Origin of the sequence: Nitrospirillum guanabarense, assembly GCF_034653355.1 — a bacterium.
Taxonomy (GTDB): domain Bacteria; phylum Pseudomonadota; class Alphaproteobacteria; order Azospirillales; family Azospirillaceae; genus Nitrospirillum.
Window position 1 is genome coordinate 943,881 of sequence record NZ_JAYEER010000001.1, and the last position, 57,171, is coordinate 1,001,051.

Consider the following 57,171-nt stretch of genomic DNA (forward strand, 5'->3'; position numbering starts at 1 on the left):
GCCGCCGGCGATCCCATTTTGGCTCGCAGATTGCGAGAAATTGTCGATTTGGATCGCGCCGGCGACGGCGTACCGGCCGTGCGCCTGCGCGACAACGGCCGCGCCCGGGGCTGGACGCCCATGGTGGTGATCGGCGGGGCTGCCCCCAGGAAGTAAGGTCCCGCGGCGGGGCCCGCTCAACTCGCCAGGGGCGTACGCTCCAGCACCGCGCGGCGGATGGCCACGGCCACCTCATGCAGGGCCTGGTCCTGGTCGGGCCACAGCGTGACCGGCCGGCCGTCGCGCGGCACCGCCAGCAGGTGGCGCAGCGGCGTGGACAGCCAGTCGCAGGCCCGTAGGATGACGGGGATCACCCGCGCCCGTCCCGCCCGATGACGGTCCACCGCGTGCTGCATCTCCCCATCATGGCAGGCGGGGGATGCCAGGAAATCCGGACTGACCAACAGCAGCACCACGTCGGCCTCGGCCAGGGCCGTGCCGATGCCGTCCTCCAGCGCGTCGCCGGCCAGCAGGCGCCGGTCGTGCCAGACGGCCACGCCCTGGCGCTTCAGGGGCGCCAGGTGCACCTCCAACCGGTCGCGCAGGGCTTCGTCGACGTGGGAATAGGACATGAACACGCGCACCACGGCAGGCCTCCGCCGATACCAGAACCAAGGATTTTCAGGGCGCTGGCGAATGCGGTCCCAACCGCGACGGGGCCGCCGGCCAGCGCGGCGCGCCGTTCCCCCGGGGCCAATATTGTTCCGCTTTTGTTCTCATGTCAACGCGGGCGCCTCGGCGCAAAAGGGGGCTCACCTTTGGCCAGGGCCGGCGCGTTTCCAAAAGAAAACGGCCGGGGACAGGCCCCGGCCGCTTCCGTACATGCGGTGCCGCGGAGATGTCAGGCCACCTCGGCGATCTCCCGCAGGCGGCGCGAACCGGCGGCCGCCTTGTGGTCCTTGGCCAGGAAGGTATAGACCGCCGGCAGGACGAACAGGGTGAATAGCGTACCGATGGACATGCCGGTCACCACCACCAGGCCGATGGAGAAGCGGCTGGCCGCGCCGGCGCCGGACGCGATCAGCAGGGGCAGCAGGCCCACCACCATGGCGGCGGTGGTCATCAGGATGGGGCGCAGGCGCACGCGGGCGGCGTGCAGGATGGCCTCCCGGCGGCCCAGCCCTTCCTTCACCTGCATCTCGTTGGCGAATTCCACCAGCAGGATGCCGTGCTTGGAGATCAGGCCGATCAGCGTCACCAGGCCCACCTGGGTGTAGATGTTGATCGAGGTGATGCCGATGAACAGCGGGATCAGCGCGCCGCAGATGGACATGGGCACGCTGACCATGATGACCAGCGGGTCGCGCAGGCTTTCGAACTGCGCGGCCAGCACCAGGAAGATGACGATCAGCGCGAAGCCGAAGGTCATGGCCAGCTGGTTGCCTTCCTCCACGAACTGCCGGGTCTGGCTGAGGTAGCTGTGGCTGTAGCCGGCCGGCAGCTGCTTCACCTGGTCTTCCAGGAAGGCCACCGCCTCGCCCATGGACACGCCCGGCATGGGCACGGCCTGGAAGGTGGCGGAGTTCATCTGGTTGTAGTGGGTCAGGGCGTTGGGGTCCGTGCCCTCTTCCAGGCGCAGGAAGGTGGACAGCGGCACCTGGTCGCCGGTGACGGAAGTGACGTAGAAGCGCGTCAGCTTGTCCGGCGTCAGGCGGTCGATGCGCGGCACCTGGGGGATGACCTCGTACGACCGGCCCTGCAGGTTGAAGCGGTTGACGTAGTTCTCACCCACCATCAGGGCCAGGGTGTCGCCGATGGAGGCCATGGTGACGCCCATCTCGTTGGCCTTGGACCGGTCGATGTGGATGCGCACCACGGGGGTGTTGTAGTCCAGGTCGCTGTCCACGATCAGGAACTTGTGGCTGGCGTTGGCGGCGGCCTTGATCTTCTCCATCGCCTCATAGATGGCGGGGAAGCCCTGGGTGCCGTTCAGCACCATCTGCACCGGCAGGCCGCCGGTGGTGCCGGGCAGGGGTGGCAGGTTGAACACCAGCGCCTTTTCGCCCGGAACCTGGTTGAACGCCGCCTGCAGCGCCGCCAGCGACTGCTGGATGGGCCGGTCGCGTTCGCTCCACGGCTTCAGCAGCACGCCGGCGATGCCCTGGCTGGTGCCGGAGGTGCCGCTGATCAGGAAGCGTTCCCGCCCCTCCGGCAGGGTGCCGCCGGCGGCGTCCAACTGCTGGGCATAGTGCTGGGTGTAGTCGATGTTGGCGTACTGCGGGCCCTTGAACAGGCTGAACAGGATGCCCTGGTCCTCTTCCGGGGCCAGTTCCGACCGGCCATGCAGGTAGAGGTAGGGGATGCTGGCCAGCACGACCACGGCGAACACCAGGACGACGGGACGGTAGTCCAGGGCCCGGGTCAGCCGCCGCTCATAGAAGTTGGCCAGGCCGTTGAAGGCGCGGTCGATGAAGCGGGAGAAGGCGGTGTGGTCGCCGCCCTTGGGCAGCAGCACCGACGCCATCATGGGCGACAGCGTCAGGGCCACCACGCCGGAGATGATGACCGAACCGGCCAGGGTGAAGGCGAACTCGCGGAACAGGGCGCCGGTGACGCCGCCCAGCAGGCCGATGGGGGCGTAGACCGCCGCCAGCGTGATCGTCATGGCGATGACGGGGCCGGCGATCTCGCGGGCGCCCACCAGGGCCGCCTGCACCGGCGTCTTGCCCTCCTCCAGGTGTCGGTAGACGTTCTCCACCACCACGATGGCGTCATCGACCACCAGGCCGATGGCCAGCACCATGGCCAGCAGGGTCAGCAGGTTCAGGCTGAATCCCGCCGCCAGCATCAGGCTGAAGGCGCCGATCAGCGACAGCGGGATGGTGATCACGGGGATCAGCACCGACCGCAGGGATCCGAGGAACAGGAAGATGACGACGATGACGATGCCGATGGCCTCGATCAGCGTGTGTTCCACCTCGCTGATCGAGGCGTTGATGAAGTTGGTGGCGTCGTAGGCCACTTTCATCTCGATGGCCGGCGGCAGGTTGCGCTGAATCTCCGGCAGGATCTTCTCGCGCACGTTCTGCACCATCTGCAGCGGGTTGCCCGTGGGCGTCACCTGAACGCCGATGAACACGGCGTTCAGGCCGCTGAACATGACGGCGCTGTTGGTGTTCTGGGCACCCAGCGAGATGGAGGCCACGTCCTCCAGCCGCACCAGCGCCCCGCCGGACGACTTGACCACCATGCGGCGGAAATCCTCGACGCTGGTCAGGTCGGTGTCGGCGGTGACGTTGGACACCGTGAACAGGCCTTTCACTTGGCCCGGCGCCGACTGCACGTTGTTGTTCTGCAGGGCGGTGGCGATGTCGCTGGCGGACACGCCGCGCGCCGCCATGCGCGCCGGGTCCAGCCACAGGCGCATGGCGAAGGTCTGGCCGCCCAGGATGTCGGCGGAGGCGACACCGTCGACCGTGGCGATCAGCGGCTGCACCACGCGGGTGAGATAGTCGGAGATGGCCGAGCCCGGCAGTTCCTTGGACGCGAAGCTCAGGTACATCACCGCCGTGGTGTCGCCCGTGGACTTGGTGATGACCGGGTCGTTCGCCTCTTTCGGAATCAGGTATTTGACCTGCTGCACCTTGGCGATGACGTCGGTCATGGCCTGGCTGGGGTCGTAGTTCAGCTTGACGTAGACCGTGACCGTGCTCTGTCCCTGGACGGAGTTGCTGGTCATGTAGTCGATGCCGTCGGCGCTGGCCACCGCCTGCTCGATGGGGGTGGTGATGAACCCCTGCATCAGGTCGGCCGTGGCGCCCGGGTAGACGGTGGTGATGCTGATGGTGGTGGACGACAGCTTGGGATACTGCCGGATGGGCAGGGTCGACAGCGACCGCAGGCCCAGCAGCAGGATCAGCAGGCTGACCACCAGCGCCAGCACCGGTCGTTTGATGAATAGATCGGTGAATTTCATGGTCGGGGGGTCCCCTGGAACCGGCCGCCGCTCAGGAGGAAGGGCGGCCGGTCCTGATTTTCAGGTCGATGTGGGGTATCAGGGACGCGGCGTCTGGGCCGGGGCGGGCGGGGGGCCCTGCTCCGACAGGCTCACGGCCGCGCCGTTATGCAGCTTGTTCTGGCCCACGGCCACCACCCGGTCGCCCGGGGTGACGCCGCTCAGCACCACGACCTTGCCGTCGGCGCGGTCACCGGTCTTCACGAAGACGCGGTCCACGTGCAGGGCCGGCTTGCCGTTGGCGTCGTTCACCGGCTTGCCGTCCTTGTCCGTCGTGGGACGGACGACATAGACGCTGTTGCCGTACAGCGAATAGTCGACGGCCGTTTCCGGCAGGGTGACCTGGTTGGGCGTGGCCGGCAGCACGACGGTGACGTTGCTGAACATGCCGGGCTGCAGGGCATGGTCCTTGTTGGGGATGGTGGCCTGCAGCTTCACCGTGCGGGTGTCGCTGCTGATCTGCGGGTCGATGGCGGTGATGGTGCCCTGGAACACGCGGCCGGGGAAGGCATCCACGGTCACGCGCACGGTCTGGCCGACGGCCACGCGGCCGCGCTCGCCTTCCGCCAGGGTGAAGTTGGCGTACAGCTCATCCAGGTCGGTCAGGGTGACGATGGCGTCGCCGGCCTTGACGTACTGGCCCACATCCACCTGACGCACGCCCAGCACGCCGTCGAACGGCGCCCGGACCAGCAGCTGGGCGATCAGGGCGTTGGTCTTGGCGATGTTGGCGTTGGCCTGGTCCAGGGCGGCGGCCTGCTGGTCCACCGTCTGCTGCGAGGTCGCCTGCTTGGCCACCAGGGCGCGGTAGCGGGCGAGATCCAGTTCCGCCACCTTGGCCTGGGCCTTATAATTGGCCAGGTCACCCTGCTGCGGCTTGTCGTTCAGCTGCAGCAGGGGCGTGCCGGCGCTGACGGTGGCGCCGGACTGGAACAGGATCTTGGTGACCGAACCGCCCACCTCGGGCGTCACCGTCACCTGATGCACGGCCTGCAGGCTGCCCACGGCGGGCAGCAGCTGGGGCACGTCCTCGGCCTGGGCCACGGCGGTGGCCACGGCCGCGGGCGGCGGCATCATGCTTTTCAGGAATTCGCCGATCATCTTCGGGCGGACGATGCGGTCATAGGCCACGAACAGGCCGCCGATGATGGCCAACGCGATAACCGTGAGGATCATGAACAGGGCGATGCGCGGCGGCCGCTGGCGGCCGTCCCGCCCCCGGTAGTCGGTGCGCGACAGTCCCGTCGGCGGCGCACCCGGTTTCGGCACGGTGGTCACGGTCGATTGGGATTCCATGGTCTTGGTCTCGCTCGGCGCAAAAGGCCCGGGTGCCGGCGGGACGATTCCGCCGGATGGGCGATGGTGTCGGTCTCGAAATCGCACACGCACGACAACACGCCGCCACGGATGGCCTCCGGGCGATGGCTGTCCACCGGATGCGAAGGGTAGATCCTTCCACGCCGTCTCACCCTGGGCGGACCCCGAGGGCAGGCGGCTACAGCCGGTGGCGGTGCGCTTTCCTAAACGATGGCCTGTCCCCGGCGATCCGATGCCCCCGCACCCGATCCGTCCGATCCCATGGGCCGTCATTATTGCGGCGCACTATGGGCGGGGCGCCATGCCACTGCCAGTGAGCGGTGTCACAACAAGGCACCCGCTTTTCGCAAAATCCGGAAAAATGCAATGATTGCTATATTCAGCTGAATTATCGGCGGCGCTGGGTATGCTTTATCCATCGGCGGCTTAATTATCCGCCCTTGGGGCTTTCGTGTCTCGCGGGATCAGGCGGTGCGCAGCCCATCGTCGCCCTCATCCCCCCACTGGCTCAGCGCCAGCAGGCAGTGGGCGGGCAGGGCGGACAGCACGTCGATGCGCCGCCGCAGATCCTGGAAGATGGCATCCACCAGCGCGTCCGGGTCGCTGGCCGCGTCCGGGTACAGGGCGGGGTCAGGGTCGGGCAGCGCCCAATGGGCGGTGACCGGCTGGCCCGGCCAGGCGCCGGCCATGCCCGTCGCCGCCAGCTCGCTGACGGTGATGACGATGTCCACCGCTGGCGCATCCGGCGTCATGAAGCGCTCCAGCGACTTGGGCGCCAGGCCATGGGTGGCGATGCCCTCCGCCCGCAGGCGGGCCAGGGCATAGGGGTTCAGCCGGCCGGCCGGCGTCAGGCCCGCGCTGTGCGCATCGAATCGGTGGCCGGCATGATGGCGCAGCAGCGCCTCCGCCATCATGCTGCGGCCGGCGTTCACCCGGCCGACGAACAGCACGCCGAGGCGCCGGTTCGCGATTCCCCGGATCGGGGTGGGCAAGCTCATGTCCGGCATCGGGCTGTCGGGCGGCATCATGGGACCTGACCATATGGGATGGGACAAGGGGCGGGTGCCGGCTTCAGCTGGCCGCGGCCCAACCCTCTTCGCTGTGCATCGCCGTCAGCGCCTCGGCCGTCAGGCGGGCCAGGCTCTGTTCCGGCAGGGAACAGAAGATGCGCACCCGGCGCTCGATCATGCCGAACAGCAGGTTGAACAGGGCGCGCTGCTCCACCTCGGACCCCTTGAACCCCTGCGGGTCGGGGAAGCCCCAGTGGGCGATCATGGGATGGCCGGGCCACGCGGGGGCGGTGGCGCCGGCGCTCGTGTCACAGGTGTGGAAGATGAAGTCCATAGGCGCCACGTCGGGGCCGGCGAACTCGTTCCACGACTTGGGGTGCAACCCTTCGGTGGGGATGCGGGCCTGCTTCAGCAGATCCAGGGCGATGGGATTGCATTCCGGCAGCGGGTCGGACCCGGCGCTGAACACCTCGAAATGGCCGCGGCCCCAATGGCGCATCAGGGCCTCGGCCATGATGCTGCGGGCGGAGTTGAACTGGCACAGAAACAGGACCCGGTAGACTTTCGTCATGTCGCCTCATTCCCCCTGAATGCCGGGGCTTTCCGCCCGGGCATGTCCCGGGTCGGAAACCGCAGCCGCGCACAGCCCGCCCCCCGGGCCGGCGCGTTTAACCGCATGCTAATCCCAGCGTATGCCAGTCTTGTGACGCTGGTGTTGCAGCCCGGCGAAAAGGGTTGGGTTCGGGGTTCCTCAGGCGCGGTAGCAGACGCGCAGGCCGCCCCACAGGCGCCCGCGCACCCAGATGGGGGCGGAGGCGTCCTTCATCAGGGCGTAGACGCCGCCGCCCATGTCGCGGCGGTAGGTCTGCAGCAGGAAGGGGGCGGTGCTGCGGCTGACGGCGCTGGCGGTCTTGTCCATGTAGACGCGACGGTTGCGGCCGTTGGCGGCGTTCCACACCGGGTCGGACCCGTGGGGCTTGCGGAACTGCGGGTTATGGCAAGGGATCAGGCGGTTGTGGTCGGTGGGCGCGCAGAAGACCATGCGCGGGTCCATGGCCAGGACGGGGTCGTGCAGGGGGGTGATGGCGGCGTCGAGGAAGGGGATGTAGCGTGTCATGAACTGCGGTGGGTTGCTGCCGGCGATGGGCTTCAGGTTGGTGTCGAACAGGTCGTCCAGCGTCAGCTCCCCCGCCGCCAGGGCCTGTTCCATGCGGGCGGAGATTTGCGCCGCCGCTTCGCGCGCCCGGTCGATGAAGGGCGTGTCCTCCGTCGGGTAGCCGGAGGTGGCGGTCAGCATCATGATGGCCTCCGCCCGTTCCAGCGTGCGGTCCAGGTGGGTGGTGGCCGTTTTCAGCGCCGTGCCGGACAGGGCCGCGTCGCGGTGCAGCGCGTCCACCGTCTCCTGGAAGCCGTCGCAGCGCTGGGCGATGTCGCCGGTGGCGCCGGCGATGGCGGTGGCGTTCTGCTCCACCTGGGCCACGGCCGTGCCCACCGTTTCCACCGCCTGGCCGATGGTGGCCGTGCTGCGGCCCACCCGTTCCGCCTGCTCCGACCCCGCCGCCATGCGGGCGGTCAGGCGACGCACCTGGTCGGTCAGGGCCTTCAGGGTGGCGTCGATCTCGGCCGTGGCCTCGGCCGTCTGGCGGGCCAGGGCCTTCACTTCCGTGGCGACGACGGCGAAGCCCTTGCCGGCTTCCCCGGCGCGCGCCGCCTCGATGGTGGCGTTCAGGGCCAGCAGATTGGTCTGGGCCGCAATGCGGTTGATGTCGCTGGACACCCGGGCCACGCGGCCCATGGCGCCTTCCAGCCCGCCCAATTCGTTCGCGCTGGCGTTCACCGCCGCGACCAGGTCGCCGATGGCGGACAGCGACTGGCGGATTTCCCCCGCCGAGGCGCCGATGTCCCGCCGGGCTGCGGCGGCGACGCCCTGGGTCGCCTGCGCCATGCCGGCGATGGCGCGGTTGCTGGCGACGATGTCGCGCGTTGCCGTCTGGATGCCGGCCAGCTGCTTGCCCTGGCTGTCGATGGCGCTGTCCACCTGATGGATGCTGCCGACCACGTCGGCGATGTCGACGCTCAGGTGCCCGATCTCGGTTGCGATGTCGGCGATCAGCGTACCGGCGTCGGCGCGCAGCGGTGTCGATTGGTGGGTGTCCACGGCCATATCCTCTCCCCAGGATCAGGAGGGCACTCTGGAGCCCATCCCGTAAAGAAAACGCAAACGTCCTGCCCGAACAGGGTGACCATTTAGGATAGGATTATCACGGTGGGGGCGCCCTCATCCTTTGGTTGATCACATGGCGCAGTGGGGAAGGGATTTTTTCTCCAGAGCTGACTTGTAATATCGGAACATTCGACCAGATATGCAGTCGCAGCGATCCAGGGCAGTGTATTTTCGCATTTGCGGAAGGGCGTGGGAAACCGCCATTCTCCGCGGCTTAAAGCGATGTTTTCCGGTGTGTCAGGAAAGAGGGTATAGCGAGGATGAGCGCGTTTCTGTCCGGCAAGGTCACCCATGTCCATCATTGGACTGACAACCTGTTCAGCTTCCGGCTGACCCGCGACCCGTCCTTCCGTTTCCGCAACGGCGAATTCACCATGGTTGGCCTGGAAGTGGATGGCCGCCCGCTGATGCGCGCCTATTCCATGGCCAGCACCAACTATGAGGAACATCTGGAATTCTTCAGCATCAAGGTGCCGAACGGTCCGCTGACCTCCCGCCTGCAGCACATCCAGGAGGGGGACGAGGTGCTGTACGGCCGTAAGGCCACCGGCACCCTGCTGCTGGACAACCTGCTGCCCGGCCGCACCCTGTACATGCTGGGTTCCGGCACCGGCCTCGCCCCGTTCATGAGCCTGATGAAGGACCCGGACGTCTACGAGCGGTTCGAAAAGGTGGTGGTCACCCACACCGTGCGCCGCGTGGCCGAGCTGGCCTACTACGATGACATCACCAAGCACCTGCCGGAAGACGAGTTCATCGGCGAGATGCTGCGCGAAAAGCTGGTCTATTACCCGACCGTGACGCGTGAGCCCTTCCGCACGGAGGGCCGCCTGACCGACCTGATCCGCAACGGCAAGTTCTTCAACGACATCGGTGAGAAGCCGTTCGACCCGGCCCAGGACCGCGTCATGATCTGCGGCGGTCCGGCCGTGCTGAAGGAACTGCAGGACCTGTGCGAAGAGGCGGGCATGAGCGAAGGCAGCTCCAACGAGCCCGGCCACTACGTGATCGAAAAGGCCTTCGTGGAGCGCTGATCCAGCGCTTCCCGCCGGTATGTTTGCGGCCGCGCCCTTACCCGGGGCGCGGCCGTTCGTGTGTCAGAGTTCCGGAATCGCCCGCCACTCATCCTCGCCGATGACGATGTAGCGGGTCACGGCCTGGCTGTCCCAGTGATAGCGTAGGGTGCGCGCCTGCAGGATGGGCGGGGTGATCAGGTCGGGGTAGTAGAGGGCGGCGGCCAAGCCCTGGGGCCAGCGCACGCTGGGATACAGCACGCCGTCGCTGCCCTGGGCCTTCAACCGCCTGCCCAGCGCCTGGCCCGCCGTCCAGTTGTCGGGCGCGAGGCAGTCCCGGAAGGCCTCGCCGCGCACGTCGTGAAGGCTGCCGGCCACGCGGGCGGTCAGCTCGCGGAACTGGGCGTCGGCCGTCGGCTCATCCGTCATGCGCATGAAGCGGCCGAAGTGATGGACGGTTTCCATCAGCGCCACCTCGAACCGGTCGCCGCAGTACCACACGCCAAAGCCGCCGTCGGAAAAGCGGCTGGGCCGGTCGGTGGAGGTGTGGGTGAAGGCGCCCATGGCCAGGCTGGCCCCGGGGCCGGACAGGCGGCGCGCCGCCGGCACCAGCGACAGGTCGCCCACCTCATCCCGCACGCGCGGATTGGTCTTGGCTTCCGCGCTGGCGATCAGATCCCAGTCGGCCGGGTCGGCGATATCCTCGAACAGCCAGACGGGCGGGTAGATGGTGCGGACGATGCGGTAGGCCGGGCGCCAATCCAGGGCCGTGACCGGCGGATCGGCGGGCGGCGTCACCACCCGCCGCGCTCCGCATCCAGATAGTTGCGCACGGCGGTCAGGTCGGATGGGGCGCCGGCCAGCATGCGCTGCAGCGCCGATTTGCCGTGGAAGGCGGCGTTGGGCTTGGCCACCCAGGCGTAGGCGCGCTCCGGCTCCATGAACAAATAACGCAGGGCCTTATGGATGCCCATCAGATCGCCTAGGCGCCACAGCAGGTCCGACGGCAGGCCGCCGATATCGCCCCGCTTCCAGCGGTAGAAGGTGGACGGGCTGGGCTGGCCCAACAGCACGCGGGCCTGGCCGTCGTCCACACCCCACAGGCGGAACAGGTTGAAGGCGGCGCGCAGCATGGCCGCCCCCTCAGCCTGGGTGACGGCGCCGGGGACGACCGTGTCGGGGACGCTGGCGGGCAGGGCCTGGACCATGGCACGCTCCTCTCTACCATATGACAGTCAATATAGCGCTGACTGCCAATTGGCACAAGAAGTGAACCTCGCGGCCTGTTCCCTCAGTCGCGGTAGCTCAGCCACACCGTGTCGGCCACCCGCTTGGCCAGGGCGCGCGCCTCGTCCGCCGTCGCGCCCTCGGCCAAGGCCACGCCCATGCGGCGGTAGGGGCGGGTGGTGGGCTTGTTGAAGATGCGCACCTCCACGTCATGCTCGGCCGTGCCCAGGGCCAGGGCGTCGGCCAGGCCTTCCACGCCGAAATGGCTGGAGTCCTGGCTGGCCAGGATGACGGCGCTGGCGGTAGGGCCGCGCAGGGTGATGCGGGGAATGGGCAGGCCCAGGATGGCGCGGGCGTGCAGGTCGAATTCCGACAGGTTCTGCGACATCAGCGTCACCATGCCGGTGTCGTGCGGGCGGGGTGACAGCTCGCTGAACACCACGTCGTCGCCGGCCACGAAGAACTCCACCCCGAACAGGCCGTAGCCGCCCAGGTTGTCCACCACCTTCTCCGCCATGTCGCGGGCGGCGGCCAGGGCCTTGGCGTCCATGGGCACGGGCTGCCATGATTCCTGGTAGTCGCCACGTTCCTGACGGTGGCCGATGGGCTCGCAGAACACCACGCCGTCCCGCGTGCGCACGGTCAGCAGGGTGATCTCATAATCGAAGGCGATGAACTCCTCGACGATCACTTTGCGGCGGTCGCCGCGCATGTTGGCCACGGCGTAGTTCCACGCGGCCTCCAGCTCGTCCGCCGTGCGCACCGTGCTCTGTCCCTTGCCGGAGGAGGACATGACCGGCTTGATCACGCAGGGCAGGCCGGTGTGCGCCGCCCCCGCCCGAACCTCTTCCAAGCTTTCGGCATAGCGGTAGCGCGAGGTGCGCAAGCCCAGCTCCGTGGCGGCGACCTCGCGGATGCGGTCCCGGTTCATGGTCATGTAGGTGGCGCGCGCCGATGGCACCACGGTGTGGCCGGCGGCCTCCATCTCCTGCAGCACCTCGGTGCGGATGGCCTCCACCTCCGGCACGATATAGTCCGGCTTATGGCGCAGGATGGCGGCCTTCAGCGCCTCGCCATCCAGCATGGAGAACACCTCGAACTCGTCGGCCACCTGCATGGCCGGCGCGCCGGCATAGGCGTCGCAGGCCACGACGTGGGCGCCGTAGCGCTTGGCGGAGATGACGAACTCCCGGCCCAGCTCGCCCGAGCCCAGCAGCAGGATTTTGGCGGTCGCGGTCATGATGGCGGCGGTTCCGGCTTAGAAGTATCGGGAAAGGTTGCGGCGGATGCGGGCCAGCACCCCGTCCGGGTCGCGGGCGGGCACATAGGTCTCGCCCGTGATCATCTCATAGGCCTGGATGTAGATGGCCGCCGCCTGCAGCACCACGTCGCCCGGGATCTCCGGCACGTCGTCGGTGTAGGGGTCGCAGCGCGCCACCACCCAGCTGCGCACGAAGTCCTTGTCGAAGCTTTCCGGCCGCTCCCCCGCCTCGAACTTGGCCGGGTAGGTCTCGGCGAACCAGTAGCGGCTGCTGTCCGGCGTGTGGATCTCGTCGGCCAGGATGATGTTGCCGTCCTGGTCCAGGCCGAACTCGTACTTCGTGTCCACCAGGATCAGGCCGCGCTTGGCCGCCAGTTCCCGGCCGCGGGCGAACAGGGCCAGGGCCTTGTGCGACAGCTCCTCCCACTGGGCGGCGGTCAGCAGCTTGCGTTCCACGATCTCCCCCGGCGTCAGCGGCTCGTCATGGCCGCCGTCGAAGGCCTTGCTGGTGGGGGTGATGATGGTCTGGGGCAGCTTCTGGTTGGGGCGCAGGCCGTCCGGCAGGGTCACGCCGTACATCGTGCGCTCCCCCTTCTTATACATGGACAGGATGGAGGTGGAGGTGGTGCCGGCCAGATAGTCGCGCACCACCACCTCGACCGGCAGGATGTCCAGGCGCTTGGCCACCACCACGTTGGGATCGGGATAGTCGATCACATGGTTGGGGCACAGGTCCCGGGTGGCCTCGAACCAATAGCGCGCCGTCTGCGTCAGCACGGCCCCCTTGTGCGGCACCGCCGTCAGGATGCGGTCGAAGGCGCTGAGCCGGTCGGAGGCGATGATGATGCGGCGCCCATCGGCCAAATCATAATTGTCGCGCACCTTGCCCCGGTAATGCTTGGGCAGCTCCGGGATGGTCGCGTCATCGAGGACGTTGGCGGGGGCGAGATCGGAAGGGCTGAGGTCCACCGGGCACCTGATGGGTTGCGACGCGCCCCCGGGACTGGCTGCCGGGGCGCGGGGTTGGAATCGCGCGCGATCCTAGTGCGGTCGCGTCCGTTTGACCACTGCGCGGACGGCGGGGGCGCATCCCGCCGCAGGGTCATCTCGGGGGGCTCAGCCCTGTGACAATTCCTCTCTCCGCCCGTGTCTGCATATCGTGACAGCGCGCCGGGTTATTGTGGTGGCCTCGGGTCCGGACCACAGCGCCGGCTGTCATCGCGCCGTCATCCTGCGACCTTCTGTCTTTTGCTGCACCTGCGCTTTCCCGTTGACGCACCGGGGTAGGCGGGTTAGAACCGAGTTACGTTATACTATAACATAACGAAAACTTGGCAGTTCGGGCCTGCCTCCAGCCCACCCAGCCGCTCTCGCCGGCCGCGCCCACTCTTGGGTGCGGCAACGGGGGCGGTTGGCCTGGGCCCAAGGGGGCGGCATGAAGGGAACAGGGGTCGCTCCGCGCTGGGGCGGCCTTCATGAAAGGTGGGAAGGTATGGCTTTCAAGGTGGGGCGCGCCGGGGTGATGGGCGCCATTCTGTTGGGTTCGGTCAGCACGGTGGCCCTGGCGGCGGACAACCCCGCCGGTGACGCGGCGGCGGAGCCGGCCGGCGCCAACGGTCAGCTGGGCAACAGTTCCGCCAGCGGCCCGGTGCCGGAGATCGTCATCACCGCCAAGCGCCTGCTGGACGCGCGCAACAGCATCCAGCCCGACCTGGGCGCCTCCACCTACAAGCTGGACGAAAGCGCGCTGGAGGCGCAGCCCGGCGGTGTGAACAACGGCCTGAACCAGGTGATCCTGCAGGCGCCGGGTGTGGCGCAGGACAGCTTCGGCCAGCTGCACATCCGGGGTGAGCACGCCAACGTCCAGTACCGCATCAACGGCGTCATCCTGCCCGAGGGCATCAGCGGCTTCGGCCAGACGCTCAGCCCCCGCTTCGCCCACAGCGTCAGCCTGGTGACCGGCGCCCTGCCGGCGCAGTACGGCCTGCGCACCGCCGGCATCATCGACATCCAGACCAAGTCCGGCGCCTTCGACAACGGCGGCGACATCAGCGTCTACGGCGGCAGCTACGACACGCTGCAGACCAGCTTCGACATCTCCGGCTCCTCGGGCAATCTGAACTACTTCGCTTCCGGCGATTTCAAGACCAGTGGCGTGGGCATCGAGAGCCCCGACGGCAGCGGCAAGCCCAACCATGACCGCACGGAAAACGGCCGCGGCTTCGTCTTCCTGCAGGATATCCTGGATCCCGACACCCAGGTCAGCCTGATGGCGGGGACGGAGCGCGGGCAGTTCCAGATCCCCACCCGCTCCGGCCAGTCGCCCAGCCTGGGCTACACCTTCAACGGCCAGACCGACTACCCCAGCGACAGGATCGACGAGGACCAGCGGGAAATCACCCACTACGCCGCCGCGACATACCTGAAGGCGCTGGATGCGGTGACCATCCAGTCCTCCGTCTACGGCCGCTATTCCAGCCTATGGTTCAAGCCCGACCCCGTGCCGGACCTGCTGTACAACGGCATCTCGCAGGAAGCCTACCGCCGCTCCATCGCCGGCGGCTGGCAGACGGACGGCAGTTGGGTGGTCAACGACCACCACACCTTGCGGGCCGGCCTGCTGCTGCAGGTCGAGCGTTCGTCCGGCATCACCAATTCCCAGGTGTTCCCGGTGGATGACGACGGCAACCAGATCGGCAGTACCCCCACCAGCGTGCGCGACACCTTCGGCAAGACCGGCTACAGCGAGAGCGTCTACATCCAGGACGAATGGAAGTTCGCGCCGGACTGGACCTTGAACGTCGGCGGCCGCTTCGACAGCTTCCAGCAATTCGACAGCGAAAGCCAGTTCAGCCCGCGCGTGAACCTGGTGTGGCAGGCGACGGCCAAGACGACGGTGCACGCCGGCTATTCCCGCTACTTCACCCCGCCGCCGTTCGAGCTGGTGTCCAACACGGCCGTCGCCAAGTACGCCGGCACCAGCGCCGCCGCCGCCAGCACCGTCAACGACGCCCCCAAGGCCGAACGCGCCAACTATTTCGACGTCGGCATCGAACAGAAGCTGACCGACGCCCTGACCGTGGGCCTGGATGGCTATTACAAGAAGTCCAAGAACATGCTGGATGAGGGCCAGTTCGGCGCCCCCATCATCCTGACGCCTTTCAACTATGACGAAGGCACGCAGAAGGGTGTCGAGCTGTCGCTGACCTACGCGGTCGACAACTTCCAGTCCTACGCCAACTTCGCGGTGTCGAAGGCGGAGGGCAAGAAGATCGTCTCCAGCCAGTTCAGCTTCAGCCAGGACGACCTGGACTACATTTCCAACCACTTCATCCCGGTGGACCATGACCAGCGCTTCACCGCGTCGGCCGGCGCCAGCTACCGCATCGACAGGACGCTGCTGACCACCGACCTGATCTACGGCTCCGGCCTGCGGGCCGACGGCGCCACGCCCAACGGCGCCGCCTTGCCGGGTTATGTCCAGGTCAATTTGGGTGTGGTCCAGACCCTGAACCTGCCGACCGTGGGCCTGATGGACGTGCGCTTCGACGTCATCAACCTGTTTGATGAGAAATATGAGATCCGCGACGGAACGGGGGTCGGCGTGGGCGCCCCGCAATACGGCCCGCGCCGCGGCTTCTACTTCGGCGTGACCAAGACCTTCTGATCCCGTGACCGCTCCGGGCGTCCCCGCCCGGGTCGGCCTCACGGGACGGAAGCCCCGGGGCCCCCTCGACACCTCGGGAACACTTTGGTCGGACGAAAGGTGACAGCCTTGCCCTCTGACGGCGGGCCCGGGAAGGACAGCCCTCCCGGGCCTGCTTCATTTTAAAAAGTATCAAATTATATGATGTGGCGATGCCTGTGGCGGGCATCCCGCGAACCTTGTATCAAGGCGCCTGGCGGTTGAGCGCCCGTGGATGCCTGCGCAGGGTGGCCGGCGGGACGGGCCCGCGCGGGAATAGGGTTACGGGCATGAGCATCAGCGTCTTCGAACTGTTCAAGGTGGGCGTCGGCCCCTCCAGCTCCCACACCATGGGGCCCATGACGGCGGCTTGCCGCTTCGTCCGGCGCCTGGCCGGGGGCGGGCGGCTGGACGCCGTGGCGCGGGTGGAGGTGCAGCTCTACGGATCCCTGGCGCTGACCGGCCGGGGCCACGCCACCGACACCGCCGCCCTCATCGGCTTGACCGGCCAGATGCCGGCCGACGCCGATCCCGACGCCTGCGCCGCCTTGGTCGCCCGCGTGCTGACCAGCCGGCGTTTGCCGCTGAATGGTCCGGACGGCCATGAGATCGACTTCGACGCCGAGCGTGACATCCGCTGGGAAGGCGGCAGCCAGCTGCCCTTCCACCCCAACGCCATCACCTTCGTGGCCTTCGACGCCGTGGGGGCGGAGCTGGCGCGCGGCACCTATTACTCCGTCGGCGGTGGCTTCGTGCTGGATGAGGATGAGGCGCGGGCCAACGCCCCGGCCAATCCCGGCCCGGCCGTACCCTATGATTTCGCCAACGCCGACCAACTGCTGGACATGGCGGCCAAGGCCGGCCTGACCATCGCCGAGCTGATGCGCGAGAATGAGCGCGCGGGCCGCACGGACGCGGAGATCGACCAGGGACTGGACCGCATCCTGGCCACCATGGACGCCTGCATCGATCGTGGCATGCGCGAGACCGGCATCCTGCCCGGCGGGCTGGACGTTCCGCGCCGCGCCGCCAAGATCCACGCCCAGCTGCTGCAGCGGCAGGAACGCATGCTGCGCGATCCGCTGTCGGTCATGGACTGGGTGAACCTGTGGGCCTTGGCGGTGAATGAGGAGAACGCGGCCGGCGGCAAGGTCGTGACCTCCCCCACCAACGGGGCCGCTGGCATCATCCCATCGGTCCTGCGCTATTACGAGCGCTTCCATGATCCCGACCGCCGCCGCCTGCACATCTTCCTGCTGACCGCCGCCGCTATCGGCGGCCTGTACAAGCGCAACGCCAGCATCTCCGCGGCCGAGGTGGGCTGCCAGGGTGAGGTGGGGGTGGCCTGCTCCATGGCCGCCGCCGGGCTGACCGCCGCCATGGGTGGCACCAACGCCCAGATCGAGAACGCGGCCGAGATCGGCATGGAGCACAACCTGGGCCTGACCTGCGACCCCATCAAGGGCCTGGTGCAGATCCCCTGCATCGAGCGCAACGCCATGGGCGCGATCAAGGCCATCGACGCCGCCCGCCTGGCCCTGATGGGCGACGGCACCCACAAGGTCAGCCTGGACCGGGTGATCGAGACCATGCGGCGCACCGGCGCCGACATGAAGGACCTGTACAAGGAGACTTCGCTGGGTGGCTTGGCGGTGAACCTGCCCGAATGCTGATCCTGCGCCCCGAGACCGCCACCGACGCCCCCGCCATCCGCGCCCTGACCGACGCCGCCTTCAAGGACGCGCCTCATAGCGGGGGAACCGAGGCCGCTATCGTCGACGCCTTACGGAATGCCGGCGCCCTGACGGTGTCGTTGGTGGCGGTGCAGGAGGGGGTCATCGTCGGCCACGTGGCGTTTTCCCCCGTCACCATAGACGGCCGCTCGGGGGGCTGGTTTGGGCTGGGGCCCGTCTCGGTGGAATCCATCCGCCAGCGGCGCGGTATCGGCGGCGCGCTCATTCGCGAAGGCCTGCGCCGCCTGGTGGCCATGGGGGCTGAAGGCTGCGTCGTGCTGGGTGAGCCCGCCTATTATAGCCGTTTCGGCTTCGTCGCCGACAGCCGGCTGCGTTATCCCGGCGTGCCGCCGGAATACTTCCAACGGCTGGCCTTCACCGGTACCGGTCCTGCCGGTACCGATCCTGAGGGTGAGGTCGCCTATCACCCGGGCTTCGGTGCCGGCGCCTGAACCTCACTCCGCTGCCACATACCCCGGCGGATGGCTGCCCGCATAGCGCCGGGCCAGCACGGCGCAGACCATCAGCTGGATCTGGTGGAACAGCATCAGGGGCAGGACGATCATGCCCACGGCGTGGCCGGCGAACAGCACGTTGGCCATGGGGATGCCGCTGACCAGGCTTTTCTTGGACCCGCAGAACACCACGGCGATCTCATCGGCCCGCGACAGGTGGAAGCGGCGGCTGATGACGGTGGTCAGCACCAGGATCAGGGCCAGCAGGCCGCCGTCGACCAGCACCACCTTCAGCAGGCTGGTCCCGTCCAGTTGGCGCCAGATGCCCTCGTTCACCGCGTGGCTGAAGGCGCCGTAGACCACCAGCAGGATGCTGGCCCGGTCCACCGGGCCCAGCACCTTCTTGTTGCGCGCCACCCACGCCCCGATGCGGGAACGCAGCAATTGGCCCAGCACGAAGGGCAGCAGCAGTTGCACGAAAACGGACGTCAGGGCGTCGGCCGAGAAGCCGGCGCCCGCCTTGCTGAGCAGCAGGCCCACCAGCACCGGCGTGATCACCATGCCCAGCAGGTTGCTGGCCGAGGCGCTGCAGATGGCCGCCGCCACGTTGCCGCCGGCGATGGAGGTGAAGGCGATGGACGACTGCACCGTGGACGGCAGGGTGCAGAGGAACAGCACGCCCAGGTACAGGTCGGGCGTCAGGATATCCAGGTTCACCAGGGGCTTCAGCGCCAGGCCCACCAAGGGGAACAGGGCGAAGGTGCACAGGGTGACCAGCAGGTGCAGCCGCCACTGCGTCAGCCCGCCGATCACCGCCTCCCGCGACAGCCGGGCGCCGTAAAGGAAGAACAGCAGGAAGACGGCGACGTCCGTGGCCCCGTTGGCCACGCCGATCATGGCGCCCCTGGCCGGCAGGAACGAGGCCAGCACCACCGTCCCCACCAGCAGCAGGGTGAAGGTGTCGGGCTTCAGGCGCGCCAGCCACAGCAGGACCGTGGAGGGCTTCCGGGAAGAGGGCATGGACGGGCCAGGAGCGGTTGTGGTGGGGGCGGTTGCGGCGGGGACGGACATGGGCTGACAACCTTGTATGGGCGACGGGTCGGGGGCAAGGGGCGGAGCAAGATGACGCACCATCATAAAGTGCTGGACGGTCCATCTTGAAGACTGCTTACAATTGTTATTGTGATCGTATTTATGAATGACCGTATCGTCGTTGGGGATGGAGCATGCTGGACACCGCGCTGTTGCGCACCTTCATGGAAGTGGCGCGCGCTCAAGGGTTTACCGAGGCCGGCCGCCGGCTGGGCCTGCGCCAGTCCACCGTCAGCCAGCAGATCGGCCGGCTGGAGGACGCGGTGGGCCGCCGCCTGTTCGTGCGCGACACCCACACCGTGCGCCTGACGGCGGATGGCGAGGCGCTGGTGGAATTCGCCCGCGGCATGCTGGAGCTGGAGGAGCGGGCGCGCCAGCACTTCGCCGGCGCCGACCTGCGCGGCCGGGTGCGGCTGGGCGCGGGGGAGGACTTCGTCATCTCCCACCTGTCGGACGTGCTGGCCGCCTTCGTGCGCCGCCACCCGGCGGTGGACCTGGAACTGACCGTGGGCCTCAGCGGCTTCCTCTATCAGAAGCTGGACGCGGGGGAACTGGACCTGGTGCTGGCCAAGCGCCGCCCTGGGGACACCCTGGGCCGCCCGCTGTGGCGCGACCGCTTCGTCTGGGCGGGGCGCGAGGGCGAGGTGCCGGACCCCGCCAAGCCCGTGCCGCTGGTGTTGTACACCCCGCCCAGCATCAGTCGCTCCGTGGCCTTGGAAGCCTTGGAACGCCACGGCCGCCCGTGGCGCATCGCCTGTGTCAGCGGCAGCCTCAGCGGTTTGCGCGCCGCGGCCTTGGCCGGCTTGGGCGTCACCGTCCAGCCGCGCGCCATGCTGCCCAGCGGCATGGCGGAGGTGCCGCACCTGCCACCCCTGGTGGACGTGGAATTCGTCCTGGCCGGCCCCGGCGCCACGGGGCGCGGCCCGGCGGCGGCCCTGGCCCAGGCCATCGTCGACAGTGCCGTGAGGTTGCAGGGGGCGGCGTGATCAGGCCGGCCCCAGCCACCCCCGGTAATGCACGATCAACCCCGCCAGCGGGTGGCTGAGGCGAACGTTGAAGCGGAAACGGTCGCCGTCCGGCGTGGGCGCCACCATCTCGCTGGCGTCGCTGCGCGGCGCCAGCCACAGGGGCAGGGGCAGGCCGAACAGGGTCCAGCGGCGCAACACCAGGGTGACGCCGTCGGCATCGGCCACCAGCGCCATGGCGAAGGCGGCGGGGCCGAAGCTCTCCACCACCAGATGCTCGTTGCGGCCCCGGCCCAGGCTTTGCCGGCTGGCGAAGCGGCGGCCGGCGAAGTCGCGCGCCCACAGCTCGCCGTCCCCTGCGGTGCGGCTCAGGGTGACGGTGACGGGCACGTCGGTGCCGCTGGGCGGAAAGCCCACCACCAGCGCGGCCAGGCGGGCCAGCGGGCTCCGCCCCCGGGTGACGGCGGCGCGGCCGCGCCAGGTGGCCGGTCCGTCGGCCGGCAGGGTATGAAGGGCGCGCCAGGCGGCGGGTTGCCGGTCCCAGGCCTCGCGCCCCATCACCTGGGCGAACAGGGCCGCCTCCGGTCCGGGGGTATCGCGCACGCCGGTGTGGATGTCGCGGGGGGCGAACAGGGGCTGGTAGTCCGCCAGATCCAGGTCGGTGACGGCGGCGCGGGCGCCCGGGGGCGGGGGTGATCCCGCCAACCAACGGCGCACCAGGGCAGCGGCCGGCATGGCGGGAACGTAGGGACCGTCGTCCCCCTCCGCCACCATGTGCCAGGACCGGCTGGCGGGCTGGTCCTGGGCGTCGCGGCCCGTGACCTCGACGACCATGCCGCCGCGATGTTCCCCCCAGCGGAAGATGCCGGCGCCCCAGTGGAACAGGGGCGCCAGAGGCAGCAGGCTGGGCAGTATCCTCAGCCGCACCAGCCAGGCCAGCGCGGTCATGATCCGGTGCACGCTTTCCGGCCGCGTGCCCGCCCCCACCCAGATGTCGCGCAAGCCCGGCCACAGGGGCGGCAGCACCCGCAGGTCCGGCACCTCCACCAGGGCGAAGCGGGTGTTGCGCAGGGGCAGGATGCCCGGTGGGGCGATGGTGCGGCGCCGCACCTCCGTCATGGCCTGGCCCTGGGTCCAGGCGCCGTCGCGCATCAGGGGCACGGGCCGCCCGGCATAGCTGGCGATGGCGCGCAGCACGTTGGCGCCCACCACGGCGTAGGGCGAGGGGGCGACCCCGGCCATGAGGGCCGTCACCGCCGTCCAGCCCTGGGTCAGATGGCGCGCCGCCGCCGCCGTCAGCACGGGGAAGCTGCTGACCCCCGACAGGACGGGAATGCCCCGGGCCCGGGCGGCCTCATCGAACGCCCCGATGCCCATGACGAAGTCGGCGCCGTCCGCCAGGTCCAAATAGGGCAGGCCCAGGTCCAGGCAGGCCTGGACCACGCGGTAGGGCGCGTCGCCGTAGACCTGGAAGGGGCCGGTGGCATCGATCACCAGGTCGGGCGCGGCGGCCGACAGTTGCGCCTTGAGATCACCGTCGCGGTCGAAGGCCAGGGGCAGCGGCACGGTGGCGCCACCCTGCTTCGCCAGGGCGCCACAGAAGGCGGCGGCCTTGTCCGCCGACCGGCCGGCGATGACCAGGGTCAGGCTCGGCTCGTTAGCCAGCAGGATGGCGATTCGGCCGCCGAAGGTGCCGTAGCCGCCAACGATCAGGACCCGCAAGCCAGGTTTGGACATCCGTGCACCCTCTTCCGGCGGCCCCGATGGAACCCCCTCAATCAAGGCACAGTCTGGCGTGGATGACAAACGGCGGTGGGGCGGCCGGGCGGCGCCCGGCGTGCGCGGTCACTCGCCGCCTTCCTTTTTCACAGGCTTTGCGCAATCGTGAGGGTAGCGGTCTGGCCGACAGGGCGGGCGCCCGATGGGGAATGGGGATTGGATGACGATGATGGATCGCCGCGCCATGCTGGCGGGGGCCATGGCGACGTTGGGCGGCGGGCTGGCCGCCGCACCGGTACGGGCGCGCAGTCGCGTCCCCGACGCCTCCTCTGGATCCCCTGCCGGTAAGCCTGTCGCGGAGGCTCCCATGCGTGCGCCTGTCATCAATTTCCTGGGCGGCTTCTCCAACCCCAACATCGAGGTGGACGCCGCGCTGGACCCGCAGTCGGCGGCGGCCCGGCTGCCGGACACCCCCCAGGCCAAGGTGGATGCCCGCGCCCTGGCCGATGTGCGCCAATCCGGCCTCACGGCCGTGAACCTCACCCTGGGGTACGTCGCCGGCCCCATGGATCCGTTCGAGTTCACGGTGCGCGACATCGGCCGATGGGACCGGCTGATCCGCCAGCATCCACAGGCGCTGCGCAAGGTCCACACCGCCGCCGACATCGTCGCGGCGCAGGCCCAGGGCCAGCTGGGCGTGATCTACGGCTTCCAGAACGCGGTGCAGCTGGGCGGCGATCTGGACCGGGTGGAGCTGTTCGCCGATCTCGGCGTGCGCATCATCCAGCTGACCTACAACCCCGCCAACCCGCTGGGCGCCGGTTCCATGGCACCCAACGCCGGCCTGACCGATTTCGGCCGCCAGGCGGTGGAGCGGTTGCAGGCCGCCCGGGTCATGGTCGATCTGTCGCACAGTGGCGAGAAGACCTGCCTGGACGCCCTGGCCGTGGCCAAGGGCCCCATCACCATCAGCCACACCGGCTGCCGCGCCGTGTGCGACCTGCCGCGCAACAAGACGGACGCGGAGCTGCGCGGCGTGGCCCAGGGTGGCGGCGTGGTCGGCATCTATTTCATGCCCTTCCTGACGCCGGACGGCCACGCCAAGGCCGAGGACGTGGTGCGCCATATTGAACACGCCCTGAACGTCTGTGGCGAGGACCACGTGGCCATCGGCACCGACGGCGACGTCACCGGCATCGACGACCTGGACCGCTACCGCGCCGTGCTGCGCGAGGAGATCCGGCAGCGCCGCGCCGCGGGCATCAGCGCCACGGGCGAGTCCGAGGACACCTATCCCTTCGTGGCCGACATGCGCGGCCCCGGCCAGTTCACCCACCTGGCCGACCTGCTGGCCAAGCGCGGCCACAAGCCCGCCCGCATCGATAAAATCCTGGGCGGCAACGTCCTGCGTTTCGCGCGGGACGTTTGGGGCGCGTGAGGGCACCACTCAACGGCGCCGCGGCCTTCCATCCCACGGCATAATGATTTTCACGCGGTGGGGCTTGTGTTCTGTATCGAGTGCTCTAATTTAACCGGAGCGAGCGATACAGAACCGCCATGCCTTGGCGTTGGGCGGTTCTTTCCGGATCTGGGGAGAGACCGCCATGGCGCGGCCGCGCGAGTTTGATGAGGTGACGGCGCTGCAGGCCGCCGTCGACGGGTTCTGGTCCCAGGGCTATGGCGCCGCCAGCACCCGGGATCTGGCGGCGCGCATGGGGCTGACCACGGCCAGCTTCTACAACGCCTTTGGCGACAAGCGCGGCTTGTTCATGAAGGCGCTGGACCAGTATCTGAGCGGGACGCTGAGCCAGCGCATCGCGCGGCTGGACCGGTTGCCGCCACGCCAGGCGGTGGCCGGCTACCTGGCCGATGTCGTCGAACGCTCCCTGGGCGATCCGCAGCGGCGGGGCTGCATGCTGATCAACGCCGCGCTGGACGTCACGGCCCAAGACCCGGACATCCGCGAGGAGGTGGCTGGCGGCCTGGGTGAAATCCGCGCCTTTTTCCTGCGCCACCTGCGTGCGGGCCAGGCCGACGGCACCATATCGCCCGCCCAGCCGGCGGAAGACTTGTCCCAGCTGTTCCTGAGCGTGGTGGTGGCCATGCGCGTCATGGCGCGCCTGCACGCCGACCGTGACCAGCTGGAGGGCATGGCCCGCCCGGCCCTGGCCCTGCTGGACCCCTGAGAGTGGCCCCCCCCGAGAACCCCAACATTCGCCCGTCCCGCGAGGTATCCGATGATCGAGCTGTACTACTGGCCCACCCCCAATGGCCACAAGATCACCCTGTTCCTGGAAGAGGCGGGGCTGGACTACACCATCCATCCCGTGGACATCAGCGCCGGCGACCAGTTCAAACCGGACTTCCTGGCCTTTTCCCCCAACAACCGCATGCCGGCCATCATCGATACCGCGCCGGCCGATGGGGGTGAGGCCATCACCGTGTTCGAAAGCGGCGCCATCCTGCTGTATCTGGCGGACAAGACCGGCCGCTTCATCCCCGCCGATGTGCGCGGCCGCAAGACCGTGACGGAATGGCTGTTCTGGCAGATGGGCGGCCTGGGGCCCATGGCCGGGCAGAACCACCACTTCGTGCAGTACGCGCCGGAACGCATCCCCTATGCCATGACCCGCTATGTCAATGAGACCAACCGCCTGTACGGCGTGCTGAACCGCCGCCTGGCGGGGCGGACCTTCGTGGCGGGCGACGACTATTCCATCGCCGACATGGCGATCTATCCCTGGATCGTCCCGTGGCAGCGCCAGCAGCAGAACCTGGACGACTTCCCCGACCTGAAGCGCTGGTTCGAGGCCGTGGCCGCCCGCCCCGCCACCATCCGCGCCTATGCCAAGGGCGAGCCCCTGCGCAACCGCCCCACGGTGACGGAGGAGGGGAAGAAGATCCTGTTCGGCCAGACGGCCAATAATTCACCCACCATCAAATAAGGCTTGGCCGTTCAAGGCCGGCCGCAGCAAAGGCAGTTCATCCCATGTCCACCTCCACCACCGGGGACGGCGCCGTCCCCCGGAACGCCCCCGGCTTGTCCGCCGCGTCCTGGATGGCCGCCATCGCCGGGCTCAGCGGCAGCTTGGTCGCCGTCGGCCTGGCGCGCTTCGCCTACACACCCCTGATTCCGCCGCTGATCGCCGCCCGCTGGTTCGCGGCCGGCGACGTGGTGACCCTGGGGGCGGCCAACTTCGCCGGCTACCTGGCGGGGGCGCTGCTGGGCCGGCCCCTGGCGGCGGGCCTGACCAGCCGCTGGACCCTGCGCCTGATGATGCTGGCGGTCACCGTCGCCTTCTTCGCCTGCGCCTTTCCCCTGTCGGTCGGCTGGTTCTTCGTCTGGCGCTTCCTGTCCGGACTGGCCGGCGGCGCCATCATGGTGCTGGTGGCAACATCCATCCTGCCGCACATCCCGCCGGCCAGGCGCGGCCTGGTCAGCGGCATCATCTTCGTCGGCCTGGGGCTGGGCATCGCCGCGTCGGGCACCGTGGTGCCGGCCCTGCTGCGCCTTGGCCTGGTGCAGGCCTGGATGGGACTGGGCGGCCTGGCGCTGCTGCTGACGGCCGTCAGCTGGTTCGGCTGGCCGGCGAGTGACCTGCCCGCCCCCGTCGCGACAGCGGCTGAGGCGGCGGGTGGGCGCACCGGCGGCATCCTGCGCGTGCTCTACGCCGAATACGCCCTGAACGCCCTGGGCCTGGTGCCGGTCATGGTGCTGCTGGTCGACTATATCGCGCGCAGTCTGGGCCGGGGCGCGGATGTCGGTGCGCTCTACTGGGTATTGTACGGCGTGGCGGCCATCGCCGGTCCCCTGGCCAGCGGTTCGCTGGCTGACCGTATCGGGGCTGGAGCGGCTTACCGCCTGTCGCTGGCCGCGCAAGCGGCGGCCGTGGCCCTGCTGGCCGTGAGCGGCCACCCCGTCGCCCTCGCCATGGCCACCATCGTCCTGGGCCTTTTCACAACCGGCATCGTGCCTCTGGTCCTGGGTCGAATCCGCGAGCTGCTGCCCCACAGCCATAAGCTGCAGCAGGCGGCATGGAGCCGCGCCACGACCGCCTTCGCCCTGTTCCAGGCGCTGGCCGGCTACGGCTATTCCTACCTGTTCAACCACAGCGGCCAGGATTACGCCCTGATCTTCCTCTGTGGCGCGGTCGCCCTGGTGGTGGCCCTTGTCGCGGATACCGCGGCGGCGCTGGGTGGGCGAAAATAACTCAAGCCCGGGGCAGGGTCACCTCAAACACCGCCCCGCCGCCTTCCGGCGCGTCGCCCAGGCGGATGTCGCCGCCGTGGGAGCGCAGCAGGGATTGCACGATGTGCAGGCCCATGCCGGTGCCGCCGCTGTCCCGCCGGGTGGTGAAGAAGGCGTCGAACACCCGGTCGCGGTTGGCGGGGGAGATGCCGTGGCCGTTGTCGGCCACGGTGACCACCACCGCCCAGTCGCGGAAGGCGACGGCGATGTCCAGCGCGGTGGCGCCGTGGCGGCCGGCGTTGTCCGCCAGGTGGCCGAACAGGATCATCACGTTCTCCGCCGACATGGCGACGGCGGCGTCCTCCCCGCCGGCGGTCAGCGCCAGGCCGGGGAACTGGGCCGCCAGCTCGGGCCAGACGGCGGCCAGGCTGGTGCGTCCGCCGCGTACCGGGTTGTCCGCCTGGGCCAGGTCGCGCAGCCGCTGCACCAGGGCCGTCAGGCGGCGGGTGTCGGCCAGGATGTTGCCCAGGAAGCGCCGGCGCTGGCTGGCGTCCATGGCCGCCTCGCCGTCTATGTCGTCGTGCAGCAGCTCCGCCGCCCCTTGGATGCCGGTCAGGGGCGACTTCAGCTCGTGGCTGACATGGGCGGCGAAGGTGGTGATGTAGCGCGACCGGTCGGACAGGCGCTGCGCCATGTCGTGGAAGCTTTGCGACAGCAGGGCGATTTCCCGGGTGCCGTAGTGTGGGGCGTCGGCCGGCCCCTCATCCAGGGCGCGGGTGCCCAGTTCCCGCGTCTGGCGCACCAGCTGGTGGATGGGGCGGGTGATGGTGCGAGAGAAGACGAAAGCGATGATGAGGATGACGGCCAGGATGCAGCCGCCGGCCAGGGCCACCTTGCGCCGTTCCCCGTACAGATGGCGGAAGATGTTGTTGGGCGTGCGCGAGGCGTAGATGACCCCCGCCACCCGATCACCGTCTTGGGTATGGGCGATGACGGGCAGGGCCACGAACACCCGCACGCCCGTCCCCCGGCTCATGGAATAGAGCGGCGGCGGCTCATGCTGCGACCGGCGGACGCGCAGGACGGCGTGGTATTGCCCGGCCAAGGCGCCCGCCACCTCCGGCACGTCGGCCAGGGACAGGCCCACCTCCTCCGTCCCCGCCAGGATGGTGCCGTTGAAGTCCAGCACCCGCACGCCGGCCAGCATCTGGTCCTGCGCCCGCCGGGCGATGGCGTAGATTTGGTTGCCGATGACCTGCAGGGCCGGGTCCACGGCGGCGGTGGCCGGCGCGGCCGCCGGCCGGGCGCCCAGCACGTCGTCGCCCGTCAGGTCCAGCGCCGGCTCGATGGGGTGGAACCGTTCCTCCGGCGCCAGGGGCGTCACCAGGGTGGACGACAGGGCCGGTGGCGGGTCCAGCCGCTCCACCGCGTCGGCGTAGGCGGCGGCCAGCACGCTGGCCTGGGCGATCAGCTCCGCCTCCGTCTGGCGCACCAGCTGGTTCTCATAGAGGCGGAAGAAGAACAGGCCGGCCAGGGGCAGGGCCGCGACGGCCAGCAGGACCGCCACCACGATCATGCCCAGCGAGGGGCGCCATTTGGCGCGGACGCGCAACGGCGTCACGGTGGGGTCGCCGCCGTGCAGGCGCCCAGGCGGAAGCCCACGCCATGCACCGTCTCCACCGCGTCCTCGCAGCCTGCGGCCTGGAACTTGGCGCGGATGTTGCGCACGTGGCTGTCGATGGTCCGGTCGGAGACATGGATGTTGTCGGGGTAGGCGGCGTCCATCAGCTGGTTGCGGCTGAACACCACCGCCGGTCGGCTGGCCAGGGTCTTCACCATCATGAATTCGCGCGCGGTCAAGCCCAGTTCGCGGCCCGCGACAGTGGCGCGGTGGCCGGCGCTGTCCAGCGTCAGGGCGCCCCGGATCAAGGGTGGCGCGTCCTCTTGCGGCGTCGCGACCACGGGCGCCCCCCGGGCGCGGCGCAGGATGACGTTGACGCGGGCCACCAGTTCGCGCGGGCTGAAGGGCTTGGTGACGTAGTCGTCGCCGCCCATCTCCAGCCCCAGCACGCGATCGATCTCCTCATCCCGGGCGGACAGGAACAGGATGGGCACGTCGGAGGCGCGGCGCAGGCGGCGGCAGACTTCCAGCCCGTCCATCTCTGGCATGCCCACGTCCAGCACCACCAGGCTGGGCGGGTTGCGGGTGGCCAGATCCAGGGCGTCCACGCCGTTGCCGGCCCATTCCGCCGCCATGCCCGCCTTTTCCAGGGCGAAGCACAGGACGTCGCGGATATGGGGATCGTCGTCGACGACAAGGATGCGGTGCATGACACTCATCATTACTGACCTTCATGATCGATACCATCTGGATGGGCCGCCAGATAGTCCTTCAGGCGCTGGTCGCGCAGGGTCCAGCCGCGCCAGTCGGTGCGGCGGGACAGAAAGCGCTGGGCCAGGACACCGCGCAGGGCCTCAACGGTCGCGCCGGAAACATCGCCAGCGTCGGCCCCGCTGTGCAGTGGCAGGGCGATGTAGTGATCCAGCGCCGGGATGGCCTGCGGTCCCAGCCGGCCCAGATAGGTCCAGTCCAGCTCGGGGCCGCCGCCCGCCGCCTCCCGGCAATGATCCACATTGTAGGTGGCGATCAGGGCGGGGATGTTGACCCAGGCGGCGCCGTACAGCAGGGCCACCGCCGCCGCCAGGTTGGCGCCCACCAGCCAGCGGTTGGACCGCCCCAGCGCCATGCGCGCCAGGATCAGCCCCAGGCCAACCGCCACCAGGATCATCCACAGGAAGGCGGCGACGCGCAGCCCGGTCAGGGAATAGGCCTCCACATAGGTCGCCAAGCGCATCATGGCCGACAGCACCAGCAGGATGTTCTGCGCGATCCAGGCGACGATCAGGCCGCGAACGGTGCCGGTCACCGGCGGACGCTCCAGCGCCACCAGCACGAACAGGGCGGCCAGCAGGGCGGTCAAGACCAGGGGATAGGCCCCCTGATGGGCATAGGCGGCGTGGGTCACGCCCTCCGGCAGCCGGTGGCCGGTCCATAGATAGTAAATGTCCAGGGCCGACTGCAGGGCGAACAGGGCGTTGAACAGGACCAGCGCCCGCATCACCGTCGCCGGCGACAGCAACAGGGCCAGCACCGGATTATCCCGCCCTTCACCGCCTCCCGTTTGGGCCGACGCCGGGGCGGGGCCGGTCAGGCCGGTGACCGTGACGAAGGGCCACAGCAGGGGCAGGGCCACCATCCAGAAAACGATGCGGCCGGCGTCGATGCCCTTCAGGAAGGCCAGCGGCAGCCGGTCCACCCACAGGGTCAGCACCGGATTGGCGGTGGTGAACAGCAGGCAGAAGACCAGGCCCAGGCCGAAGGGCAGGGCCCAGCGGGCGGCGGCGGCGATGACGGCCCGGCGCCGCACATGATCCACGCCCCACTCCAGGGCCGCCAGGCTGTCACGCCATAGCCGCCATGGGCCCAGTGCCAGCATGGCGCCCACGGACCGCGCCCGGCCACCCAGGCCGGGCGGCCAGCGCTCCGTCAGGTGCAGCAGGCTGGCCGCCACGGCGGGCAAGGCCAGCAGCAGCGACAGGGGTGTCACGGCGTTGGCCAGCAGCGCCAGCGCGGCCACCAGCGCCGCCGCCGCCGGAACCCAGCGCGCGGCGCCGCCGGCCGGCGGATTCAGGGCCAGCGATCCGCCGCACAGCAGGGCCAGGAACGCGGGCAGGGTGATGCCCAGCGGCGCGTTGTAGAACAGCGCGGTGGCCAGGGTCGCCAGGCCGACCAGGACCATGCCGGCAGGCCAATCGGGACTGGACAAGCGGGGGGCGTCGCCGCCGGGCGTAGCACCGGCGGTCGTGATGGGGGTGGTGTCGGTCATGGGGCCGCGGTGTTCCTGGGCTTGAAGGGCAGGATGACGGCCGTGGGGCCCCAGGATCCCGGGCGTGGGTTCGCCGCCAGCCACCAGCCGTCGCGCAGGACGCAGGGCGGCAGGATGGCGGGCGTGGGGTTCAGGGGTGGGGTTCCGGCGGGTGTCATGCCGCCGTTATGCGACGCGACCGTGCAGCCCTGCGGGCGCCGGTCAGCAGATATCCAGCGTCTTTTGTGCAGATTTTGTGCAGGCGGACGTCCAGGGCCCGCCGCCTTACTTCGCCTTGATGGTCACCGTCAGGGTGTCGGTGTAGTGGCCGGCGATGGTCTTGGCGTTGCCGGCGATGGTCACGGCCAGGGCGGCCGTCTTGGCGAAGGTGGCCTTGGACCGCGTGACGGAAACGCTGCCGCTGCCGTTGCCGGTGGTGCCGTCATATATGGTGGTGAAGGTGACGGTGTTCTTGCCCGACTGCAGTTTGCCGTTGTTGGCGGAGTTGACCGTGATGGTGTAGCCCTTGGCGTCGTTGCAGTTCTCAACCACGCTGCCCACCTGGCGTTTGTTCTCGCCGCCCACCACATCCAGGGCGACGCCCAGGTCGGTGACGTCCACGGTGCAGGCGGTGGCGACGGTGGCCTTCAGGCCAATGGTGTTCTTGGTGCTGGCGGCGCGGGCCGGCGCGGTGGCGGCGGTCCATGCCAGGCAGCCCAGCATCAGGGCTGTCAGCAGGCGGGTCATGAAGAGGTCCTCGGTTCCTGTGGCTTGAAGCCCGTTTTGGCAATGGTTAAAGCAAGGACCGGGCCAGATGCGACGGATGGCCGCGTGCGGTGCGGTAATTAAGGAATTAATTAGGGATGGCGGTTCGGCCTATCCCCCTGAAAAGGCGAAGATAATGCGTTATGCAACAGAAACGTCCGGCACTTTTGTCGTCAGATTTGCAAACAGTATTGCATATCGCAGCGCTCTTGCCGGGGGCCGGGCATGAGCTGGCGCCTATGGCAAGACCGGGCCGGCCGCTTTTCCTGGCTGATGACGGTGGTGCTGGCGGGCTTGTGCCTGCCCATGGCCCTCACCGCCTATGACGCCGCCGTGGGGCAGCTGGGCCCCCGGCCCTACAACGCCTTCATCCACCAGGTGGGCGTGTGGACCTTCCGCTTCCTGCTGCTGTCGCTGTTGGTGACACCGCTGGCGCGCATCGCCCGCTGGCCGGCGCTGGTGACCGTGCGTCGGCGCATCGGCGTGGCCGCCTGCCTTTACGCCGTGGTGCACCTGGGCGGCTACGCCGCCGACCAGTCGCTCGACATCCTGCACATCGCGTCCGAAATCGCGCGCCGCATCTACCTCACCATCGGGTTCGTGGCGCTGCTGGGCCTGGTGGCGTTGGGCGTCACCTCCACCGACGGCATGATCAAGCGGTTGGGCGGCCCGCGCTGGCGCCGGCTGCACGCCCTGGTCTACCCCATCGCCATCCTGGGCCTGATCCACTATTTCCTGCAGGAAAAGGCCGATGTGACGGTGCCCACCCTGATGGCCGGCTGGCTGGCGTGGTTGTTGGCCTACCGCCTGCTGAACCGCGTGCTGCCCGACGGGCAGGCGCAGTCCGTCCCCGTGCTGCTGGGGCTCAGCGTCCTGGCGGCCGTGGGCACGGCGGGGGCGGAGGCGCTGGGCTTCTGGGCCGTTCGCCATCTGCCGCCGGACCTGATCCTGCAGGCCAACCTCAGCTTCGACTGGGACGCGGGCATCCGCCCCGCCTGGTACGTCCTGGCCGGCGGCCTGGGCCTGACCTGCGCCTCGGTCGCGGGCGATCTGAAGCAGCGGGCGCGCCGGCTGGCGCGGGCCTAGGCTTCAGCCCTTCAGCCCGCGCCCCTCGGCCAGGGTGACGAAGTTCACCAGGTTGGCGTCGCGCCAATGCTTGGTGCGGCGCAATTCGTTCTGCGCCTTCACCAGCAGGGTGGTGATCAGGGCCATTTCGGCGCCGGTCATGGGGGTGGCGTCGCGCAGGCGGTCGGTGGCCGTCTGCACCAGCCCCTGGTCCAGCAGGGTCATGCTTTCGCGCAAATCCGCACCCACGGCCTGGGACAGTTCCGCCGCGCGCACCGCCTGGCCCAGCCGCTCGCGGCTGTCGCCGGCCTCGGTGCGGGAGAAGGCGGCGCGGTAGGCGTCCGTCAGATCCTCCACCAGCCGGTCGCGGAAATCGCTGTAGCGGGTGCCCCAGTGCAGGCTGCGCGTCAGGGTGTTGCGCCAGCGCATGGTGTAGCCCAGCGCCCAGGCCAGGGCGGCGTGATCCAGCGCCACCCGGCCCTTGGCATGGGCGGTGACCGACACGCGCATGGACAGATAGGGGTAGAGCGCGCCCTCCACCTTCTTGATCATGGTGTCCAGGTTGCCGTGGGCCAGGCTGGCCTCACGCCCGTCGCGCAGCAGGTCGAATTCGTCGAACAGGGTCAGCAGGTCGTCCAGATAGACCAGTTCCCGTTCCAGCAGCTCCCGCCGTTCGGAGGCGACGACCAGGGGGCGGCGGGCCACCTCGCCGGCGCCGGCCAGGGCGCCCAGCTCGTCGGCCAGCACCTGGCAGGTGCGGGCCAGATGGCGCACCAGGGCCGACAGCAGCACCGGCTGCCAGTCGGTGGGGCCCTGCACCAGGAAACCGCTCATCTGCCGGTAAGCGCGGTGGCGGTTCAGCAGCACCAGGGGCATCAGCAAGGACAGCTGGTTGGCCTGGGCCGCCGGCACGTTCGGCGCCTGGAAGGACAGCACGGCGGCGGCGCCATCGGCCCCGCCGTTGTCGTCGTTGCCGCTCAGGCTCATGACCAGGCGGGAATAGGGACCGCCGTTTTCCAGCAGCACGTACAGCAGCGACAGGTCGGCCAGCACCAGGGGGCGGGGCACGACGCCAAGGTTCTTGCGCGCGGCTTCCGTCCGGCGCCAGGCGTTCATCGCCTCCAGCAGATCCTTGGTGGCGGCCTTGTCCTGCAGGGTCTGGCCCAGGCGCGCGGCGGCTGCCACGCGCAGCTCCTCGCGCAGGGCCAGGGCCTTGGGCGTGCGCAGCACCACGAACAGCGGCTGTTCCTGGGCCAGGGCCGACAGCGTCTCGTCCACCGAGCGGCTCAGCGGCGCCAGCGGCTTGGCCGCCAGGGCGGACCACAGGCCACCCACGTCCAGCGGGTGGATGCTGCCGGGGCAGTGGAACTCTTCCCGCAGCAGCCAGGGATCGCTGGTCAGGAAGGGCTCGAACAGCTGGGTGAACTGGCGGCGGGCGTGGGCCTGGCGCTGGGCGTTCAGCTTCTGGATCAGGGCGCGGCGCACCACCGCCCGGCTCTGGTCGGGGCTGGAGTCGACCTCCTCGAACAGCTTGCGCGCGGCCTCGGGCGACAGCCGGTCCACCAGGTCGGTCAGCGTGCGGGCGCGATCCTCCTCCGCCGGGGTCATGCCCTGCCCCGAAGGCCGCTGCGGCAGGCCGTGCTCAACCCCATGCTTCCAACCCCATAGCCCATGCGCCGACGCCGTCCATTGTGAACCCCGGATATTTCCGGCAGGTAAACAAACATCCCCCAAGGTAATACGCCCCTGCCCCCGTGGCCGACAATTATCTTAAAGGTTCGAAACCTTGATTACGCCTGCGGCATTGCGCGACGCGGCGCCACCCGGGCAGATTTGACGGCGATGCAGAATGGGAGCCTGGCATGGCGGTGATGGAGACAGATTTCGACGCGATCGTGGTGGGCGCGGGGGCCGTGGGCCTGGCCTGCGGCCGGGCCCTGGCCCTGCGCGGCCTGACCATCGCGGTGTTGGAGGCGGAGGACGCCATCGGCCAGGGCGTGTCGTCGCGCAATTCCGAGGTGGCGCACGGGGGGCTCTACTACCCCACCGGCTCGCTGCGGGCGCGGTTCTGCGTCGCCGGCCGGCGCATGCTCTATCCTTTCCTGGATGCCCATGGCGTCACCTATGACAAGTGCGGCAAGCTGGTGGTGGCGACGGACGAGGCGGAATTGCCCCGGCTGGAGGCCATCCTGCGGCAGGCCCGGATCAACGATGTGGAGGGCATGCGCTGGCTGAGCGCCGCCGAGGTGCACGCGCTGGAACCGGATCTGCGCGCGGTGGCCGGCCTGCTGTCGCCCGAAAGCGGAATCTTCGACAGTCACGGCTATATGGTGGCGTTGCGGGGGGAGATCGAGGGACGTGGCGGCGCCGTCGTCACCGGCACGCCGGTCCTGGGGGCGACGCCCTTGGGGGCCGCGTCGTTGGATGGGGGCGGCTTCACCGTGCGCACCGGCGGGCGCGATCCCGCCACCGTCACCACCCGCCTGCTGGTGACGGCGCCCGGCTTGGCGGCGCAGGATGTGGCGGCGGGTATCGAGGGCTTTCCCGCCGACCTTATCCCCCAGGCCCATTACGGCAAGGGCAGCTATTTCGCGCTCAACGGCCGGGCGCCGTTCAAGCGCCTGGTCTACCCACCGCCGATCCCCGGCGCCCTGGGCGTGCATTACCGTCGCGACCTGGGCGGCCAGGCACGCTTCGGCCCCGACCTGGAATACGTGGAGGCACCCGACTATCGCGTGGATCCGAACCGCGCTGACGGCTTCTACCGCGATATCCGGCGTTTCTGGCCGGGCCTGCCCGACGGCGCCCTGGTGCCGGACTATGTCGGTGTACGGCCCAAAATCCACTGGACCGGGGGAGGCGCAGCCCGACTTCCGCCTGGACGGGGCGTCGGTCCACGGCCTGCCGGGCCTGGTGGCCCTGTTCGGCATCGAAAGCCCGGGCCTGACCTCCTCCATGGCCATCGGCGAGGCCGTGGCGGACCTGCTGGGCGCCTGAAAAAGGGGCGGCCCCCTCGAGGAAGCCGCCGCCGCGCCGGCCTTCAGACCGTCAACGCCCTCCGGGCGCGGTTGCCGCTGAACCCGACACCAACCAGCGCCAGCAGGGCGGCGATGCCGCTGGCGATGCCCAAGCTCAAGAAGGCGCTGAACACGTCGCCGAATTGGTGTGACAGGGCGGTGACGACGAAGGCGCTGAGGAACTGACCGATGGAGAACACGCCCTGCCACAGGCCGGTGGCCCGGCCGCGGATCTCGAAGGCCAGGCCGCGCAGGGCCCAGGTCAGCAGAGTGGGAAGGATCATGCCGCAACCGAACTGGTTCAGCGCCACGGAGGCCAACAGCCAGCCGTGGGCCGTGGTCAGCGCCATGCCGGTGAAGCCCACTCCGCAGATGGCGAATTCGATCAGCAGCAGCACCGCCACCGGCAGGCGGGCCGCCCGCTGAAAGACGATGGTGCCCACCGGCACGCCCAGGCTGGCCACCGCCGTCATTCCACCGATGGTGGCGGGGTCGGTGATGCCGCGGTTGGTCAGGGCCAAGGCCAAGTCCACCTGCACGGTGTAGAAAAGGACGGAGGCGAAGACGGTGATGGCGCAGATGCCGCCCAGCCGCGCCCAGGGGAAGGCCACGCCCTGGTGCGCCTCCGGGTGCTGGATGACGTCCTCGGTCTCCTCCGGTTCCCAGGTGAAGAAATGGACGCCGGCCAGCAGCAGCAGGCTGCTGGCGTAGATGGCGAAGGGGGCCCGCCAGCTGATGGCGCCCAGGGCGCCGCCGACGATGAACAGCGCCACGGCGGACATCGACGCCACGGCGGTCTGCAGCGCCAGCCACTTCTCCCGGGCGGGGCCCTTGAAATAGTCGCCGATCAGGGTGGTGGTCAGGGTCATGACGGCGGCCTCGGTCACACCCACCACCACGCGGCTGGCCAGGATGGCCCAGAAATTGTCCAGCACCAGGGGGGCGACGCCGCAGACGGCGTACAGCAGCATGGACAGCATCAGCAGGCGGCGCCGGCCGAAACGGTCGGCCAGCCAGCCGGCGGGGGCGGAGAACAGGGCGACGCACAGCGCCGGCGTCGTCAGGATCATGGGCACCCAGTAATCCGCCTGGGGCATGTCCTTGAAGTGTTCCAGCATCTGCGGCAGCACGGGCGCCAGCACGATGACGCCCATCACCGACATGGTGCAAGGCAGCAGCAGCGCCAGGCCCTGTGCCAGGCCGGCCGTCCTCTTCTTGGAAGTCACGTTCAATAACCCTTCCTGGGGGACGGGCCATTGCCTCCCGTCCGTTGTCCTCCTGCCACGGTTGGGGTGGGCTGTTCCCGCCGGCCTCCGAACCATGCCGCCTGTAAATTAAGGGCAGGGGACCACGGCGGTAAAATCAGGGTTTCTGATATCTCGCATCGGTGGCGCCTATCGGCGCACCAGGATGACGCCCAGGATCAGCAGAGCCGCCCCCAACACTCGGGCGGGGCCGGCGGGGTGGGGGGGCACGCCCAGCACGCCGACATGGTCGATGACCAGGCCGCACAGCATCTGCCCCACCACGATCAGGGCCAGCACGGTGGCGGCGCCCAGGCGGGGGATCATCAGGATGGCGGTGGCGATGAAGGTGGCGCCGAACAGGCCGCCGGTCCACGCCGCCCAAGGCGCGGCGCCCATGGTGGCGGCCGTCGGCCGGGGGCCTGGCACCGCCAGCGCCAGCAGCAGCATGGCCGCCATCCCCACCAGATAGCTGGTGAAACCCGCCCACCAGGGAGAGCCCAGGGCCAGGCGCAGATTGGCGTTCAGCACCTGCTGCACGGCCAGGCTGACGCCGGCGGCGACCACCAGCAGGCAGGAGAGCAGGGTGGGGAGGGACGGCATGGGGCGGCTTTCCCAGGGTGAAGCATGCACCACCGATAGCAGGGCGTCCGGCCCCGCTATAGAACGGGTGTGACCTCAGCCCGCGCGGTAGCGCCCCGGCGTCACGCCGAACGTGCGGCGGAAACAGCGGCCCAGGTGGCTCTGGTCGGCGAAGCCCGTCTCCGCCGCCACGGCGGCGATGGCCTCGCCCTGGCGCAACAGGGCGCGGGCGTCGTTCAGCCGATCCAGCAGGCGGAACTGCTGCGGCGCCAGGCCGTGCAGCCGCTTGAAGCGGCGGGAATAGCCCTCTCGGCTCATGCCCGCCAGCGCCGCCGCCCGGGTGACCGTTTCCCAACCCAGGTCGATCCCGGCCGGCGGCCGGGGGGCGCCCGGCGGCAGGTAGAGGTTGGTGCACACGACCCCGGCCGGGCTGGGCAGGGAAAGGTGCGGCACGCCGGCGGGGATGCGCACGGCCTGGCCGGCGGCCACCTCGACCAGGGCGCCGCCGATCACGAAGCGGCGCACGCCCGCATGGACGGTGGTCACCTGGTCTTCCTCATGGAAATGGATGGGCAGTGCCACGTCATGGCCGCGCACCATCCCCAGCTCCACGGCCGTGCCGCCCCCCGGGCGCCAGTAACGCCAGGGTTCATCGTGGGCGGATGCGGGCGAGGGGGGCGGATCCATGGGACGGCGGCCTTGGCGATGCGGGTGCCCGTAATCGTACCGTCAATTGCAGGTATCGGGATTGCCGTTTTGATTGCCCGGACCGTCTTCGCTAACACTGCCCGGAGAACAAGGGTCAGGGGAGGGTTCGCATGCTATCCACGCGGTTGGCGGGCAAGGTCGCGGTCGTCACCGGCATCGCCGCCGGCATCGGCCAGGGCACGGCGCTCATGCTGGCGCGCCACGGCGCGAAGGTGGTGGGCTGCGACATCAACGCCGCGGGGGCGGAGGCCACGGTGGCGCTGGCGGGGACGGAGGGGTTGGATTTGTCCAGCCTGCATCCCTGCGACATGACCCGGCCGGATGACGTCGCCCGTCTGATGGAGTTCGCGGTCGCGCGCCACGGCGGCATCGACATCCTGGTGAACGCCGCCGCCTTCGGCGCCTTCGTCTGGCTGCAGGACATGGATTATGAGACGCACTGGCGCCGTACCCTGACGGGGGAGGTCGACCTGGTGTTCCTGGCCTGCAAGGCCGCCTGGCCGCACCTGATCCGGCGCGGCGGCGGGGCCGTGGTGAACTTCGCCTCCGCCAACGCCTACCGGGCGCTGCGCAACTCCCCCGCCTTGGCGCACTGTGCCGGCAAGGGGGCGGTGCTGGCCATGTCGCGCCAGCTGGCCATGGAGGGGGCGCCCCACGGCATCCGCGTCAACACCATCTCCCCCGCCCTGGTGGTGACGGAGGCGACGCGGCAACCCTTGGAGAACCCCCAGTTCGCCAAGGCGGTGCAGGACGCCATCATGCTGCCCCGCCTGGGCACGCCAGAGGATATCGGCTGGGCCGTCACCTTCCTGGTGTCGGACGAATCCACCTGGGTCACGGGCGCCGATTTCGCCATCGACGGCGGCGCCACCGCCTGGTGAATCCCCCTTTATCTTGTTGCGTCATCTTCACCCCACCCTATACCTGGACAAATTCCGCCGAATCTTCTACCCCTAGGAACAGTATTCGGAAACCCTAGGGGCGAGAGGAGCGGCACGGTGGGATTTAAGGGGGCGATGGGGGTGGCGCGGCGCGTTCTGGGCCGGATGGGGGCTGTTGTCGCGGCGCTGGGGACGGTCGTCGTCGGGCTGGCGGCGACCCACCCGGCACAGGCGGGCTACGCCTCCCTGGTGGTCGACGGCGGCACGGGCGAGGTGCTGAACGCCGTGAACCCGGATGAGCAGAACCATCCGGCGTCGCTGACCAAGATGATGACGCTCTACCTCACCTTCGAGGCCATCCACCAGGGGCGCCTGCACTGGGAGGATGAGCTGCCGGTGTCCCGCAACGCCGCCAACAAGGAACCCACCAAGCTGGGGCTGGAGGTCGGGCGGACGGTCAGCGTCAAGGACTGCGTCCTGGGCATGATCGTCATTTCCGCCAACGACGGCGCCACCGTGGTGGGCGAGGCCCTGGCCGGTGGCAGCGAGCAGGTGTTCGCCCGCATGATGACGGACAAGGCCCACCAGCTGGGCATGACCAACACCGTGTTCCGCAACGCCTCGGGCCTGCCTGATCGGGAACAGGTGACGACGGCGCGCGACATGTCCCGCCTGGCCATGGCGCTGCACCGCGATTTCCCGCAGGACTACCATTACTTCGCCACCCGGGAGTTCGACTTCGAGGGCCGCCACCTGACCGGCCACAACCGGCTGATGTACCGTTACCCCGGCATGGACGGGATGAAGACCGGCTTCACCAACGCCTCGGGCTCCAACTTGGTGTCCTCGGCCGTGCATGACGGGCGGCGCCTGTTCGGCGTGGTGTTCGGCGGCAGCAGCGCCAAGACCCGGGACAAGCTGATGGAAACCCTGCTGGACAACGCCTTCGCCAACCGGGACACCGACCCCAAGCTGGTGGCGCTGGCCGCCGGCCGTTCCTTGACCCGGGTGGCCCGCGCCCGGGGCACGGGCCGCGTCGCCCATGCCGGCCGGGCCCGCACCGTGCATGTGGCCGTGGCGCCGGTGCAGCGGCGCGGCCATGCCGCCGCCTCCCACCAGCGCGTGGCCTCGGGTCATGCCGGCACGCACGTGGCGGCCAAAGGCCATGCCCATGCAAAGGCGGTGAAGGTGGCCGGCAAGGCGGCCAAGGGCAAGATGGCCGGCAAGGCGCACGGCCACCATCGCAAGGTTGCGGCTGAATGATCTAAAACACAGATCAATATCAACAGAACAATCTGTTGGATGGTTTTGTGTGAAATAGTGATGTTGGAGGGGCGCGATCCAGCGGGGTCGCGCCCCTTTCGCATCAAGGCACCGCCATCATGGTCCACACCGCCGATACCGCCGCCGCACCCGCCGTCCGCTGGCCCGCGCTGGCCTCCGCCACCCGCCTCATCCCCGGCCTGGGCTATTGCCTGGTGCCGGCGGCGGCGGGCCTGGCCCTGCACCGCGTGCCGGCCTTGGGGTTGTTCAGCCCCATGATCCTGGCCGTGGTGGTGGGCATCGCGCTGCGCAGCGCGGTGGGCCTGCCGGCGGTGACCCAGGCGGGCGTGACCTTCGTGCTGAAACGCCTGTTGCGCATCGCGGTGGCTCTCCTGGGCCTGCAGCTGACGGCGGCCCAGGTCGCGGCGGTGGGCCCCACGGGTGTGGCCATCATCGCCCTCAGTCTGGTGGCCACCTTCGTCTTCACCAAGACCGTGGGCCGCTGGCTGGGCGTGCCGGCGCCCCTGGCGGAACTGATCGCCGCCGGCACCTCGATCTGCGGCGCCTCGGCCGTGGTCGCGGCCAACACCGTCACCCAGGCGGATGAGGAGGACGCGGCCTACGCCGTCGCCTGCGTCACGGTCTTCGGCAGCATCGCCATGCTGAGCTATCCGGCCCTGGGTGCCGCCCTGCACCTGGCGCCCCGCGCCCTGGGCCTCTGGGCCGGCGCCTCCATCCATGAGATCGCCCAGGTGGTGGCCGCGGCCTTCCAGTCGGGCCAGCAGGCCGGGGAATTCGGCACGGTGGCCAAGCTGACCCGCGTGGCCATGCTGGCTCCCCTGGTTCTGTCGCTGGGCGCCCTACGCCGTCGGCGGGAGGGGACCGGCGGTCAGCCCATGCCCATGCCGTGGTTCATCCTGGGCTTCGTGGCCTTGGTCGCCCTGAACAGCCTGCACGCCGTTCCCGCCGTGGTTAAGGACTGGGCCCCCGGCGTCACCACCAGTCTGCTGACCTTGGCCCTGGCCGCCATGGGCCTGCACACACACGTCGGCCGCATGGCCGCCAAGGGCTTCGCCCCCCTGGCCCTGGGCGCCCTGGCCAGCCTGTTCATCGCCGGCCTTAGCCTGGTGCTGATTGTCACGGTGTGGGCGTAAGGCGGCGGTCAACCCTGAAGGACAAGGCCCGCCGGCGCCCCGGTGGGCCTCCTGCTATTCGTATCGCAGCGCCAGCACCGGCCGGGCGCGGGCCACCAGGATGGTCTGGCCGGCCACGGTGGCGGCGGCGATGGCCAGGGCCAAGGCGGTGGGGCCCAGGAAGGTCCAGGGGCCGATGTCCACATGATAGGCGAAGCCGGCCAGCCAGCGGCTCAGGAACAGGTAGGCCGGCAGCCAGGCCAGCGCGCTGGCCAGCAGCACGGGCTTGGCGAACTGCCACAGCAGCAGCCGCAGGATGTCGGCCAATGAGGCGCCATAGACCTTGCGCACCCCGATCTCCTTGGTGCGCCGCTCCGCCGTCACCGCCGACAGGCCGTAGATGCCGGCGCAGGCCATGCCCAGGTTGATCAGGCTGAACAGGGTGATCATCTGCGTTTCATGCCGGATCAGGCTGGTCAGCGAGTTCAGGTGGTCGTCGAAGAAATAGCGGCCGCTGGGCGACAGCTCCCCCATGCGGCGCCACAGCGTGTCGATGGCGGCCAGGGTCTGGGTGCGGTCGCCGGGCGCCAGCTTCACGTACATCAGTTCATACTGCCCAGGATCGCTGACGAAGAAGGTCGGCGCGATCTTGTCCTGCAGCGACCCCATGGGGAAGTCGGGCACCACCGCCGCCACCTGCACGTCGCCGTCCACGCCGGGCAGGTGCAGCGCCTGGCCGAGGGCGTCCTCCGGCATGTCGTTGCCCAGCGCCCGCGACGCCGTCTCGTTGATCACCACCTTGTGGCGCACGGTGCTGGGGCGCTTGAGGTCCGGCAGTTGCCCGGCCAGGGCCGGCAGGTGGAACACGGGCAGGAAGCCGGGGTCGGCCGCCACGCGATTCAGGCGGACGGGATGACCGTTGTCCAGCGTGGCCGTCACCAGCGGGCGGCTGCGCTCCAGGCTTTCCATGCCGGTGCAGCCCACGCCCTTCACCCCATCGATGTGCTGCAGGCCGATGCGGATGGATTCCGGGCAGCTGGCGTCCAGGATCAGGATGTCGGCGGTGTCGTAGGAGACGCGGTCGCGGGTCAGCAACTGCTGCTGGCGATAGGTGACCGAGGCCCCCACCAGCAGCATGACCAGCAGCATGAATTGCCCCATCATCAGCACCTGGCGCACCCGGGCCGTCCGGTCCACCACCGGTGGCGCCGTCCCCGGCCCGCCGCCTTTCAGGATGGCCACCGGCCGGTGCGCGGCCAGTACCAGCGCGGGGTAGAATCCCGCCAGCAGCGTGACGCCCACGCCCAGGCCGGCGACGATGGCCGCCACCTCGGGCGAGGCGGCATCCAGGGACAGCCGCGCGTCCAGGAAGCGGTTGACCTGGGGGATGGCCAGCTCGGTCAGCGACAGGGCGATGATCATGGCGATGCTGACCAGGATCAACGTTTCCAGCATGAATTGCGCCACCAGGTCGCGCCGCCGGGCGCCGCCCATCTTGCGCACCCCCACCTCCACCGCGCGGCGGGTGGCGCGGGCCGTGGCCATGTTGATGAAATTGATGCAGGGGATCAGCAGGGTCAGCAGGGCGATGCCGCCGATCATGTACATGCGGTTCAGCCGATCGGGGTTCAGGCCGGCATGCAGCTGCAGGCCGGTCAAGGGCACGAGCTGCGGCGACTGGCCGCCTGGACGCCCCGCCCCCCAGCGCCGGGCCGCCAGCCCGTCCAGCGTCGCTTGCGCCGCCACCGGGTCCGCCCCGTCGCGCAGGCGGACATAGGTGTAGACGTCGCCCAGCGTCCGCGCCCCAGCCGCGTCGGTGTCGCCCCCGTCGGTGCGCTGCCCATTGACACGGGACTGGGGTGCGCTGAAGGGCGAATAGACGGAGGCGGAGGAGGCGAGAAGCATCACCTCGTGCATGTGGCTGCGGAAGGGCAGGTCCTTCAGCACGGCGCGGACGCGCAGCGTGGTGCGCTCGTCCAGGTCGATGCGCTTGCCCAGGGCGGGCTCCGGCCCGAACAGCTTGCGCGCCATGGTCTGCGTCATGGCCACCGCGCCGGGGTCGGCCAGGCTGGCCTTCAGGTCCCCCTCCACCACCGGCAGGCGCATGATGTCGGCGAAGGACGGGTCGACCCAGGTGACGAACTCGCGGAAAGCCTCGCCGCCGTGCCGGATTTTGCGCGCGTCGTCCAGCAGGCGGGCGGCGGCCTCCACCTCCGGCGCCTCCGCCACCAGGGTGGCGGCCAGGTCGGGCGATGTGCGCCAGCGCACCAGGGGGCCTGTGTCCTGGTCCTCATCCACCGGGGCCAGGACGCTGTCCACCAAGTACAGCCGGGCATGGTCGGGCAGGAAGGTGTCGTAGGCCATCTGGTCGCGGATCAGCAGCGCCATCAGCAGGCTGGCCGTCAACCCCACCACCAGCCCCGCCAGGCTGATGACAATGTCGGCCTTCACCTGCCGCAAGGACCGAATGGCCTGGCCTGCCGCGATGTACAGCATGGTCGCTTCCCTGTTCCCCACCCGTTTTCGGGATCGCGGCACTTGTAAGCAAGGCGCGGACCATCGGGTAAATGATTGATGACACTGAAGACAGGGCCCCGAAGCCACTGTTCGGAACCGCGCCTTGTCCGTTTCCGGACAGCCCCGTTGCCCGCTTCCGGACAGCGATCTGTGAAACACGCCATACCCTATCCCGACCGCGGCATCTGTTGGGGCGTTTCGGATGCGGTTGAGCGGGAAGGCCTGCCGGCCGCGATCCTGCTGGGGGCGCAAGCGGCAAGTGGCTTCCGCGCGGGTGGCGGCACGTTCTCCGCCCCGCTGGCCGCCACCCGGCGGACAACCACCCTATACGGAGGGATGCCCTTATAAGGAGAAAAAATAATTGAGCTAATTTACTTTTAGGAGTATTCCTTTAATAACAAATTATCACAAATTGAAATGTGTCGCCAGGGCATTGCCGCCCGCCCCCTGCGGCGGCCGCCCCGCAAGCGGCATCCACGATGGGAGAAGAACGCCATGAGTCAGACCGAAGTGGACCGCCTGCTGGCCGACATCCAGGCCAACCCGCGGATCCTGGAGGCGCTGCCCGGTCTGGGCGACGCCGCCGGCATCGTCGCCTACGCCAACGCCCATGGCTATGCCATCACCACCGTCGACGTGCAGGCCTATCTGGATGCGCATCCGCAGGGTGAGGCGACCGACGCGGCGTTGACCGGGGCGTCCGCCGCCCGCAAGCATCACAACGCCGTCACCGCCCACGGGCAGGTGGTGGTTGGCATCACCAACACCGCCGCCGTGGGCGGCACGGTGGCCATCGGCGGTGTCGCCGCCTCGGAAGTGGTGGCCGCGGCGGCGGCGGCCAGCATCGCCGCCATCAATGTCGCCGGCATCGCCGCGGCCACCGCCACCACCGCCATAGGCGTGGCCTGACACGTCCCCGTCTCCACTCCTTCCCCCGCTCTCCCGCCCCGTGAGGACATCATGAGCCAAACCGAAGTGGATCGCCTGCTGGCCGATATCCAGGCCAACCCGCGGATGCTGGACGCGCTGCCCGGCTTGGGTGACGCCGCCGGCATCGTCGCCTACGCCAACGCCCATGGCTACGCCATCACCGCCGACGACGTGCAGGCTTATCTGGACGCGCATCCGGAGGGCGAGGCGACCGACGCGACGCTGACCGGGGCGTCCGCCGCCCGCAAACACCACAGCGCCGTGGCCAGCCATTCCAAGGTGGCGGTGGGTATCGCCGCCGCTGGTGGCGCCATCGGTGCCGTCGTCAACGCGGCTGTGGGGGCGGCGGCCATCGATGTGGCGACCGCCGCCGCCGTTGACGGCCTCGTCTCCTCCGCCCTTGGCGCCGCTGCCGCGGTGGCCGTGGCGGGGGCGGCGGCCACCAGCTCGGTGACGGTTGCCGCCGTCGCCTGACGCCGCCTTTCCACTCTTCAGCCCCTCTCCCTTTTCAGAAGGCGTGATCATGACCGACCGCGCGCCGCCGGTGGGACCGGCTTTTTTTCACCGCCCGCCGGAGGAGCGGCGCCAGTTGGCGGAGATCAAGCGCTGCTTGGAACGTTTCCTGGGCGACGGGGCGTTCCGCGACGGCTGCGGGGCCCTGCTGGCCGGCCACGCCGTGGAGAGCGGGGAGGATGCGGATGACGGGGCGGCCGCGCTGCACCGGGAACACGGCATCACGGTGGACGTGCGCGCCCTGCGGCCGCTGCTGGAGCCGGGCTTCGGCGGTGATCTCGACGACTATCCCCTGGTGCGCCTGTGGCAGGCGCACATGGTCAGCCAGTTCGCCTACCGCGACGGGGTGGTGGTGCGCGGCGACACCGGCGGGCACAACCCGGCCTATGACCGCTGGCGCCACCGCCAGATCGCCCGCTGCCGTGGCGAACTGGGATCCACCGCCTCGTCCATCGTCCATCCGGTGGTGGCCTTCGAACTGTCGTCCGGCTGCTCGGTGGGGTGCTGGTTCTGCGGCATTTCAGCCGGCGCCTTCGCCGGCCACGCGCCCTATGCCGACAACCAGGCATTGTGGCGGGGCATGCTGGCCCAGACGGTGGCCTTTTTCGGCGCCACCGCCGCCGGCACCGGCTTCTGCTATTGGGCCACCGACCCCGCCGACAATCCCGACTATCCCGCCTTCATCGCCGACTTTCACGCCGCCACCGGGGTGGTGCCGCAGACCACCACCGCCGCGCCCTTGAAGAATCCTGACCTCACCCGCGCCGTGCTGGCCTTGACCGAGCGTCACCAGACCACCATCAATCGCTTCTCGGTGCTCAACACCCGGCTGCTGCGGCAGATCCACGCCGCCTTCACCGCGGAGGAACTGCTGGGGGTGGAATTGGTGCTGCAACAGCAGGACAGCCTCAACGCCAAGGCCTTCGCCGGCCGCGCCCGTCGCCGCCCGGCCGCCAAGCGCCCGCTGGACGAGGCGCAGGACCATCCCACTATCGCCTGCGTCACCGGCTTCCTGGTCAACCTGCCGCAGCGCACGGTGCGGCTGATCACCCCCACCCGCGCCACCGACGCCTGTCCCGATGGCTTCCACACCCTGGGGGAGGCGTCCTTCACCACCGCCGATGAGTTTGGCGCGGCCCTGCGCCACCTGCTGGCCCAGGTGCCCGACGAACTCGCCATGGACGACGTCCTGGCCCTGCGCCCCGATCTGGCCGCCACCCCGGACGCCGCCGGCTTCACCTTGCGCGACGCCGGCCTGCGGTATCAGGTGCACCACCCGGCGGCGGCGCTGCTGCTGCCGCTGCTGCTGGAGGGGCGGCGCACGGTGCGCGACGCTTACCGCGCCTGCCTGACGGCCGGGATCGACCTACGGGCCCTGGCCAATCTGCTGCACCGCCTGTTCGCCTTGGGGGTGCTGAGCGAGGAGCCGGGGCGGCCGGGCATCAGCGGCGTGCGCCGCTCCCTGCCGCCGCAAGCCGCCTGAGGGGCCGGATGGCCTCGTCCGCCCGCCCCCTCACGGCGGCCGCGCCGGCGGATGCCGCCGCGGCGCTGTGGGTGGGCGCCATCGACGCGGCGGACTCCCGGCGCTATGCCGCCTTCGTCGACCCGCTGTACCACCGCCACCTGGGTCCCGGCACCGGTGGCCTGGTGCACGTCGCCGCCGACCAGGTGACCGCCGCCGGTGATCGCCGGCCCCGTGGCCTGGCCCTGGCCATGTTGGCTCACGATGGCTTCGAGGTCGTCAGCCTGGCCGCCGAGGACGATGCCGACGGCCGGGTGCGCCAGGCGCTGTTGCGGGTCCTGGCCCGATGCTGCGCCGCCGCCGGCCGGCCGCAGGGGCTGTATTACGCCACCTACGACGCCGACGATGTCCTGACTCCGGCCCTGCTGCAGGGCTGCGGTTGGCGGGGGCCGGCGGTGGAACGGCTGGTCGTGCGGGCCACGGCGGCGGCCATGCTGGCCCTACCCTTCCTCGCCGTCCATGGCCAGCCCCGCCGGGGCTATGCCGTTGTTCCCTGGTCGACGGTGGATGTCGCCCAGCGGATGGATCTGGCCGCCGACCTGACCGCCTTGCCCCCGATGCGCCGCCGCAATATCGACCCGGCCGGCTATGAGGCCAGGGCGGTTCCCGCCCTCAGCCTGGCCCTGCTGCGCGGCGGGCGGGTGGTCGCCTGGCATCTGCCCTGCCGCATCGGCCTGGACACGCTGAGCTGGACCTGCTCCGCCGTGCGGCCGGGGCGGGAAGGGGCGGTGGCCATCCTGCCGCTGTGGCGCCTGGCCTTGCAGCGGCAGCAGGCCCTGGGCATTCGCCGCCTGGCCTTCACCTGCGACCTGTTCCAGGACCGCTTCGCCCGGTTCATCCGCCAGCGCCTGCCCCCCGCCATAGAGCGTCTGAGCCTGTTCGCCCGCTTCGATCTGCCGGCGTGAGCCGCCGGACGGGGCTGGTCCGGACAATTCACCACGACCACCCGCCTGCGCTACAGTGGCGGCGACGCCGCCATCCCGGGCGGTAGCTGACGACGGGCCCCTCCCTTGACGCTGGAACAGTTGCGCATCTTCGTGGCGGTGGCGGAGCGCCAGCACGTGACCCGGGCCGCGCGCGCCCTGAACCTGGCGCAGTCGGCGGCCAGCGCCGCCGTCGCGGCGCTGGAGGACCGCTACCAGACGGCCCTGTTCAACCGCGTGGGCCGCGGCATCACCCTGACGGAGGCCGGCCATCTGTTCCTGGCCGAGGCCAAGGCCGTGCTGGCCCGGGCCGACATGGCGGAACGGGCGCTGGCCGAGTTGTCGGGCCTGCAGCGCGGGCGGTTGCGGGTGCAGGCCAGCCAGACCATCGCCAGCTACTGGCTGCCCCGCCATCTGGTGGCATTCCGTGACCGGCATCCGGGCGTGGACCTGGATCTCGCCATCGGGAACACCGCCCAGGTGGCCGCCGCCGTGCTGGACGGCACGGCCGACCTGGGCTTCGTCGAGGGGGCGGTGGACAGCCCCGACCTCTCCGCCCACCAGGTGGCGCTGGACCAGCTGGTGGTGGTGGTGGCCCCCCACCACCCCTGGGCCTTCCGCGAAACGGTGGCGCCGGCGGACATGCGGGGGACCCCCTGGATCATGCGCGAACAGGGATCGGGCACCCGCTCGGCCTTCCTGGCGGCGCTGGCGGCATTGGGGGTGGACACGGAATCGTTGCGCATCGCCCTGGAACTGCCCTCGAACGAGGCGGTGCGGGCGGCGGTGGAGGCGGGGGGCGGGGCGGCCGCGCTGTCGGCCTCGGTGGCCAGCGGCAGCATCGAGGTGGGGCTGCTGCACCCCGTGCCCCTCGCGTTGCCGCCGCGCGCCTTCACCCTGGTGCGCCACGCGGACCGGGGACTAAGCCGCGCGGCTAGCGCTTTTCTAGACGAAATGGGCCGTCGGGATTTGGCTTAAGCGATAGGGGCCGCCCGTTGAAACCCTGTTCACTCAAATGAACCTGATTTGACCGTCGCGGCCGGGTCCTGACCTGGCGCAGGGGTTGTTCGATTGAAGGCCGACGGGATAAATGCGCCCTTTGGTTGCTCGGACGGGCCAGTGTACGATCGAGGACGCGTGGTGAGGAGGGGAACCCCTGTGAAGATGTCGCCGCATCGGGCCCGTATAAAGGTCGTAAGGGCATTTGCACAATTAATGGGCGATAATCAGCGGGCGGCTGCTTGCGCATTGGGCGCCCGTGCTTTTGCGCCCTTGGCGGAACGCATATTTCCTGGGCAGTTCCTAGGCTAGGCCGAGTTGGCGTGGCTCTTGCTCAACCAATCAGTCGGGCCTACCGATGGGGAAGGGGTTTATGGCGAAAGCAGACGGTCCATTCAATGAAATGGGCATGTCGGATGAGGTGCGCGGCCCGTATGCGGACATCGAGCGATGGCTGCGCGAAATGCCGTCCGACAAACTGGAACTGAAGCGCCGCGAGGCGGAAACGCTGTTCCGGCGTGTGGGCATCACCTTCGCGGTGTATACCGAGGGCGGCGATCCCGAACGGCTGATCCCCTTCGACATCATTCCCCGCGTGCTGGCGCGGGCCGAATGGGACAGGTTGTCACTGGGCCTGCAACAGCGGGTGAAGGCGCTGAACGCCTTCCTGGCCGACGTTTATGGTGAACGCCACATCCTGCGCGCGGGCAAGGTGCCGGAGCGCATGGTGCTGGGCAACGAAAGCTTCCGGCCCGAGATGCAGGGCTTCCTGCCCCCGGCCGGCGCCTACACCCATGTGGCCGGCATCGATATCGTCCGCCTGGATCCGGACAATTTCTATGTGCTGGAAGACAATTGCCGCACGCCCTCCGGCGTCTCCTACATGCTGGAGAACCGCGAGGCCATGCTGCGTCTGCTGCCCGATCTCTGCGGCATGCACAAGCTGGCGCCCGTCTCCCACTACCCGGAAGACCTGCTGGACACGCTGAAGTCGGTGGCGCCGCCGGCTTGCCGCGACGCGCCCACCGTGGCGGTGCTGACGCCCGGTTCTTACAACAGCGCCTATTACGAACACTCGTTCCTGGCCGATGAGATGGGCGTGGAACTGGTGGAGGGCAGCGACCTGTTCGTGGACGAGGGCTTCGTCTACATGCGCACCACCCAGGGGCCGAAGCGTGTGGATGTGCTGTACCGCCGCATCGACGACGATTACCTGGACCCGCTGACCTTCCGTCCCGACAGCGCGCTGGGTGTGCCCGGCCTGTTCGCGGCCTATCGCGCCGGCCGGGTCACCCTGGCCAACGCCGTCGGCACCGGCATCGCGGACGATAAGGCGATTTATCCTTTCGTCCCCGAAATGATCCGCTTCTATCTTGGGGAAGAGCCGATATTGCTGAACGTCCCGACTTATCTTTGCGAACGGGACGACGACCGGAAGTATGTGCTGGAGCACCTGCATGAGCTGGTGGTGAAGGAGACGCGCGGGTCGGGCGGCTACGGTATGCTGATCGGGCCGCAGTCCACCGCCGCCGATCGGGCGGCGTTCGCCGACCGCATCAGGGCGCGGCCGGCCGATTACATCGCCCAGCCGACGCTGGCGCTGTCCACCTGCCCGACCTTCGTCGAACAGGGCATCGCCCCCCGCCATGTCGACCTGCGGCCCTTCGTGCTGAATGGGCGGGAGATCCGGGTCGTGCCGGGCGGCCTCACCCGCGTGGCCTTGCGCGAGGGCTCCCTGGTGGTGAATTCCAGCCAGGGCGGCGGCACCAAAGACACCTGGGTACTGGAGCGCTGACGAATGCTGAGCCGTACCGCAGACGGACTGTTCTGGCTGGCCCGCTATATGGAACGGGCGGCCAGCGTCGCGCGCCTGGTGCAGGTGGGCAACCGCATGTCCAACATGTCGCTGTCCCTGGACAATCCGGGCAACGAATGGCGTTCCACCCTGGTGGCGGCGGGGACGGAGCCGGGCTACCTCGCCAAGCATGGCGAGATCGTTCCCTCCCTGGTGCTGGACTACCTGGTGCTGGACCCGGAAAACCCGTCCAGCATCGTGTCCTGCATCGAGACCGCCCGCCGCAACGGCCGGGCCGTGCGCACCGCCCTGACCGTGGACACGTGGGAGGCGCTGAACGAGACCTGGCAGCAGACCCGGGCCCTGAAGGCCGACCGCCTGGCGGCGGACAGCCTGCCCGGCCTGATGGACTGGGTGGTCCAGCGTTCCCTGCTGTTCTGCGGCAGCTACGCCAACACCATGCTGCGCAACGATGGCTACCTGTTCACCCACCTGGGCACGCTGCTGGAACGGGCGGACAACACCGCCCGCATCCTGGACGTCAAGTACCACGTCCTGCTGCCGGACCATGAGGGCGTGGGCGGGGTGCTGGATTACTATCAGTGGCAGAGCATCCTGCGGGCCGTCTCGGCGCTGCGCAGCTACCACTGGGTCTATCACGACCGTCTGAAGCCCTGGCTGATCGCCGAACTGCTGATCCTGAAGCCGGAAATGCCCCGGTCCCTGGTGGCCTGCCTGGCCCATGTGGTGGATCTGCTGGAGGCCTTGGCCGTGCGCTATGGCGGCCAGAAGGGCGAATGCCACCGCCTGGCGGGCGAGATCCATGCCCGGCTGCGCTATGGCCGGGTGGAGGACATCTTCCAGTTCGGCCTGCATGAATACGTGACGCAGTTCATCGACGACATGCTGCGCCTGGGGCAGGAGATCAGCGGCTTCTACCTCAACGTCCGCTGAGCCGTCGCGATGGGGCCCGGTCCCGGATTCTTCCCGGGCCGGGTCCATTCGTTGCGTTTTCCAGCCATCGCCAATACTTAACGTGCGCGCCCTCTGGTGGCGGCCGCTGGTTTCGGGGTATGACGGGGCAAGGGGATAGGGGCCCTGTCCGTCGGGGCGCCCATCCCTCACTTGAAGAAGAAAGCCGCCCGTCAAGGACGGCGTCCCGCATGTTGAGGCCTAGAGATGACCTATTGCGTCGCCCTGTTCCTGAAGGCTGGGCTGGTGATGCTGTCCGACACCCGCACCAACGCCGGGGTCGACAACATCTCCACCTTCTGCAAGATGCACCGGTTCGAAACCCCGGGCGAGCGCTGCATGGTCCTGCTGACGGCCGGCAACCTGTCCATCAGCCAGTCGGTGGTGAACCGCCTGCAGGAAGGCGTTTCCATCGGCGATGCCGACCCGGAGACGCTCGCCACCGTGCCGTCCATGTTCCGCGCCGCCCAGCTGGTGGGGGCCGCCATCCGCGATGTCTACAACAGCGACGGCCTGGCCATGAAGGCGCAGGGCGTGGGCTTCGACGCTTCGTTCCTGCTGGGTGGGCAGATCAGGGGCCGGGGCATGCGCCTGTTTCAGATTTATTCCCCGGGCAATTTCATCGAGGCCACGCCCGAAACACCCTATCTGCAGATCGGGGAGCACAAGTACGGCAAGCCCATCCTGGACCGCGTCGTCTCCTACGACACGCCGGTGCAGGACGGGGTGAAGCTGGTGCTGGTCTCCATGGACAGCACCCTGCGCAGCAACCTGTCGGTGGGCATGCCCATCGACCTGGCCGTCTACCACCGTGACGACCTGCAACTGCGCATCCACCGCCGCATCACCGAGACCGACAGCTATTTCCAGCATGTGCGCGACCACTGGTCCAACGCCTTGCGCCAGAGCTACGGCACCCTGCCCACGGCCGATGAATGGTGGTCGGGTAAGCGGCAAGGTTAAGGCGCCGCCGACACCAAGCCGCGATGAGTTCAACTCAACGCAGTTTGGTATCATCCTTCATTCCTCTTCAGCAGCGGCTTCAGCACGGCGGCCACCGCGGCCAGGCCGGCGGGCAAGGCCGCCGCCAAGGCGGCGATCTCGGGCTGGCACGCGTCCGCCTTGCCGGCGCGCGCGCTGGCCTGGATGCGGGTGGCCATGGCCTGCATCTGGCGCAGCCCGATATCGCCGGCCGTGGCGATCAGGGTATGGGCGGCCCTGGCCATGGCGTCGGTGTCGCTGGTGTTCGCCAGGGTCTCCAGCGCCGCCACGCGCGCCTCACATTCGTTCACCGATGACATGACCAGGTCGGCCAGGGTGTCGGTGTCCAACAGTTCAGCCAGCTGGCGCAGGGGGGCTGGGTCCAGCACCGGCGGCTGGGCCGCCGACGCCGTTGGAGCCGGTGCCGGGGTTAAGGCGGCGGGGGTGGCGGGAACGGCTGCTTCCACACTGTCCTCGATGGAGCCGCCCGCCGCCACCCAGCGCGCCACAGTGGTGGCCAGGGTGGGCAGGGCGAAGGGTTTGGCGATATAGTCGTCCATGCCGGCCGCCAGATATTCCTCGCGCATGCCGGTCATGGCGTTGGCCGTCATGGCGATGACGGGCGTGCGCGGCCGGCCCGCCGCCGTTTGGATGCGGCGGATGCGCTGGGTGGCCTGCACGCCGTCCATTTCCGGCATCTGGATGTCCATCAGCACGGCGTGGAAGGCCTCGCGCTCATAAAGCTCCAGCGCCGTGCGCGCGTCCCCGGCCAGGGTGACGTGATAGCCCAGCTTCTCCAGCATGGTCCTGGCGACCGTCTGGTTGATGTAGTTGTCGTCCACCACCAGCAGGCGGGCGCCGTTGCCGGTAGGCAGGCCCGGCCGGCCGGCCTTGGGCGACGGGCTGGGGCGCGGGGGCGCCGCCGGCGGCGTTCGTGACGGTGATGGCGCCTGCACCTTGGCCATGTCCTTGGCGCGCGCCACCGGCAGGCGCACGGTGAAGGCGAAGGTGCTGCCCTGGTTCAGCGTGCTGTCCAGGGTGATGGCGCCGCCCATCAGGGCGACCAGCCGCTGGGATATGGCCAGGCCCAGGCCCGATCCGCCGAAACGGCGGGAGATCGAGGTGTCGGCCTGGCCGAACTTGCGGAACAACTGCGCCTGGGCCGGCGCGCTGATGCCGATGCCCGTGTCGCGCACGGCGAAGTGCAGGGGCACCAGACCATCCTTGGCGATGCCCACCTCCACCTCCAGCGTGACCGACCCCTTTTCCGTGAACTTCACGGCGTTGCCCACCAGGTTCAGCAGCACCTGGCGCAGGCGGAACGGGTCGCCCCGGTAATGGCCGGGGGCGGCGCCCACCACCATCGTTTCCAGCCGGATGCCCTTGTCGCGGGCGCGCGGCTCGAGGATGGCCAGCACGCCGGCGGTGACGTCGGCAAGGGCGAACGGCACCTCCTCCAGTTCCACCCGCCCCGCTTCCAGTTTCGAGACGTCAAGGATGTCGTTGATGATGGACAGCAGGGCGTCGGCGCTGTCGCGGATGATGGTGGCGTACGCCGCCTGATCGGCGGTCAGGGGGCTTTCCAGCAGCAGCTGGACCATGCCCATGACCCCGTTCATGGGCGTGCGGATCTCATGGCTCATATTGGCCAGGAAGTCGGACTTGGCGGCGTTGGCCGCCTCGGCGGAACGGCGGGCGGCGTCCAGCTCCTCCGCCAGGGTGCGCAACTCCCGCGCCTGGGCGGCCAGGCGGTCACGGGCGTCGATAAGGTCGCTGACCTGCCGCCGCTGCAAGGTCATGTCCATATAGCTGACGACGAAGCCGCTGCCCGGCATGGGGATGGCCCGCGCCTCCAGCGTGCTGCCGTCGGCCCGGGTCAGTTCATAGGTCATGGGCTCCGATGAGCGCAGGCCCGCCAACGGGTCGGCGGCGCCGTCCTTCAGCAGGGGCTCGACCTCCGCCAGAGGCAGCCCGGGCGGGCAGTCCTCCGCCCGCAGGCCCATCAGGTCCAGGAAGTGCCGGTTGCGGATGGACAGGCGCAGTTGGGCGTCGAAGGCGACGATGCCTTGGTCGATGGATTCCAGGACGGTGGTCAACAGCCGGTCGCGTTCCTGCAGGTGCCGGCGCGCCTCCACCAGGGGGGTGATATTGCGTCCCACCCCACGGAAGCCGCGGAAGCGGCCGTCGGGCCCGTGGTAGGGCCGGCCCGAGATCTCCACGTGCCGGATCTGGTCGTCGGGGCCGGGAACGGAATAGGTGAAGTCGCGAAAGGGCGTGCGGGTGTTCAGGAAGCCCTCGTAGACCGCCCAGTGGGCGGCGTCGGCGTCGGCTGACAGTTCCCGCCGCGTCCGGCCCAGCAGTTGGGTCATGTCGATGCCCACGAACTGCACCCCTTCGGAGATGTAGGTCAGGCGGTGGGTTTCATCCGTTTCCCAGTACCAGTCGGTCGACACCTCCGTCAGATCGCGGAATCGCTCCTCCCGCGCCACCAGTTCCTGCTCCTGCCGGGCGACGGCGTCGGCCATGGCGTTGAAGGCCTGGGCCACGGCCTCCAGCTCCGGTCCGCTGCCGGGGCTGTCGATATGGATGGCCCGGTCGCCGGCGGCGATGCGTTGCGCCGCGTCGCCCAGGGCGCGCAGCCAGCGCAGCACCGACAGCTCCAGCCCCGCCACACCCAGGGCGAAGGCCAGCAGGGTGACGGCCAGCACCACCACAAGGTTGCGGCGGAAATCGATGTTGGCCGCGGCCAACACCTCCGCCTTGGACAGGCCCACGGCCACGCGGGCGCCGGTGTCGCCCACGCTGGCGATGCCGAACAGCCGGCCCACGCCCCGCAAGTCGACGGTGTCGGCGTTGCCGTCCGGCGTGGCCAGGATGGCACTGATCAACGGCGACTGGGGGTCGCCGTCCCCCACCTCGGCGCCTGAATCCGGATATCGCGCCAGGATGTGGCCGTGGCGGTCCACGGCCAGGAACACGGCGCGGCGCCTCTCCACCAGCTGGCGGCCCATATCCTCCAGCCATTGCAGGCTGATGGCGGTGCTGGCCACCCGGGCGACGTCACCCTTGGGCGTGGCCTGCATCTGCGCCACCACCATGACGGGCTTGCCCGAGGTGCGGCCGATCAGGAAGTCGCTGATGGTGGGCTGGCCGGTCTTGATCAGGGTCTGGAAATAGTCGCGGTCGGCGAAGTTCTGGAAGGGCGGTCCGGAGGAGGAGCAGAAGGCCTGGCCGTCCGGCCCCATCAGGTTGACGTTGGTGATCCAGGGGTGGGCCACCTTCATCAGCCGCGCGTCCTGCACGCACTCCTCCACCGGCAGGCGGGCGCTTTCGCTGACCAGCGTGTCGGCGATGTGCCGGGCCTGGGTGATCAGCATGGCCTGCTGCCCGGCCAAGGCGTGCGATAGGCCCAGGGCCTGGGCCTGGGCGCCCGCGATGGCCTCCGACCGGCGGGCGCCGTAGTCGGCGATGGACAGGGCGGTGAGCGGGGCCACCACCACCAGCAGCAGGATTTGCAGCCGGGCCCGCAGGCCTTTGCCGTGCAGCTTCAGGTAGTGGCGTGGCAAGCCGTCATGCCTTTCCCGGCTAAACGTCAGGGTGGCGCCATCATAGCGAAAGCCATCGGGAAATACAGGCACAGCCGTGAGACAGGATCGTTGCGGATCCGATTTCTCAATTGATTAGGCACGCTTGGCCACGTTCAGGCCGCCTGCACCTTGCGCGTCCGGGGCACGGTGACGGAGATGTAGAACTGCGTGCCGGCCTTGTCGAAGGCCATCTCCGCCCCGATCTGGCGGCACAGCGCCTGGACCACGGTCATGCCGATGCCGGCCAGGCGGGCGGCTCCCATGTCGGCGGGCAGTTGGCCGCTGGGGTCGTCGATGATGCAGGACAGACGGTTGTCCACCACCGCCAGGGTCAGCTGCACCGGGCTGGACAGCTCGTCCGACCGGCGCAGGGTGGGGGTCAGCATCTCGTTCAGGATCAGGGCCATGGCGACGCCCGTCTCCACCGGCAGCAGCACGGGCGTGCTGGTCACCTGCACCCGGTCCAGGGCACCGTATTCCGCCGCCACCTCGCGGCAGAAGGCGGGCAGCAGGGCGCCGAATTCCACCTCATCCACCGTTTCGGCCTGCAGCATGCGCTTGTGCACCTCGTTGATGGCCAGCACGCGGGTGCGGGCCTCCGCCAGGGCGCGTTCGGCTTGCGGGTCCTTGGTGTCATGGGTCTGCAGCTGCAACAGGGTGCCGATCATGGCCAGGCCGTTGCCCACGCGATGGTTGATTTCCCGCAGCAGGCGGCCCTTCTCGTCCAGCATGTCCTGCAACTGCTGGCGCATGCGGCTCTCGCGGTCGGCCTCGTTCATGGCGCCGCTGGACAGGCGCCAGACCAGCCCGCCGGCCACCAGGCAGATGACCACGCTGCCGGCCACGAACAGCAGGCGCAGGGTGTTGACCCGGCCCTGCCGCTGCACCAGCAGGGCTTGCTCGGTGCCGTCGATGACGGCGACCTGTTCCCGCACCTCGGCCATCAGGGACTCGCCCCGTTCCAGGGTGATGGTATCGGGGGCGGCGCCGGCGGGGGCCTGCATCAGCACCTGCAGCGCGTCCAGCCGGGCGTTGGCCAGGGCCGTCAAGGTGGACACCCGCCGCGCCTGGTCGGCGTTGTCGCTCAGCAGGGTGCTCAGCGCCAGCAACTGGTTGGTGGCGTCGTCGCGATAGCCTTGGAAACGGTCGCGCGCCTCCGGCGCACGGACCAGCAGATACAGGCGTTGGGCCGATTCCGCCGACAGGATGTGGCTTAACACCAGGGTCGCCGTGGTGCGGACCTGATGGCTGTGGTTCACCCACCTCTCGCTGCTCACCACCTCCGCGAAGATGGATTGCATGATCAACAGCAGGGCGACGATGCCACCCAGGGCCGCCAGCCCCGCCAGTCGCACCCGCTGTCGCAGCAGCATGTCCACGGCTTACGCCCTCATCAAACCCGGCACCCTCACGAAAACCGCGACGCGCCAATCGCCCAAAAAAAAACCCTCCGCGTTTCGCAACGCGGATGGGGAAGACCAGATGCGGAACATGACGCAGTTTTTCCCCGTTGGCGATCTTGCCTTCGGCGTATGCCCCTTCAGGTTCCGGGCCGGGGCGAGGGGGCGGGCAGGGGAATCGCTGTGGTGGATTTGATGCGTTCCATGGCGAAGCTGGAACTGACGTCGGTCAACTTGGTCACCTTGATCAGACGCTTGTACACCCGGTCATAATGGGGGATGTCGGCCACCAGCACCTTCAGCAGGTAATCCACGTCGCCGCTCATGCGGTAGAACTCCACGATCTCCGGGATGTCGGCCACGCCCCGGGCGAAGGTCTCCAGCCAATCCTCGTCGTGCTGGTTGGTGCGGATGGCCACGAACACGGTGATGCCGCAGCCCAGCAGGTCGGCGTCCAGCAGGGCGACGCGGCGGCGGATGATGCCCGCCTCCTCAAGCTGCTTCACCCGTCGCCAGCAGGCGTTCGTCGACAGGGCGACGGCGTCGGCCAGTTGGGCGATGGATTGCGAGGCGTCCTCCTGCAGCAGCTGCAGCAGTCTGAGGTCGGTTTTGTCAAGATGTTCC

Annotated in this window: 47 protein-coding genes and 1 pseudogene (2 of these 48 running past the window's edge); 23 read left to right on the forward strand and 25 right to left on the reverse strand. The window is 69.2% G+C overall.

The genetic code is table 11. The annotated features are described in order from the left end of the window. Positions 1–156: the 3' portion of a hypothetical protein gene (locus UAA55_RS03930; protein ID WP_322951354.1), read on the forward strand. 72 nt of this gene lie to the left of the window's left edge; only the last 156 of its 228 coding nucleotides appear in the window; its start codon lies beyond the left edge, outside the window; the stop codon is at positions 154–156. A gap of 20 nt (positions 157–176) precedes the next feature. Here UAA55_RS03930 and UAA55_RS03935 read toward each other — a convergent pair whose 3' ends face one another. From UAA55_RS03935 to UAA55_RS03960, 6 genes are all read right to left on the reverse strand, one after another. Beyond that, entirely contained in the window at positions 177–626 is a 450-nt protein-coding gene (locus UAA55_RS03935) for a toll/interleukin-1 receptor domain-containing protein (RefSeq protein ID WP_322951355.1), read from the reverse strand. 254 nt (positions 627–880) lie between these two features. Then, positions 881–3,955 (reverse strand): multidrug efflux RND transporter permease subunit, encoded by a 3,075-nt coding sequence (locus UAA55_RS03940; protein ID WP_322951356.1) that lies wholly within the window; start codon positions 3,953–3,955, stop codon positions 881–883. Between the two features lie 78 nt (positions 3,956–4,033). Continuing rightward, the gene (locus UAA55_RS03945) at positions 4,034–5,290 is read right to left on the reverse strand and encodes an efflux RND transporter periplasmic adaptor subunit (RefSeq protein ID WP_322951357.1); all 1,257 of its coding nucleotides are present in this window, start codon (positions 5,288–5,290) and stop codon (positions 4,034–4,036) included. Between the two features lie 485 nt (positions 5,291–5,775). Next, complete coding sequence (locus UAA55_RS03950) at positions 5,776–6,309, reverse strand: arsenate reductase/protein-tyrosine-phosphatase family protein (RefSeq protein ID WP_322951358.1); 534 nt, start codon at positions 6,307–6,309, stop codon at positions 5,776–5,778. Between the two features lie 73 nt (positions 6,310–6,382). Continuing rightward, positions 6,383–6,892 carry an arsenate reductase ArsC gene (locus UAA55_RS03955; RefSeq protein ID WP_322951359.1) on the reverse strand — a complete coding sequence of 170 codons (510 nt, stop codon included), beginning with the start codon at positions 6,890–6,892 and terminating at the stop codon, positions 6,383–6,385. Between the two features lie 180 nt (positions 6,893–7,072). Continuing rightward, entirely contained in the window at positions 7,073–8,485 is a 1,413-nt protein-coding gene (locus UAA55_RS03960; protein ID WP_322951360.1) for a methyl-accepting chemotaxis protein, read from the reverse strand. A gap of 320 nt (positions 8,486–8,805) precedes the next feature. On the opposite strand from UAA55_RS03960, the gene UAA55_RS03965 reads away from it, so the two are divergent. Further along, complete coding sequence (locus tag UAA55_RS03965) at positions 8,806–9,579, forward strand: ferredoxin--NADP reductase (protein ID WP_322951361.1); 774 nt, start codon at positions 8,806–8,808, stop codon at positions 9,577–9,579. Positions 9,580–9,642: 63 nt separating this feature from the next. On the opposite strand, the gene UAA55_RS03970 is transcribed toward UAA55_RS03965, so the two are convergent. The 4 genes from UAA55_RS03970 to UAA55_RS03985 form a co-directional block, all read right to left on the reverse strand. Beyond that, the gene (locus tag UAA55_RS03970; RefSeq protein ID WP_322951362.1) at positions 9,643–10,359 is read right to left on the reverse strand and encodes an RES family NAD+ phosphorylase; all 717 of its coding nucleotides are present in this window, start codon (positions 10,357–10,359) and stop codon (positions 9,643–9,645) included. Continuing rightward, on the reverse strand, positions 10,353–10,766 hold the full coding sequence (locus UAA55_RS03975; protein ID WP_322951363.1) for an MbcA/ParS/Xre antitoxin family protein: 414 nt from the start codon (positions 10,764–10,766) through the stop codon (positions 10,353–10,355). Before UAA55_RS03975 ends, UAA55_RS03970 begins: the two co-directional genes overlap by 7 nt. Before the next feature lie 83 nt (positions 10,767–10,849). Continuing rightward, positions 10,850–12,025, reverse strand: a complete 1,176-nt coding sequence (gene purT / locus UAA55_RS03980; protein ID WP_322951364.1) for a formate-dependent phosphoribosylglycinamide formyltransferase — start codon at positions 12,023–12,025, stop codon at positions 10,850–10,852. A gap of 18 nt (positions 12,026–12,043) precedes the next feature. Next, complete coding sequence (locus UAA55_RS03985) at positions 12,044–13,015, reverse strand: phosphoribosylaminoimidazolesuccinocarboxamide synthase (protein ID WP_322951365.1); 972 nt, start codon at positions 13,013–13,015, stop codon at positions 12,044–12,046. 523 nt (positions 13,016–13,538) lie between these two features. On the opposite strand from UAA55_RS03985, the gene UAA55_RS03990 reads away from it, so the two are divergent. From UAA55_RS03990 to UAA55_RS04000, 3 genes are all read left to right on the forward strand, one after another. Then, entirely contained in the window at positions 13,539–15,713 is a 2,175-nt protein-coding gene (locus UAA55_RS03990) for a TonB-dependent receptor (RefSeq protein WP_322951366.1), read from the forward strand. Between the two features lie 308 nt (positions 15,714–16,021). Continuing rightward, positions 16,022–17,404 carry an L-serine ammonia-lyase gene (locus UAA55_RS03995; RefSeq protein ID WP_322951367.1) on the forward strand — a complete coding sequence of 461 codons (1,383 nt, stop codon included), beginning with the start codon at positions 16,022–16,024 and terminating at the stop codon, positions 17,402–17,404. Continuing rightward, entirely contained in the window at positions 17,398–17,916 is a 519-nt protein-coding gene (locus UAA55_RS04000) for a GNAT family N-acetyltransferase (protein WP_322951368.1), read from the forward strand. The genes UAA55_RS03995 and UAA55_RS04000 overlap by 7 nt, the downstream gene beginning before the upstream one ends. Positions 17,917–17,919: 3 nt before the next feature. Here the strand turns inward: UAA55_RS04000 and UAA55_RS04005 are convergent, their stop codons facing one another. Then, complete coding sequence (locus UAA55_RS04005) at positions 17,920–18,939, reverse strand: bile acid:sodium symporter family protein (RefSeq protein WP_322951369.1); 1,020 nt, start codon at positions 18,937–18,939, stop codon at positions 17,920–17,922. Between the two features lie 206 nt (positions 18,940–19,145). Between UAA55_RS04005 and UAA55_RS04010 the strand changes: the two genes are divergently transcribed. Beyond that, the gene (locus UAA55_RS04010; RefSeq protein ID WP_322951370.1) at positions 19,146–19,997 is read left to right on the forward strand and encodes a LysR substrate-binding domain-containing protein; all 852 of its coding nucleotides are present in this window, start codon (positions 19,146–19,148) and stop codon (positions 19,995–19,997) included. Here UAA55_RS04010 and UAA55_RS04015 read toward each other — a convergent pair whose 3' ends face one another. Next, positions 19,998–21,713: a DUF4166 domain-containing protein gene (locus UAA55_RS04015; RefSeq protein ID WP_322951371.1), complete on the reverse strand. Its 1,716-nt coding sequence runs from the start codon at positions 21,711–21,713 to the stop codon at positions 19,998–20,000. A gap of 349 nt (positions 21,714–22,062) precedes the next feature. On the opposite strand from UAA55_RS04015, the gene UAA55_RS04020 reads away from it, so the two are divergent. From UAA55_RS04020 to UAA55_RS04035, 4 genes are all read left to right on the forward strand, one after another. Continuing rightward, positions 22,063–23,133, forward strand: a complete 1,071-nt coding sequence (locus UAA55_RS04020; protein ID WP_322951372.1) for a dipeptidase — start codon at positions 22,063–22,065, stop codon at positions 23,131–23,133. A gap of 166 nt (positions 23,134–23,299) precedes the next feature. Beyond that, positions 23,300–23,881 carry a TetR/AcrR family transcriptional regulator gene (locus UAA55_RS04025; protein ID WP_322951373.1) on the forward strand — a complete coding sequence of 194 codons (582 nt, stop codon included), beginning with the start codon at positions 23,300–23,302 and terminating at the stop codon, positions 23,879–23,881. A 51-nt stretch (positions 23,882–23,932) separates the two neighbouring features. Then, the gene (locus tag UAA55_RS04030; protein WP_277906097.1) at positions 23,933–24,640 is read left to right on the forward strand and encodes a glutathione binding-like protein; all 708 of its coding nucleotides are present in this window, start codon (positions 23,933–23,935) and stop codon (positions 24,638–24,640) included. A 44-nt stretch (positions 24,641–24,684) separates the two neighbouring features. Continuing rightward, a complete protein-coding gene (locus tag UAA55_RS04035; protein ID WP_322951374.1) occupies positions 24,685–25,905 on the forward strand; it encodes a YbfB/YjiJ family MFS transporter in 1,221 nt (406 codons plus the stop codon). A 1-nt stretch (position 25,906) separates the two neighbouring features. Here UAA55_RS04035 and UAA55_RS04040 read toward each other — a convergent pair whose 3' ends face one another. The 5 genes from UAA55_RS04040 to UAA55_RS04060 form a co-directional block, all read right to left on the reverse strand. Further along, on the reverse strand, positions 25,907–27,505 hold the full coding sequence (locus tag UAA55_RS04040) for a sensor histidine kinase (RefSeq protein ID WP_322951375.1): 1,599 nt from the start codon (positions 27,503–27,505) through the stop codon (positions 25,907–25,909). After that, the gene (locus UAA55_RS04045) at positions 27,502–28,215 is read right to left on the reverse strand and encodes a response regulator transcription factor (RefSeq protein ID WP_322951376.1); all 714 of its coding nucleotides are present in this window, start codon (positions 28,213–28,215) and stop codon (positions 27,502–27,504) included. Before UAA55_RS04045 ends, UAA55_RS04040 begins: the two co-directional genes overlap by 4 nt. A gap of 11 nt (positions 28,216–28,226) precedes the next feature. Continuing rightward, entirely contained in the window at positions 28,227–29,771 is a 1,545-nt protein-coding gene (locus UAA55_RS04050; RefSeq protein ID WP_322951377.1) for a DUF4153 domain-containing protein, read from the reverse strand. Next, the gene (locus UAA55_RS04055) at positions 29,768–29,929 is read right to left on the reverse strand and encodes a hypothetical protein (RefSeq protein WP_322951378.1); all 162 of its coding nucleotides are present in this window, start codon (positions 29,927–29,929) and stop codon (positions 29,768–29,770) included. The genes UAA55_RS04050 and UAA55_RS04055 overlap by 4 nt, the downstream gene beginning before the upstream one ends. Positions 29,930–30,035: 106 nt before the next feature. Beyond that, positions 30,036–30,497, reverse strand: coding sequence for a hypothetical protein (locus UAA55_RS04060; RefSeq protein ID WP_322951379.1), 462 nt, complete (start codon positions 30,495–30,497; stop codon positions 30,036–30,038). 243 nt (positions 30,498–30,740) lie between these two features. Between UAA55_RS04060 and UAA55_RS04065 the strand changes: the two genes are divergently transcribed. Next, a complete protein-coding gene (locus tag UAA55_RS04065) occupies positions 30,741–31,601 on the forward strand; it encodes a protein-methionine-sulfoxide reductase heme-binding subunit MsrQ (RefSeq protein ID WP_322951380.1) in 861 nt (286 codons plus the stop codon). Positions 31,602–31,604: 3 nt separating this feature from the next. Here the strand turns inward: UAA55_RS04065 and UAA55_RS04070 are convergent, their stop codons facing one another. After that, positions 31,605–33,188 carry a hypothetical protein gene (locus UAA55_RS04070; protein WP_322951381.1) on the reverse strand — a complete coding sequence of 528 codons (1,584 nt, stop codon included), beginning with the start codon at positions 33,186–33,188 and terminating at the stop codon, positions 31,605–31,607. A 254-nt stretch (positions 33,189–33,442) separates the two neighbouring features. Between UAA55_RS04070 and UAA55_RS04075 the strand changes: the two genes are divergently transcribed. After that, positions 33,443–34,783 carry an NAD(P)/FAD-dependent oxidoreductase gene (locus UAA55_RS04075; RefSeq protein WP_322951382.1) on the forward strand — a complete coding sequence of 447 codons (1,341 nt, stop codon included), beginning with the start codon at positions 33,443–33,445 and terminating at the stop codon, positions 34,781–34,783. Between the two features lie 74 nt (positions 34,784–34,857). Here UAA55_RS04075 and UAA55_RS04080 read toward each other — a convergent pair. From UAA55_RS04080 to UAA55_RS04090, 3 genes and pseudogenes are all read right to left on the reverse strand, one after another. Beyond that, positions 34,858–35,919, reverse strand: a pseudogene (locus tag UAA55_RS04080) (MFS transporter); the annotation flags it as partial. Between the two features lie 72 nt (positions 35,920–35,991). Beyond that, positions 35,992–36,444 (reverse strand): DMT family transporter, encoded by a 453-nt coding sequence (locus tag UAA55_RS04085; protein ID WP_322951383.1) that lies wholly within the window; start codon positions 36,442–36,444, stop codon positions 35,992–35,994. Between the two features lie 75 nt (positions 36,445–36,519). Next, positions 36,520–37,110: an AraC family transcriptional regulator gene (locus tag UAA55_RS04090; protein WP_322951384.1), complete on the reverse strand. Its 591-nt coding sequence runs from the start codon at positions 37,108–37,110 to the stop codon at positions 36,520–36,522. 131 nt (positions 37,111–37,241) lie between these two features. Here UAA55_RS04090 and UAA55_RS04095 point away from each other — a divergent pair, with 131 nt between their 5' ends. The 3 genes from UAA55_RS04095 to UAA55_RS04105 all read left to right on the forward strand — a co-directional run bounded on the left by UAA55_RS04095 (position 37,242) and on the right by UAA55_RS04105 (position 40,429). After that, a complete protein-coding gene (locus tag UAA55_RS04095; protein WP_322951385.1) occupies positions 37,242–38,012 on the forward strand; it encodes an SDR family NAD(P)-dependent oxidoreductase in 771 nt (256 codons plus the stop codon). Positions 38,013–38,153: 141 nt separating this feature from the next. Then, positions 38,154–39,275: a D-alanyl-D-alanine carboxypeptidase family protein gene (locus UAA55_RS04100; protein WP_322951386.1), complete on the forward strand. Its 1,122-nt coding sequence runs from the start codon at positions 38,154–38,156 to the stop codon at positions 39,273–39,275. A 119-nt stretch (positions 39,276–39,394) separates the two neighbouring features. After that, positions 39,395–40,429: a YeiH family protein gene (locus tag UAA55_RS04105; protein WP_322951387.1), complete on the forward strand. Its 1,035-nt coding sequence runs from the start codon at positions 39,395–39,397 to the stop codon at positions 40,427–40,429. Positions 40,430–40,483: 54 nt separating this feature from the next. Here UAA55_RS04105 and UAA55_RS04110 read toward each other — a convergent pair whose 3' ends face one another. Next, positions 40,484–42,904 (reverse strand): ABC transporter permease, encoded by a 2,421-nt coding sequence (locus tag UAA55_RS04110; RefSeq protein WP_322951388.1) that lies wholly within the window; start codon positions 42,902–42,904, stop codon positions 40,484–40,486. A 516-nt stretch (positions 42,905–43,420) separates the two neighbouring features. Between UAA55_RS04110 and UAA55_RS04115 the strand changes: the two genes are divergently transcribed. The 8 genes from UAA55_RS04115 to UAA55_RS04150 all read left to right on the forward strand — a co-directional run bounded on the left by UAA55_RS04115 (position 43,421) and on the right by UAA55_RS04150 (position 51,542). Beyond that, entirely contained in the window at positions 43,421–43,834 is a 414-nt protein-coding gene (locus UAA55_RS04115; protein WP_322951389.1) for a Nif11 family protein, read from the forward strand. 51 nt (positions 43,835–43,885) lie between these two features. Then, positions 43,886–44,329 carry a Nif11-like leader peptide family natural product precursor gene (locus UAA55_RS04120; protein WP_322951390.1) on the forward strand — a complete coding sequence of 148 codons (444 nt, stop codon included), beginning with the start codon at positions 43,886–43,888 and terminating at the stop codon, positions 44,327–44,329. A 49-nt stretch (positions 44,330–44,378) separates the two neighbouring features. Continuing rightward, on the forward strand, positions 44,379–45,851 hold the full coding sequence (locus UAA55_RS04125; RefSeq protein WP_322951391.1) for a radical SAM family RiPP maturation amino acid epimerase: 1,473 nt from the start codon (positions 44,379–44,381) through the stop codon (positions 45,849–45,851). An 8-nt stretch (positions 45,852–45,859) separates the two neighbouring features. After that, complete coding sequence (locus UAA55_RS04130) at positions 45,860–46,795, forward strand: hypothetical protein (RefSeq protein WP_322951392.1); 936 nt, start codon at positions 45,860–45,862, stop codon at positions 46,793–46,795. A 105-nt stretch (positions 46,796–46,900) separates the two neighbouring features. After that, the gene (locus UAA55_RS04135) at positions 46,901–47,791 is read left to right on the forward strand and encodes a LysR family transcriptional regulator (protein ID WP_322951393.1); all 891 of its coding nucleotides are present in this window, start codon (positions 46,901–46,903) and stop codon (positions 47,789–47,791) included. A 394-nt stretch (positions 47,792–48,185) separates the two neighbouring features. Next, positions 48,186–49,607, forward strand: a complete 1,422-nt coding sequence (locus tag UAA55_RS04140; RefSeq protein ID WP_322951394.1) for a circularly permuted type 2 ATP-grasp protein — start codon at positions 48,186–48,188, stop codon at positions 49,605–49,607. Positions 49,608–49,610: 3 nt separating this feature from the next. Then, complete coding sequence (locus UAA55_RS04145; protein WP_322951395.1) at positions 49,611–50,561, forward strand: alpha-E domain-containing protein; 951 nt, start codon at positions 49,611–49,613, stop codon at positions 50,559–50,561. Between the two features lie 225 nt (positions 50,562–50,786). Continuing rightward, positions 50,787–51,542 carry a proteasome-type protease gene (locus UAA55_RS04150; protein WP_322951396.1) on the forward strand — a complete coding sequence of 252 codons (756 nt, stop codon included), beginning with the start codon at positions 50,787–50,789 and terminating at the stop codon, positions 51,540–51,542. 50 nt (positions 51,543–51,592) lie between these two features. Here the strand turns inward: UAA55_RS04150 and UAA55_RS04155 are convergent, their stop codons facing one another. The 3 genes from UAA55_RS04155 to UAA55_RS04165 form a co-directional block, all read right to left on the reverse strand. Beyond that, a complete protein-coding gene (locus UAA55_RS04155) occupies positions 51,593–55,126 on the reverse strand; it encodes a response regulator (RefSeq protein WP_322951397.1) in 3,534 nt (1,177 codons plus the stop codon). Between the two features lie 134 nt (positions 55,127–55,260). Continuing rightward, positions 55,261–56,520: a sensor histidine kinase gene (locus UAA55_RS04160; RefSeq protein ID WP_322951923.1), complete on the reverse strand. Its 1,260-nt coding sequence runs from the start codon at positions 56,518–56,520 to the stop codon at positions 55,261–55,263. A gap of 167 nt (positions 56,521–56,687) precedes the next feature. Beyond that, positions 56,688–57,171: the 3' portion of an Lrp/AsnC family transcriptional regulator gene (locus UAA55_RS04165; protein ID WP_322951398.1), read on the reverse strand. It continues 2 nt past the right edge of the window; the window shows 484 of its 486 coding nt (coding positions 3–486); its start codon straddles the right edge of the window (only 1 of its three bases is visible, at position 57,171); its stop codon occupies positions 56,688–56,690.

Bases quoted from the DNA above. Each gene is read 5' to 3' on its own strand.
- UAA55_RS04005 (WP_322951369.1), bottom strand. From the start codon at position 18,939: ATGCCCTCTTCCCGGAAGCCCTCCACGGTCCTGCTGTGGCTGGCGCGC.
- UAA55_RS04010 (WP_322951370.1), top strand. From the start codon at position 19,146: ATGCTGGACACCGCGCTGTTGCGCACCTTCATGGAAGTGGCGCGCGCT.
- UAA55_RS04055 (WP_322951378.1), bottom strand. From the start codon at position 29,929: ATGACACCCGCCGGAACCCCACCCCTGAACCCCACGCCCGCCATCCTG.
- UAA55_RS04160 (WP_322951923.1), bottom strand. From the start codon at position 56,520: ATGCTGCTGCGACAGCGGGTGCGACTGGCGGGGCTGGCGGCCCTGGGT.
- UAA55_RS04150 (WP_322951396.1), top strand. From the start codon at position 50,787: ATGACCTATTGCGTCGCCCTGTTCCTGAAGGCTGGGCTGGTGATGCTG.
- UAA55_RS04120 (WP_322951390.1), top strand. From the start codon at position 43,886: ATGAGCCAAACCGAAGTGGATCGCCTGCTGGCCGATATCCAGGCCAAC.
- UAA55_RS04045 (WP_322951376.1), bottom strand. From the start codon at position 28,215: ATGCACCGCATCCTTGTCGTCGACGACGATCCCCATATCCGCGACGTC.
- UAA55_RS04075 (WP_322951382.1), top strand. From the start codon at position 33,443: ATGGCGGTGATGGAGACAGATTTCGACGCGATCGTGGTGGGCGCGGGG.
- UAA55_RS04085 (WP_322951383.1), bottom strand. From the start codon at position 36,444: ATGCCGTCCCTCCCCACCCTGCTCTCCTGCCTGCTGGTGGTCGCCGCC.
- UAA55_RS03965 (WP_322951361.1), top strand. From the start codon at position 8,806: ATGAGCGCGTTTCTGTCCGGCAAGGTCACCCATGTCCATCATTGGACT.
- UAA55_RS03975 (WP_322951363.1), bottom strand. From the start codon at position 10,766: ATGGTCCAGGCCCTGCCCGCCAGCGTCCCCGACACGGTCGTCCCCGGC.
- UAA55_RS03990 (WP_322951366.1), top strand. From the start codon at position 13,539: ATGGCTTTCAAGGTGGGGCGCGCCGGGGTGATGGGCGCCATTCTGTTG.
- UAA55_RS03955 (WP_322951359.1), bottom strand. From the start codon at position 6,892: ATGACGAAAGTCTACCGGGTCCTGTTTCTGTGCCAGTTCAACTCCGCC.
- UAA55_RS03950 (WP_322951358.1), bottom strand. From the start codon at position 6,309: ATGAGCTTGCCCACCCCGATCCGGGGAATCGCGAACCGGCGCCTCGGC.
- UAA55_RS04095 (WP_322951385.1), top strand. From the start codon at position 37,242: ATGCTATCCACGCGGTTGGCGGGCAAGGTCGCGGTCGTCACCGGCATC.
- UAA55_RS04065 (WP_322951380.1), top strand. From the start codon at position 30,741: ATGAGCTGGCGCCTATGGCAAGACCGGGCCGGCCGCTTTTCCTGGCTG.
- UAA55_RS04030 (WP_277906097.1), top strand. From the start codon at position 23,933: ATGATCGAGCTGTACTACTGGCCCACCCCCAATGGCCACAAGATCACC.
- UAA55_RS04090 (WP_322951384.1), bottom strand. From the start codon at position 37,110: ATGGATCCGCCCCCCTCGCCCGCATCCGCCCACGATGAACCCTGGCGT.
- UAA55_RS04125 (WP_322951391.1), top strand. From the start codon at position 44,379: ATGACCGACCGCGCGCCGCCGGTGGGACCGGCTTTTTTTCACCGCCCG.
- UAA55_RS04130 (WP_322951392.1), top strand. From the start codon at position 45,860: ATGGCCTCGTCCGCCCGCCCCCTCACGGCGGCCGCGCCGGCGGATGCC.
- UAA55_RS04105 (WP_322951387.1), top strand. From the start codon at position 39,395: ATGGTCCACACCGCCGATACCGCCGCCGCACCCGCCGTCCGCTGGCCC.
- UAA55_RS03995 (WP_322951367.1), top strand. From the start codon at position 16,022: ATGAGCATCAGCGTCTTCGAACTGTTCAAGGTGGGCGTCGGCCCCTCC.
- UAA55_RS03960 (WP_322951360.1), bottom strand. From the start codon at position 8,485: ATGGCCGTGGACACCCACCAATCGACACCGCTGCGCGCCGACGCCGGT.
- UAA55_RS04060 (WP_322951379.1), bottom strand. From the start codon at position 30,497: ATGACCCGCCTGCTGACAGCCCTGATGCTGGGCTGCCTGGCATGGACC.
- UAA55_RS04140 (WP_322951394.1), top strand. From the start codon at position 48,186: ATGGCGAAAGCAGACGGTCCATTCAATGAAATGGGCATGTCGGATGAG.
- purT (WP_322951364.1), bottom strand. From the start codon at position 12,025: ATGACCGCGACCGCCAAAATCCTGCTGCTGGGCTCGGGCGAGCTGGGC.
- UAA55_RS04110 (WP_322951388.1), bottom strand. From the start codon at position 42,904: ATGCTGTACATCGCGGCAGGCCAGGCCATTCGGTCCTTGCGGCAGGTG.
- UAA55_RS04000 (WP_322951368.1), top strand. From the start codon at position 17,398: ATGCTGATCCTGCGCCCCGAGACCGCCACCGACGCCCCCGCCATCCGC.
- UAA55_RS03945 (WP_322951357.1), bottom strand. From the start codon at position 5,290: ATGGAATCCCAATCGACCGTGACCACCGTGCCGAAACCGGGTGCGCCG.
- UAA55_RS04050 (WP_322951377.1), bottom strand. From the start codon at position 29,771: ATGACCGACACCACCCCCATCACGACCGCCGGTGCTACGCCCGGCGGC.
- UAA55_RS04145 (WP_322951395.1), top strand. From the start codon at position 49,611: ATGCTGAGCCGTACCGCAGACGGACTGTTCTGGCTGGCCCGCTATATG.
- UAA55_RS04070 (WP_322951381.1), bottom strand. From the start codon at position 33,188: ATGACCCCGGCGGAGGAGGATCGCGCCCGCACGCTGACCGACCTGGTG.
- UAA55_RS04115 (WP_322951389.1), top strand. From the start codon at position 43,421: ATGAGTCAGACCGAAGTGGACCGCCTGCTGGCCGACATCCAGGCCAAC.
- UAA55_RS04015 (WP_322951371.1), bottom strand. From the start codon at position 21,713: ATGTCCAAACCTGGCTTGCGGGTCCTGATCGTTGGCGGCTACGGCACC.
- UAA55_RS03940 (WP_322951356.1), bottom strand. From the start codon at position 3,955: ATGAAATTCACCGATCTATTCATCAAACGACCGGTGCTGGCGCTGGTG.
- UAA55_RS04020 (WP_322951372.1), top strand. From the start codon at position 22,063: ATGCGTGCGCCTGTCATCAATTTCCTGGGCGGCTTCTCCAACCCCAAC.
- UAA55_RS04035 (WP_322951374.1), top strand. From the start codon at position 24,685: ATGTCCACCTCCACCACCGGGGACGGCGCCGTCCCCCGGAACGCCCCC.
- UAA55_RS04025 (WP_322951373.1), top strand. From the start codon at position 23,300: ATGGCGCGGCCGCGCGAGTTTGATGAGGTGACGGCGCTGCAGGCCGCC.